The sequence below is a fragment of the Paraburkholderia sp. RL18-101-BIB-B genome (assembly GCF_046026985.1).
GTDB lineage: Bacteria > Pseudomonadota > Gammaproteobacteria > Burkholderiales > Burkholderiaceae > Paraburkholderia.
The window spans coordinates 56,574-113,215 of sequence record NZ_JARESV010000014.1 but is presented as its reverse complement, the minus strand read 5'-3'; the positions used below and the strand labels follow the sequence as shown (position 1 = coordinate 113,215).

52 protein-coding genes and 1 pseudogene (2 of these 53 cut by a window edge) are annotated in these 56,642 nt (G+C 62.0%); 24 read left to right on the top strand and 29 right to left on the bottom strand.

The window, feature by feature from the left end:
• The 4 genes in view from P0D73_RS21215 to P0D73_RS21200 are tightly spaced (at most 24 nt apart) and all read left to right on the top strand, a layout consistent with a single transcriptional unit that may run on beyond the window.
• A protein-coding gene (locus tag P0D73_RS21215) for an NAD(P)/FAD-dependent oxidoreductase (RefSeq protein ID WP_408177774.1) crosses the window boundary here: on the top strand, positions 1–404 show its end. 934 nt of this gene lie to the left of the window's left edge; 404 of the gene's 1,338 nt are visible here — the last part of the coding sequence; the start codon falls outside the window, past its left edge; it ends in the stop codon at positions 402–404.
• A complete protein-coding gene (locus P0D73_RS21210; protein ID WP_408177773.1) occupies positions 401–1,309 on the top strand; it encodes an ABC transporter permease in 909 nt (302 codons plus the stop codon). The genes P0D73_RS21215 and P0D73_RS21210 overlap by 4 nt, the downstream gene beginning before the upstream one ends.
• Positions 1,306–2,100, top strand: coding sequence for an ABC transporter permease (locus P0D73_RS21205; RefSeq protein WP_132381733.1), 795 nt, complete (start codon positions 1,306–1,308; stop codon positions 2,098–2,100). Before P0D73_RS21210 ends, P0D73_RS21205 begins: the two co-directional genes overlap by 4 nt.
• A gap of 24 nt (positions 2,101–2,124) precedes the next feature.
• Positions 2,125–3,552: an aldehyde dehydrogenase family protein gene (locus P0D73_RS21200; protein ID WP_408177772.1), complete on the top strand. Its 1,428-nt coding sequence runs from the start codon at positions 2,125–2,127 to the stop codon at positions 3,550–3,552.
• Between the two features lie 93 nt (positions 3,553–3,645).
• Here the strand turns inward: P0D73_RS21200 and P0D73_RS21195 are convergent, their stop codons facing one another.
• From P0D73_RS21195 to P0D73_RS21185, 3 genes and pseudogenes are all read right to left on the bottom strand, one after another.
• Entirely contained in the window at positions 3,646–5,325 is a 1,680-nt protein-coding gene (locus P0D73_RS21195; RefSeq protein ID WP_408177771.1) for a GMC family oxidoreductase, read from the bottom strand.
• 126 nt (positions 5,326–5,451) lie between these two features.
• Positions 5,452–6,498, bottom strand: coding sequence for an ABC transporter substrate-binding protein (locus P0D73_RS21190; RefSeq protein ID WP_408177897.1), 1,047 nt, complete (start codon positions 6,496–6,498; stop codon positions 5,452–5,454).
• A gap of 235 nt (positions 6,499–6,733) precedes the next feature.
• Positions 6,734–7,737 (bottom strand): annotated as a pseudogene (locus P0D73_RS21185) (ABC transporter substrate-binding protein).
• Between the two features lie 272 nt (positions 7,738–8,009).
• Here P0D73_RS21185 and P0D73_RS21180 point away from each other — a divergent pair.
• From P0D73_RS21180 to P0D73_RS21160, 5 genes are all read left to right on the top strand, one after another.
• A complete protein-coding gene (locus tag P0D73_RS21180; protein WP_408177769.1) occupies positions 8,010–9,014 on the top strand; it encodes an aliphatic sulfonate ABC transporter substrate-binding protein in 1,005 nt (334 codons plus the stop codon).
• Between the two features lie 65 nt (positions 9,015–9,079).
• Positions 9,080–9,796, top strand: coding sequence for a hypothetical protein (locus P0D73_RS21175; protein ID WP_408177768.1), 717 nt, complete (start codon positions 9,080–9,082; stop codon positions 9,794–9,796).
• A gap of 316 nt (positions 9,797–10,112) precedes the next feature.
• A complete protein-coding gene (locus P0D73_RS21170) occupies positions 10,113–11,765 on the top strand; it encodes an FAD-dependent oxidoreductase (RefSeq protein WP_408177767.1) in 1,653 nt (550 codons plus the stop codon).
• Between the two features lie 195 nt (positions 11,766–11,960).
• Positions 11,961–12,251: a hypothetical protein gene (locus tag P0D73_RS21165; protein ID WP_132381719.1), complete on the top strand. Its 291-nt coding sequence runs from the start codon at positions 11,961–11,963 to the stop codon at positions 12,249–12,251.
• Between the two features lie 403 nt (positions 12,252–12,654).
• Complete coding sequence (locus P0D73_RS21160) at positions 12,655–13,338, top strand: glutathione S-transferase family protein (RefSeq protein ID WP_408177766.1); 684 nt, start codon at positions 12,655–12,657, stop codon at positions 13,336–13,338.
• 73 nt (positions 13,339–13,411) lie between these two features.
• Here P0D73_RS21160 and norR read toward each other — a convergent pair whose 3' ends face one another.
• Complete coding sequence (gene norR, locus P0D73_RS21155) at positions 13,412–15,004, bottom strand: nitric oxide reductase transcriptional regulator NorR (RefSeq protein ID WP_408177765.1); 1,593 nt, start codon at positions 15,002–15,004, stop codon at positions 13,412–13,414.
• A gap of 112 nt (positions 15,005–15,116) precedes the next feature.
• On the opposite strand from norR, the gene hmpA reads away from it, so the two are divergent.
• The gene (gene hmpA, locus P0D73_RS21150; RefSeq protein ID WP_408177764.1) at positions 15,117–16,298 is read left to right on the top strand and encodes an NO-inducible flavohemoprotein; all 1,182 of its coding nucleotides are present in this window, start codon (positions 15,117–15,119) and stop codon (positions 16,296–16,298) included.
• A gap of 84 nt (positions 16,299–16,382) precedes the next feature.
• Here hmpA and P0D73_RS21145 read toward each other — a convergent pair whose 3' ends face one another.
• The 4 genes from P0D73_RS21145 to P0D73_RS21130 form a co-directional block, all read right to left on the bottom strand.
• On the bottom strand, positions 16,383–16,670 hold the full coding sequence (locus P0D73_RS21145) for a hypothetical protein (RefSeq protein WP_132381713.1): 288 nt from the start codon (positions 16,668–16,670) through the stop codon (positions 16,383–16,385).
• A 488-nt stretch (positions 16,671–17,158) separates the two neighbouring features.
• Positions 17,159–17,683, bottom strand: coding sequence for a phasin family protein (locus tag P0D73_RS21140; RefSeq protein ID WP_408432747.1), 525 nt, complete (start codon positions 17,681–17,683; stop codon positions 17,159–17,161).
• 447 nt (positions 17,684–18,130) lie between these two features.
• Positions 18,131–18,649 carry a cupin domain-containing protein gene (locus P0D73_RS21135; RefSeq protein ID WP_408177762.1) on the bottom strand — a complete coding sequence of 173 codons (519 nt, stop codon included), beginning with the start codon at positions 18,647–18,649 and terminating at the stop codon, positions 18,131–18,133.
• A complete protein-coding gene (locus tag P0D73_RS21130) occupies positions 18,646–19,383 on the bottom strand; it encodes an NAD-dependent epimerase/dehydratase family protein (RefSeq protein ID WP_408177761.1) in 738 nt (245 codons plus the stop codon). The genes P0D73_RS21135 and P0D73_RS21130 overlap by 4 nt, the downstream gene beginning before the upstream one ends.
• Before the next feature lie 136 nt (positions 19,384–19,519).
• Here P0D73_RS21130 and pdxR point away from each other — a divergent pair, with 136 nt between their 5' ends.
• The gene (pdxR, locus tag P0D73_RS21125; protein WP_408177760.1) at positions 19,520–21,055 is read left to right on the top strand and encodes a MocR-like pyridoxine biosynthesis transcription factor PdxR; all 1,536 of its coding nucleotides are present in this window, start codon (positions 19,520–19,522) and stop codon (positions 21,053–21,055) included.
• A gap of 40 nt (positions 21,056–21,095) precedes the next feature.
• On the opposite strand, the gene P0D73_RS21120 is transcribed toward pdxR, so the two are convergent.
• Positions 21,096–21,692: a TetR/AcrR family transcriptional regulator gene (locus P0D73_RS21120; RefSeq protein WP_132383226.1), complete on the bottom strand. Its 597-nt coding sequence runs from the start codon at positions 21,690–21,692 to the stop codon at positions 21,096–21,098.
• A 302-nt stretch (positions 21,693–21,994) separates the two neighbouring features.
• On the opposite strand from P0D73_RS21120, the gene P0D73_RS21115 reads away from it, so the two are divergent.
• The 4 genes from P0D73_RS21115 (at position 21,995) to P0D73_RS21100 (ending at position 25,362) form a co-directional block, all read left to right on the top strand.
• Positions 21,995–22,657: a DUF3313 domain-containing protein gene (locus P0D73_RS21115; protein WP_408177759.1), complete on the top strand. Its 663-nt coding sequence runs from the start codon at positions 21,995–21,997 to the stop codon at positions 22,655–22,657.
• A 136-nt stretch (positions 22,658–22,793) separates the two neighbouring features.
• Positions 22,794–23,015, top strand: coding sequence for a hypothetical protein (locus tag P0D73_RS21110; RefSeq protein ID WP_408177758.1), 222 nt, complete (start codon positions 22,794–22,796; stop codon positions 23,013–23,015).
• Between the two features lie 227 nt (positions 23,016–23,242).
• Positions 23,243–24,802, top strand: coding sequence for a PqiB family protein (locus tag P0D73_RS21105; RefSeq protein ID WP_408177757.1), 1,560 nt, complete (start codon positions 23,243–23,245; stop codon positions 24,800–24,802).
• A gap of 77 nt (positions 24,803–24,879) precedes the next feature.
• Positions 24,880–25,362, top strand: a complete 483-nt coding sequence (locus P0D73_RS21100) for a low affinity iron permease family protein (protein ID WP_408177756.1) — start codon at positions 24,880–24,882, stop codon at positions 25,360–25,362.
• Positions 25,363–25,392: 30 nt separating this feature from the next.
• Here P0D73_RS21100 and P0D73_RS21095 read toward each other — a convergent pair whose 3' ends face one another.
• The 3 genes from P0D73_RS21095 to P0D73_RS21085 form a co-directional block, all read right to left on the bottom strand.
• Positions 25,393–26,424 (bottom strand): alpha/beta hydrolase, encoded by a 1,032-nt coding sequence (locus P0D73_RS21095; protein WP_408177755.1) that lies wholly within the window; start codon positions 26,422–26,424, stop codon positions 25,393–25,395.
• Between the two features lie 17 nt (positions 26,425–26,441).
• Positions 26,442–27,959, bottom strand: a complete 1,518-nt coding sequence (locus P0D73_RS21090; RefSeq protein WP_408177754.1) for a M81 family metallopeptidase — start codon at positions 27,957–27,959, stop codon at positions 26,442–26,444.
• A gap of 103 nt (positions 27,960–28,062) precedes the next feature.
• On the bottom strand, positions 28,063–29,352 hold the full coding sequence (locus P0D73_RS21085; protein WP_408177753.1) for an MFS transporter: 1,290 nt from the start codon (positions 29,350–29,352) through the stop codon (positions 28,063–28,065).
• A 141-nt stretch (positions 29,353–29,493) separates the two neighbouring features.
• On the opposite strand from P0D73_RS21085, the gene P0D73_RS21080 reads away from it, so the two are divergent.
• Positions 29,494–30,456, top strand: a complete 963-nt coding sequence (locus tag P0D73_RS21080; RefSeq protein ID WP_408177752.1) for a LysR family transcriptional regulator — start codon at positions 29,494–29,496, stop codon at positions 30,454–30,456.
• Between the two features lie 118 nt (positions 30,457–30,574).
• On the opposite strand, the gene P0D73_RS21075 is transcribed toward P0D73_RS21080, so the two are convergent.
• The 3 genes from P0D73_RS21075 to P0D73_RS21065 form a co-directional block, all read right to left on the bottom strand.
• Complete coding sequence (locus P0D73_RS21075; RefSeq protein WP_408177751.1) at positions 30,575–31,606, bottom strand: alpha/beta fold hydrolase; 1,032 nt, start codon at positions 31,604–31,606, stop codon at positions 30,575–30,577.
• A 126-nt stretch (positions 31,607–31,732) separates the two neighbouring features.
• Positions 31,733–32,047: a DUF4148 domain-containing protein gene (locus P0D73_RS21070; RefSeq protein WP_408177750.1), complete on the bottom strand. Its 315-nt coding sequence runs from the start codon at positions 32,045–32,047 to the stop codon at positions 31,733–31,735.
• A 250-nt stretch (positions 32,048–32,297) separates the two neighbouring features.
• Positions 32,298–32,468, bottom strand: coding sequence for a LuxR C-terminal-related transcriptional regulator (locus tag P0D73_RS21065; protein WP_408432769.1), 171 nt, complete (start codon positions 32,466–32,468; stop codon positions 32,298–32,300).
• 228 nt (positions 32,469–32,696) lie between these two features.
• Between P0D73_RS21065 and P0D73_RS21060 the strand changes: the two genes are divergently transcribed.
• Positions 32,697–33,410, top strand: a complete 714-nt coding sequence (locus P0D73_RS21060) for a hypothetical protein (protein ID WP_408177895.1) — start codon at positions 32,697–32,699, stop codon at positions 33,408–33,410.
• A 155-nt stretch (positions 33,411–33,565) separates the two neighbouring features.
• A complete protein-coding gene (locus P0D73_RS21055) occupies positions 33,566–35,464 on the top strand; it encodes a sensor domain-containing diguanylate cyclase (RefSeq protein WP_408177749.1) in 1,899 nt (632 codons plus the stop codon).
• Positions 35,465–35,532: 68 nt separating this feature from the next.
• Here the strand turns inward: P0D73_RS21055 and P0D73_RS21050 are convergent, their stop codons facing one another.
• Together P0D73_RS21050 and P0D73_RS21045 are read right to left on the bottom strand one after the other, a co-directional pair.
• Complete coding sequence (locus P0D73_RS21050) at positions 35,533–36,990, bottom strand: MEDS domain-containing protein (protein ID WP_408177748.1); 1,458 nt, start codon at positions 36,988–36,990, stop codon at positions 35,533–35,535.
• Between the two features lie 335 nt (positions 36,991–37,325).
• A complete protein-coding gene (locus P0D73_RS21045; protein WP_408177747.1) occupies positions 37,326–38,186 on the bottom strand; it encodes a class I SAM-dependent methyltransferase in 861 nt (286 codons plus the stop codon).
• Between the two features lie 129 nt (positions 38,187–38,315).
• Here P0D73_RS21045 and P0D73_RS21040 point away from each other — a divergent pair, with 129 nt between their 5' ends.
• Positions 38,316–38,465, top strand: coding sequence for a hypothetical protein (locus P0D73_RS21040; protein ID WP_408177746.1), 150 nt, complete (start codon positions 38,316–38,318; stop codon positions 38,463–38,465).
• Between the two features lie 26 nt (positions 38,466–38,491).
• Here P0D73_RS21040 and P0D73_RS21035 read toward each other — a convergent pair whose 3' ends face one another.
• Complete coding sequence (locus P0D73_RS21035; RefSeq protein WP_342960057.1) at positions 38,492–38,956, bottom strand: ester cyclase; 465 nt, start codon at positions 38,954–38,956, stop codon at positions 38,492–38,494.
• A gap of 79 nt (positions 38,957–39,035) precedes the next feature.
• Positions 39,036–40,283 carry a LysR substrate-binding domain-containing protein gene (locus P0D73_RS21030; RefSeq protein ID WP_408177745.1) on the bottom strand — a complete coding sequence of 416 codons (1,248 nt, stop codon included), beginning with the start codon at positions 40,281–40,283 and terminating at the stop codon, positions 39,036–39,038.
• A gap of 522 nt (positions 40,284–40,805) precedes the next feature.
• On the opposite strand from P0D73_RS21030, the gene P0D73_RS21025 reads away from it, so the two are divergent.
• Together P0D73_RS21025 and P0D73_RS21020 are read left to right on the top strand one after the other, a co-directional pair.
• Positions 40,806–41,861, top strand: a complete 1,056-nt coding sequence (locus P0D73_RS21025) for a Dyp-type peroxidase (protein ID WP_408177894.1) — start codon at positions 40,806–40,808, stop codon at positions 41,859–41,861.
• Positions 41,854–42,657 (top strand): family 1 encapsulin nanocompartment shell protein, encoded by an 804-nt coding sequence (locus P0D73_RS21020; RefSeq protein WP_132381679.1) that lies wholly within the window; start codon positions 41,854–41,856, stop codon positions 42,655–42,657. The genes P0D73_RS21025 and P0D73_RS21020 overlap by 8 nt, the downstream gene beginning before the upstream one ends.
• Before the next feature lie 18 nt (positions 42,658–42,675).
• On the opposite strand, the gene P0D73_RS21015 is transcribed toward P0D73_RS21020, so the two are convergent.
• Positions 42,676–43,665, bottom strand: coding sequence for a LysR family transcriptional regulator (locus P0D73_RS21015; protein ID WP_408177893.1), 990 nt, complete (start codon positions 43,663–43,665; stop codon positions 42,676–42,678).
• Positions 43,666–44,011: 346 nt separating this feature from the next.
• On the opposite strand from P0D73_RS21015, the gene P0D73_RS21010 reads away from it, so the two are divergent.
• Positions 44,012–45,439 (top strand): aminotransferase-like domain-containing protein, encoded by a 1,428-nt coding sequence (locus P0D73_RS21010; RefSeq protein WP_408177744.1) that lies wholly within the window; start codon positions 44,012–44,014, stop codon positions 45,437–45,439.
• A gap of 28 nt (positions 45,440–45,467) precedes the next feature.
• Here the strand turns inward: P0D73_RS21010 and cydB are convergent, their stop codons facing one another.
• The 6 genes from cydB to P0D73_RS20980 form a co-directional block, all read right to left on the bottom strand.
• Positions 45,468–46,475: a cytochrome d ubiquinol oxidase subunit II gene (cydB, locus tag P0D73_RS21005; RefSeq protein ID WP_132381675.1), complete on the bottom strand. Its 1,008-nt coding sequence runs from the start codon at positions 46,473–46,475 to the stop codon at positions 45,468–45,470.
• 4 nt (positions 46,476–46,479) lie between these two features.
• On the bottom strand, positions 46,480–47,868 hold the full coding sequence (locus tag P0D73_RS21000) for a cytochrome ubiquinol oxidase subunit I (RefSeq protein WP_408177743.1): 1,389 nt from the start codon (positions 47,866–47,868) through the stop codon (positions 46,480–46,482).
• Positions 47,869–47,973: 105 nt separating this feature from the next.
• Positions 47,974–50,253 carry an FdhF/YdeP family oxidoreductase gene (locus P0D73_RS20995; protein WP_408177742.1) on the bottom strand — a complete coding sequence of 760 codons (2,280 nt, stop codon included), beginning with the start codon at positions 50,251–50,253 and terminating at the stop codon, positions 47,974–47,976.
• A 157-nt stretch (positions 50,254–50,410) separates the two neighbouring features.
• Positions 50,411–53,185: an ATP-dependent Clp protease ATP-binding subunit gene (locus tag P0D73_RS20990; RefSeq protein ID WP_408177741.1), complete on the bottom strand. Its 2,775-nt coding sequence runs from the start codon at positions 53,183–53,185 to the stop codon at positions 50,411–50,413.
• A 390-nt stretch (positions 53,186–53,575) separates the two neighbouring features.
• Complete coding sequence (locus P0D73_RS20985) at positions 53,576–53,956, bottom strand: TraR/DksA family transcriptional regulator (protein WP_132381667.1); 381 nt, start codon at positions 53,954–53,956, stop codon at positions 53,576–53,578.
• 48 nt (positions 53,957–54,004) lie between these two features.
• A complete protein-coding gene (locus P0D73_RS20980) occupies positions 54,005–54,202 on the bottom strand; it encodes a hypothetical protein (RefSeq protein WP_106313048.1) in 198 nt (65 codons plus the stop codon).
• A gap of 77 nt (positions 54,203–54,279) precedes the next feature.
• Between P0D73_RS20980 and P0D73_RS20975 the strand changes: the two genes are divergently transcribed.
• Entirely contained in the window at positions 54,280–54,936 is a 657-nt protein-coding gene (locus tag P0D73_RS20975; protein ID WP_408177740.1) for a DUF1345 domain-containing protein, read from the top strand.
• A gap of 48 nt (positions 54,937–54,984) precedes the next feature.
• Here P0D73_RS20975 and P0D73_RS20970 read toward each other — a convergent pair whose 3' ends face one another.
• Positions 54,985–55,233: a hypothetical protein gene (locus P0D73_RS20970; protein WP_132381663.1), complete on the bottom strand. Its 249-nt coding sequence runs from the start codon at positions 55,231–55,233 to the stop codon at positions 54,985–54,987.
• 247 nt (positions 55,234–55,480) lie between these two features.
• On the opposite strand from P0D73_RS20970, the gene P0D73_RS20965 reads away from it, so the two are divergent.
• Positions 55,481–55,798: a DUF6566 family protein gene (locus tag P0D73_RS20965; protein ID WP_132381662.1), complete on the top strand. Its 318-nt coding sequence runs from the start codon at positions 55,481–55,483 to the stop codon at positions 55,796–55,798.
• A gap of 60 nt (positions 55,799–55,858) precedes the next feature.
• Here the strand turns inward: P0D73_RS20965 and P0D73_RS20960 are convergent, their stop codons facing one another.
• On the bottom strand, positions 55,859–56,218 hold the full coding sequence (locus P0D73_RS20960; RefSeq protein WP_408432739.1) for a host attachment protein: 360 nt from the start codon (positions 56,216–56,218) through the stop codon (positions 55,859–55,861).
• A 174-nt stretch (positions 56,219–56,392) separates the two neighbouring features.
• A protein-coding gene (locus tag P0D73_RS20955; RefSeq protein ID WP_408177738.1) for a LysR family transcriptional regulator crosses the window boundary here: on the bottom strand, positions 56,393–56,642 show its 3' portion. 707 nt of this gene lie beyond the right edge of the window; the window shows 250 of its 957 coding nt (coding positions 708–957); its start codon lies off the right edge, out of view — the gene reads right to left on this strand; the stop codon is at positions 56,393–56,395.

Here is a 56,642-nt window from a genome sequence, read left to right as displayed (position 1 = left end):
TGGACGGCCGCATGCTGTTCGGCGGACGCGACGCGTTCGGCAAGGAAGGGCAAACAACGGGCTTCGACGCATTGCAACGCGCGATGGTCGCGCTCTTTCCCGATCTCGCGGACGTGCGCGTGGACTATCGCTGGTCGGGCTATGTGGGCATGACGTTCAATTCGCTGCCGCATGTCGGACGCAGCGACGACGCCACGACCTTTTGTCTGGGGTATAACGGAGCGGGGGTCGCGATGGCGAGCCTGCTCGGCCAGCATGCCGCCGCGCTCGCGCTCGGCGAAACGCCCGAGCTCTCGCTGCTCGGCGCGCCCGGCCTGCGGCCCGTGCCCTTTCATTCGCTGCGCGCGCCGGGTGTGAGACTCGTCGCGGCGTGGTATCAGTTTCTCGACGCCGTAGGTGCATGATGACAACCGCCAAGCGGATGCTCCAGGGAACCACCTTGATGCAGGCCACCGAGTCCGATCCCGCCGCGCGCTATCAGCGCCGCGAGGATCGCACGATGCTTCTCCTGATGACGCCGGCGCTCCTCGTGATCGTCGTGCTGCTGGTGGTGCCGCTCGCGTGGCTGTCGTGGCAGTCCATCTATCACGACGGCTTCACGCTCGAAAACTACCGCCGCATGTTCACCGGCGCCTACCTTGAAACGTTTCTGCTGACGTTCAAGCTGAGCATCGTCGTGACTGTCATCACGCTCCTGCTCGGCTATCCGGTGGCCTACTTCGCCGCCTCGTTGCCGCCGAAGCTGAGCGCGCTCGTCCTCGGCATGGTGATTCTGCCGTTCTGGACCAGCGTACTCGTGCGCACCTACGCGTGGCTCGTGCTGTTGCAGCGCACGGGGCTCGTGAACAAGGCTCTGATCGCCTCAGGGTTGGTCGACCGGCCGGTGCAGCTCGCCTACAACCAGTTCGGCACGGTCATCGCAATGGTGCATATCCTGCTGCCGTTCATGGTGCTGCCGCTCTATTCGGCGATGCAGAAAATCCCGTCGAATCTCTCGCAAGCCGGCGCGAGCCTGGGCGGCTCGCCGCTGCACGTGTTCCTGCGCGTGTTCCTGCCGCTGTCGATGAGCGGCGTGTTCGCCGGCGTGACGCTCGTGTTCGTGTTGTGCCTCGGCTTCTACATCACGCCTGAACTGATGGGCGGCGGCAAGTCGATCATGGTGTCGATGGTGGTGAGCCGCAACGTCGAGATCTACAACAGTTGGGGCGCGGCGAGCGCGGTGAGCGTCGTGCTGCTGATCTGCGTGTTCGCGATTTTCTATGCCGCGAGCCGCGTGGTGCCACTCGAAAAGACTCTGGGCGCGAAATGAACAAACTCCCGTTCGGACGGATCGTCCTCGGCGCGACCGTCGTGCTGATTCTGCTGTTCCTGATGGTGCCGGTGCTGATCGTGGTGCCGCTGTCGTTCTCCGACACGCGCTTCATGACCTTCCCGCCGCCCGCCTACTCGCTGCGCTGGTATCACTCGTTCTTCGACAACCCCGCATGGATCGACGCCGCGCGCACCACGCTCACCGCTTCGATCTGCGCCGCGCTGATCGCCACGCCGCTCGGCGTGGCCGCCGCGTACGCGATCCAGAACGGCACGCACTGGATCATGCGCTATCTGCGTACGCTGCTGATGCTGCCGTTGATGGTGCCGATCATCATCGTCGCGGTGGGCGTGTTCTTCGTGTACTCTCAGGCGGGCTACGTGAATACGCTCGGCGGCCTGATTCTCGCCGATACGATGCTCGGGCTGCCGTACGTGCTGATCTCGGTCGGCGCCGATCTGCGCACCTTCGACCGCACGCAGGAGATGGTCGCGCGCAGTCTCGGCATGAATCGTTTTCGCAGCTTCATGACGGTGACGCTGCCGCAGATCAAGGCAAGCGTGATTTCCGGCGCGGTGTTCGTGTTCATTCAGGCGCTCGACGAAACGGTGGTCGCGCTATTCGTGTCGGGCGGTTCGAACCAGACGCTGACACGCCGCATGTTCGTGACGCTGCGCGACGAGATCGATCCGACCATTGCCGCCATCAGCACGATGCTCACCGCGCTGACGCTGTGCCTCGTGATGATCGTCGTGGTGAGCCGTCGCTCCAACGCGGCGCGCGCCTAAACTCTCTCTGAAGATAACTACAACATGGTCAATGGACTGAAGTTCTATATCGACGGCGCGTGGGTCGAGCCGTCCACCAACGCGCGCCGCGCCGTTGTCGATCCCTGCACCGAGGAAGCGTTCGCCGAAGTGGCGATGGGCACACCCGCCGATGCAGATCGCGCGGTAGCCGCAGCGAAACGCGCCTTCACGTCGTTCTCGCAGACCACGCCGGCCGAACGCCTCGCATTGATCCGCCGCATTCTCGAAGTGTTTCTCGAACGTCACGACGAGATGGGCGACACCATCTCGCGCGAACTCGGCGCGCCGCGCGCGATGGCGCATGCGTGGCAAGCGGGCATCGGACGGCGGCATCTCGAAGAACTGATTCGCACGTGCGAAACGTTCGCGTGGCAACGCAGGAAAGGCTCGACGCTCGTCAATCACGAACCGGTCGGCGTGGTCGCGCTGATCACGCCGTGGAACTGGCCGATCAATCAGATCGTCTGCAAGGCCGCACCCGCCATCGCGGCCGGCTGCACGATGGTGCTCAAGCCCAGCGAAGTCACGCCCCTCAATGCCTTGCTGTTCGCGGAGATACTCGACGCGGCGGGCGTGCCGCCGGGCGTCTTCAATCTCGTCAACGGCGACGGTCCGACCGTCGGTGCGGTGCTGGCGGCGCATCCGGATGTCGATATGGTGTCGTTCACCGGTTCGACGCGCGCGGGCGTCGAGATTGCGAAACTCGCGGCGCCGACTGTGAAGCGCGTGCATCAGGAACTGGGCGGCAAGTCCGCCAACATTCTGTTGGACGACGTCGATTTCGAAGCGGCCGTCACGGCCGGCGTCAACTCGTGCTTCAACAACAGCGGACAGTCGTGCAATGCGCCGACGCGCATGCTCGTGCCCGCGGCACGCCATGACGAAGTGGTGGCGATCGCGCGGCGCGCGGCGCAAGCGCAGCGCGTCGGCCCCGCCGATCACGAGCGCACGACCATGGGTCCGGTGGTCAACAGCGTGCAGTTCGAGCGTGTGGAGCGGCTGATTGCAGCGGGGATCCACGAAGGCGCGCAAGTGGTGGCCGGTGGCCTCGGGCGTCCGCCGGGTCTGGAACGCGGCTACTACGTGCAACCGACGGTCTTCGCGGATGTGCGCCCTTCCATGACGATCGCGCGCGAAGAGATCTTCGGCCCGGTGCTCGCGATCATGCCGTATCGCGACGAGGAAGAAGCGATTGCGATTGCCAACGACAGTCCGTTCGGGCTTGCGGCATACGTTCAATCCGCCGATCTGGAACGCGCGCGGCGCGTGGCGTTCAGGCTCCGGGCGGGCAGCGTGTATCTGAACTACCCGTCGTGGGATGCGGGCTCGCCTTTCGGCGGATACAAGCAGTCGGGCAACGGACGCGAATACGGCGAATGGGGGCTCGAGGCGTTTCTTGAAGTGAAGGGGATTGTGGGGTTTGGCGAGTGAGCGTGCTTCGGCCTTCTTGCGCTTAGCCGGACCGTTCACCGCTTGATGCCTGCCGGGCCGCCGCGTTTCAACGCGGGCGGCCCAGCATTGCATTCACGCGCGGCCGCGCAACATATCAGCAATCCGCTCCGCGATCATGATGGTCGGCACATTCGTGTTCGCGCACGGTATCGACGGCATCAGCGACGCGTCGCACACATAAAGTCCGCTGACGCCATAGACCGCGCCGCGCGCGTCGCAGACGGCGAGCGGATCGTCGGCGGCGCCCATGCGGCAAGTGCCGGACGGATGCCAGGTGCCGCCCACCGACCGCGTTACGAAACGCGTCAGCGCGTGATCGTCGGCGAGCAGTTCGTCGAGCGTCACGCCTTGCGTGACCACACGCCTCACCAGCCACGCGCGCAGCGGCCCGGCAATGTCCAGCAGCGCGCTCAGCAGCCCGCGTTGCAATGCATTCCACGCCCCCGGCACGGCCACGCTCGCGACGCGCGGCGAATAGCTCGAAGGCAGCAGCGTCGCGCGATGCTGCGCCATCATCGGATCGGCCAGCGTGCGGGCACCGAAGCGCAGCGCGAGCTTGAGCCGTTCGAGATCGCGCGCGTCGGATAGCATGTTGAAGTCCACGGTGGGCTCGTCATGCGGATCAGCCGACGCGAGACTCACGCGACCGCGCGAGTACGACTTGTTCACCCAGAAGAAGATCGTACCGAGCCTATGGCCGACCGAATGCCAGCCCGAGCGCGACAGGATCGCGCCGTGCATGTCGCCGGGCACTGTCCCGCTCACGCCCGATGAAAAGCGCACGATCGCCTGCTCGTGATGCTCGTCGGGATATAACGTGCGGGACGCGCGCGGCAGAAACGCCGAGACGGCAATCGACGGATGCTCCATCAGATTGCCGCCGACGCCGCCTCGATCCGCCACCACCTCGATACCGAGCGCGGCGAGTTCGGCCGCCGGGCCGATGCCGCTTCGCATCAGCAACGCCGGGCTGTGAATCGCACCTGAGCAAACGATCACATGTCTGGCGCGCAACGCTTCGCTCGCGCCGTCCGCGCCGATGATCCGCGCGCCAATGGCGAGCTTGCCGTCGAATAGCACGCGCTCTACGAGCGTTTGCGTGCGGATCGTGAGATTCGGGCGAGCGCGCACGGCGTCGTCGAGATAGCAGACCGAGGTCGGGATGCGCTCGCCCGCTTCGCTCACCGCGATCGATCCGATGAACGTGCCGTCCTGCCACTCGCCGTTCTGGTCGTCACGCCGCGTGTGGCCGCGCGCGTCGAGTGTGGCGAGCACCGCGCGCACGAATGGCGAAATGCGCGTCCACGGCGCGCGCTGGATGCGAATCGGCCCGCTCTCGCCATGCAGCGTGCCGCTGAAATCGCAATCGGTTTCGAGCTTGCGGAAGTACGGCAGGCAGGCGCTCCAGTTCCAGCCGTGCGCGCCGAGCGCGTGCCATTCGTCGTAGTCGGCGGGCGCGCCGCGATTCGCCATCAGCGCATTGATCGCCGAGCCGCCGCCGAGCAGGCGCGCCTGTTCGTAGCGGCGCGTCGCGGCCGTTGCGCTCATTCGCGCTTTCAGGCGCTGCCAGATATTCGCGGTGTCGAGATAGGCACGGCCGGGATAACGGCTGCGCACCGCCGCGGGCATGTCCGTTCGCGAGATATTGCGACCGGCCTCGACGAGGCAGACCGTCTTGCCGGCGTCTTCGGACAGGCGCGCGGCAAGCACGCAGCCCGCCGAGCCGCCGCCGAGAATCAGATAGTCGATCACGTTCGATGAATGCGCAGACGATAAGCCGTGCGGGACGCGCGAGAAGCGCTGGGCGTTGCGCGCGGTTTTCGGCGTCCTTGGCGTCCAACGGACTCGAATCCCGCGCTCAAGAAGATACGGCTGCGCTTACTGCATGAACTTGAGCCAGCGCGCCTTCGCCTGGACGCCGGCGTCCGACGCCCACCATTCCTCCGACATCAACGCCTGCTTCGATGCATTTTCCGGCGAACTCGGCAACTCGCTCGCGCGCTTCGCGTCGATCTTGCCCGTCTTGAACGCCGCCGGATTGCCCGGACCGTAATCGATATACAGCGGCAGATTGGCCTGCAATTCGGGCGAGACCGCCGCGTTGACGAACTTGATCGCCTCGGGCAAGTTCGGCGCGTTCTTCAGCACGCAGAGTTGGGTGTTCTGCAGAATGCCGTCGTTGAATGTGAAGTCGACATCGGGATTGTCCTTGCGCACCGCGCTCGCGCGGCCGTTCCAGATCATCGTCATATCGACTTCGCCGTCGTGCAGCAATTGCGCCGACTGGCCACCGGAAGTCCACCAGACGGTCACGTCCGGCTTGATCTGTTGCAGCTTTTTGAACGCGCGATCGACGTCGAGCGGATACAGCTTGTCGCGCGGCACGCCGTCGGCGAGCAACGCGGCTTCGAGCACGGTCTGCGGGTCATTGCGCAGCGCGCGCGTGCCGGGGAACGCCTTCACGTTCCAGAAATCTGCCCAGCTCTGCGGCACCTTCTTCAACGTCTTCTTGTTGTAGCCGATCACCGTCGAATAGAACTCGTAGGCGACCGAGTACGGCGTACGGTATTTCTCCGGCATGGCCGCCGCGTTCGGGATCTTCGAGAAGTCGAGCTTCTCCAGCAGGCCTTCCTTGCCGCCGCGCAGGCAATTCGACGTCGGCGTGTCGACCACGTCCCAGATCGGCTTGCCGGTCGCGGCCTGGGCTTTGATCTGCGGCCACGCGTCCGGAATGCTGTCCTGGTTCACGGTGATGTTGAGCTGCTTCGCGGCCGGGTCGAGGATCGCCTTGGTCTGCGCCTCCTGATAGGTCCCGCCTTGCGAGACGAAGGTAATCTTGCCGGCCGCGGCAAACGCGGGCGTCAAACACGCGGGCGCGAGATTCGCGACGCCGAGGATCAGAACAGCGGCAAGCGGGCGCAACATGGGGTTCTTGATCACGACGGGGTCCTCGAGACGGTTGAGCGAACATATCGTCGATGTCATGCATCGTTGAGCCCAATATAGTGAGTCTATTTATCCGCGACAACGCCCGAATTGTTGGAGTGCCCATGACGTCACGTTATGACGTCGTTTGTCCGGCCAATGGCGTGAAAACGCCGGTTGCGTAGGCGCGCCGGACGCACCGGCCCGCTCATGCCAGGTTATCGGCTCTTGCGCGTCACACGTTCGCGACATGTGTTTCGGAAATCGCGCGCACGTCGATGCGCCGCGGCAGAATCGCGTCGCGATTAGCGCTGTCGGCGACCTTCTGCAGCGCGCTGATATCCGCCTCGTTGACGAAGTGCTGTTTCAGCGACGCGCGCTGCGTGATGCGCTTCGCGGCATCGAGCGGCGATCGCGTCAGCGTCGCGTAGATTTGCGCGTAGGCGTCGGGATTCGCGAGCGCCCAATCGCCCGCGCGCTGGAATCGCAACAACACGTCTGCGATCGCTGCGCGTTTGCGCGTTTGCGCGGTTCCGCGAGGGCCGCCCCCGAGGCCGTAATGAAACCCAGCCCGCTATTGATGCCGGTGCCGTCGCGCAAAACGCGCGCGCCGCGTTGCACGGCGATGCCGTAGTACGGATCGAATGTGGCCCACACGTCGATCGAGCCGGACGCGAATGCGGCAAACGCATCGACGGGCAGGATGAAGCGGACGTTGATGTCATCTTTCGAAAGACCGGCTTCGGCTAACGCGCCATAAAGCTGGAACTGCGAAATGCTGCCCCGCGCTGACGAAACGAACACCGTGCGCCCCTTCAGGTCCGCGACCGTGCGGATCTTCGAGTCCTGCGCGACCAGAATGCCGAGTTGTTCGCCGGAACCGACGCGCGTCGCGACGATCTTCAGCGTCGGGTCGCCCACGGCTGCGGCAAGCACCGGCAAATCGCCGGCCGGCGCGAGATCGACGGCGCCCGCGCGCTGTGCTTCGAAGAGCGGCGCCGCGCCCTGGAAATTAGCCCAGCGAAACGCGTACGGTGCGCCGTCGAGCACCTTGGCCGCTTCGGCCAAAGCACGCGTGCCGCCCGCCTGATCGCCGAGTACGAGTGTGACCGAGGCGAGGTCGGCAGCCTGTACGTCGAGTGAATTGAATGCGCCCGATGCGGCGAATGCCGGCACTGCGCTCAAGAGTTTGAGTGCGCGCCGCCGTGCGGAAAACGAAGTAGAAATAGAACCGGCCATATGCCCTCGCTGACGATGTGCCCGCAAGCGTAGCGACGAACACGGCATCTGAGAATTATTCTCTTTCGATATGTTTATATCGAATCAATATTTATCTTTTGCATTTAATGGCGCATGCGGATCGCCTCATTCGCTCTGTGTTTTCGATGCACGCATGCGCTTATGCGCTGGCGTTCGATCTTTAGCTGAAACCATCAGTTCGCGCCGCACAGGGTCGTTGCTAGCATGGCCGATTGGCCTTCTTTTCAGACTCGACTCAAGGACTATGAATCATGGCGCTGCTCAACAGACGGGCTTTTATTCGCGTCGCGCTGGCTTCCTCGCTGACTACGCTCGCGGCGCGCAGCTACGCGCAAACATCGGCTGCGAGCGGCGAATCCATTACGCTGCGGATCGGCTATCAGAAGTCATCGACGTTGATCACGCTGCTCAAGGCGCGCGGGTCGCTCGACAAGGCCCTCGCGCCGCTGGGCGTGCGCGTGTCGTGGAATGAGTTTTCGAGCGGCCTGCCCTTGACCGAAGCGCTCAATGTCGAGGCTGTTGATTTCAGCGCGGACGTCGCCGACACGGTGCCGATCTTCGCGCAAGCCGCGCAAGCGCGCTTCGTCTATGTCGCGCAGGAAGCGCCGTCGCCGGGCGCGCAGGCGATCATCGTCAAACAGGACGGTGCGCTCCATTCGCTCGCCGATCTCAAGGGCAAGCGCATTGCCGTGACCAAGGCCGCCGGCAGCCACTATCTGCTGCTTGCGGCGCTCATCAAGGCAGGCCTCACGCCCGCGGATGTGCGAATCAGCTACCTCACCCCGGCCGACGGCCGCGCGGCCTTCGAGCGCGGCAGCGTCGATGCGTGGATCACGTGGGATCCGTACGTCGCATCCGTCGATCGCGACGCGGACGTGCGCATTCTCGCGGACGGCAAGGGACTCGCGTCGTATCAGCGCTACTATCTCGCGTCGAATCGCTTCGCCGCGGCGCACCCCGAGGTTATCCAGATCGTGTTCGATCAGTTGACCCAAGCAGGCGTTTGGCTGCGCGCGCATCCTCAGGAAGCGGCCCAGACGCTCGCGCCGATCTGGGGACTCGACGCCGCCACGATCGAACGTGCGAATGCGCGCCGCAGTTATCTGGTGCGCCCGGTTCTCGCGCAGAATTTCGGCGAGCAGCAAAAGATTGCGGATACGTTCTTTCAGGCCGGATTGTTGCCCGCCAAAGTCGAGACTGCGCAGGCGCAACGCTGGAACTTTGGAGCGAAACGCGGAGAACCTGCGGGTAGCTGATGGATTAGCTGACGGGGGATGTCAAAACGGTGTCAAAACACGTGCAGAAAACCGAATAAATCGCATTGCAAAACGCCGCCCAAAATGTTTTTTGGCGGTCGATTATCATGATTCGATCACCTCACTCGAACGACTCGGTGTTGGATATGACGAATACAGGCAAGGCGTTGATAATCGCGCTGGTTCTGGTGGACGTGGGATTCATCTCTTACCAGCTTCTCCCTAAGGGCAATCGCTCCGAGGCGGCGCCGGACACGGTAACGGCCAACTCCGTCACGACGGCGGCGGTCGATCCGCGAGCGGACGGCACGCATGTGACCGCGGGCAACGTGGTTCCCACTTCGCCGTCCGCGAACAGCACGGGCGAGATCGCGGGCGCACCGTTGCCGTCTAAATCTGGCCCCATCGCCAATGATGCGCAAACGGCAGCGCAGCCACAAGTATCGCGACATAAACAGCCGGGCCGCGCGCCCGCATCGGCGGAGACGCGCGAATCCGTCGCCGCGAAGGCAAACGCCGCGCAGCCGATGGGCCGCGCGCGCGACGATCTGACCCGGCATGGCTCGAATGCCGTCGCGGCGGCTATGACGGAGCAACTCGTCAGGGAATCTTCCAAACCCGATCCGTCGTTGCCTATGCCGCCGCCGATGCAAGCCGCGCCGACCAGCCAGGACCACCGCGGTTCTAACCCCGTCGCCGCCGCGATGACGCAGGAACTGGTGAGGGAATCCGCACGGGTGAATGCTGCCTCGCAGGGACCGGCACCGAGCGGCACACAGTAAGATTGCAGTCCGAACTAATTGATGACTGCTTGTTTTCGGTCAACGGGTGGTCTGATCAACTATGCGGCAGTATGGTGTCGCGTGCCTCTCAAAGTTGGCAACTCTCTGCCGTCGAACACATTACCCGGCGAGTCTGAATGTCCTGTCGCTTGCTCGCGTCAACGGAAACCGTGACACGTGTTAGCCATAAAGTTGGCAGGCGAACATCCTATACTGATTCGGACTGCCTCCTGTCTCTCGCGCAGTGGCGGTATGCGTTGTCGCAAGCAACGATCTCCCACAGACTGATACTCCCCCTTGCCTGTTGGACGCAGCCATGCTGACCATCGACGACATCCGGACAGTACCGCTCTTTGCAACACTCTCCGACGACGAACTCGACAATCTCGCGCACACCTCCGCGGACCTTCATCTATGCGCAGGCGAGTTCGCGGTTCACGAAGGCGGCGAGCGCGCGCTGTATCTCGTTCTCACCGGCAAGATGGAAGTCATCAAGACGTTCGACGGTATCGAGCGCACGCTAGGCTGGCGTCTGCCCGGCACGATCTTCGGCGAAGTGCCGCTTGCGCTGAGTTCGCCGTTTCCGGGCGCTTACCGCGCGGCGGAACCGTCGCGTGTGATGCGAGTGGACGCCCAGCGTTATTACGTACTGGCCGCCGCATCGCCGGATGTGGCGCTCAAGATGGGCGCCCTCGCTCGCGAACGCATCGGCGGGTTGCAAGGGCTTTCCGCTGAGCCGCCCAAGGCGCGCGTCACCATGGTCGGCAGCCGCTGGGACGACGCCTGTACGGCGCTGCGGCATTTTCTCGCCCGCAACCAGATCAGCTACGACTGGATGACGCCCGACGCGCCCGAACTGCCCAAGCGTTGGCCCGGAACCTGTCCGACAGAGGAAGAGTGTCCGTCGTTGCGACTGGTCGACGGCACGGTGTTGAACCGGCCTGAGGCGCGCGAGCTTGCCGGGCTGCTGGGTCTGCAGACGCAGCCTCGCCTCGCCGAATACGACACGATGATCATCGGCGGTGGCCCGGCTGGGCTCGCCGCGGCGGTGTACGGCGCATCGGAAGGCTTGCGCACTATCGTGCTGGAGCGTGAAGCGCCCGGCGGACAGGCCGGCACCTCTTCGCGTATCGAGAACTACCTCGGCTTTCCCAACGGTGTCTCCGGGGATGAACTGGCAAGCCGCGCACTGCAGCAGGCAAGGCGGCTTGGCGCGGAGATCCTGGTGACACGGTCCGTCGGCCGGATCGATGTGCAGGCGCGCAGCGTTCACCTCGACGGCGGCGACATCATCCGGACGCGAACGATCATTCTTGCGACGGGCGTCACGTGGCGGCGTCTCTCGATCGAAGGTTTCGACCGGTTTATCGGTAAGGGTATTTACTACGGCGCGTCGCGCAGCGAAGCGAACGCGACGCATGGACTTGACGTGTATCTGATCGGCGGCGGCAATTCGGCTGGGCAGGCCGCGTTGTATTTTGCCAATCACGCGCGCATGGTGACGCTCGTCCTGCGCGGCGATTCGCTCGATAAGAGCATGTCGCGCTATCTGATCGAGCAACTGCGCGGCAAGTCGAACGTCGCGGTGCGATTGCGATCGGAAGTCGTGGGCGCGTATGGCGACACCCATCTGACGGCGATCGACGTGCGCGACGCGTCGAACGAGGCAGTGCGCCGGCACGATTGCGGGGCCTTGTTCGTGTTCATTGGCGCCGACGCGGAGACCGCGTGGTTGCCCGAGGAAATCGCACGCGATGCGCGCGGCTACGTGCTCACCGGCGACGACGTCGTCAAGGCCGGACGCTGGTCCCATGACCGGGATCCCTACCTGCTCGAATCGAGCGTGCCCGGCGTGTTTGCCTGCGGCGATGTACGGCTGAGTCCGGTCAAACGCGTGGCTTCCGCGGTCGGCGAGGGCAGCATGGCAATCGCGTTTGCCCACAAATATCTGCAGCAAGACGCGCGATAGCGCTGGATCGCGCGGCAACGCTTCTGCCCGCTTGCAAAAGCGCGCCGGCGGCCGCGCCGCAGGCCTATTCTTCAGCTGAATACTTCGACTTCCCAATCATTGAGGATTGACTAAAAAACAGGCTTCTATTCGCCCGATTGAAACCAGAAACGCCGGCGCACACTGACATCGTGCCAATTGCGCAAGGAGCCTGCGATGTCTACCCGCCACGATAAAGATAACGAGTTCGAAATCAGCCTGCCGGCCGCTTCGACGACAGAATGGACCAGCCCGGTGCCAGATGCCGACGCCGAAACGATGCGCGGGTTGCACCTCGCGTCAGAGAGTGTGCTGTGCCTCGCGACGCAGACTTACGACGCCGCCGCCCGTGGCGACGCGGCAGGCGCGGAAGCGGCGCGTGCGTCGCTCGAACAGCAACTGGCACTCGCCACGCGCCTGATCGACGAGCTTCTGTTTGACGGCAGCGGCCCGCATACGACACACTGACCGGCCCGCAGGTCGGACAGCACCAATCGCAGTCTCTACATCTGAAAACTGAAATGAGCGCTCTGACGGTAATTCTCTGCATTTGGGCCATGGTGGCCTTCTGCGCAATTCTTTTCATTCGCGGCGCTACCTCGCGCGTTGAGCGTCCGACCAAGGCACCGCAAAAGCGCCCGTCGCGCTTTTCGATCGCGGAGTAACGGCAAGCAGGCGATCCCGATTCATTCGTGACAACACGTGCGAATCCTTCGAACGTTCTCATCGGAATAGTCGTACGGCAAAAGCGGCCCGGCAGCCCATCATCACCACAGATCGCAACGACCGGGCAGCCACCGCGGCATGAATCCGAGCGGCGCTGTGCCGCCTGGTCGTCATCTGCCCTGCCCCTTATTCCATGGAGATCGTCATGCTGAAGTTTTACTTCCACCCGTCGCCGAACCCGATGAAAGTCGCGTTGATGCTCGAAGAACTGCAAACCCCGTTCGAACTGATCGCGGTCGACACGTTCAAGGGCGAACAACATCGCCCCGAGTTTCTCCGCATTAACCCGAACGCAAAAGTCCCGGCGATTACCGACGACGGCGTGACCGTGTTCGATTCGCACGCCATCCTGCTGCACCTCGCGGCGAAACATGAACGGTTCCTGCCGGCATCGGCTGGCGAACGCGCACAGGCCTTGTCGTGGCTGATGTTCGTCGCGACCGGACTGTCGCCCTTCTCGGGCCAGGCGGTGCACTTTCTGCATCACGCGCCGACGCCGCTGCCCTATGCGCGCAATCGCTATCTGAAGGAAGTGGAGCGCCACTATCGCGTGCTGGACGAGCGCCTTGCGACGTCGAAGTATCTGGCCGGCGATACTTATTCCGTCGCCGATATCGCGCTGTGGGGCTGGGCTAGCTTCGCCGGCTACATTCTCGGTGAAGCGGGTCTGAGCGCGTATCCGAACGTGAAGCGCGTCGTGGACGAAATCTCCGCGCGTCCGGCCGCGGCGCGCGCACAAGCGTTGAAGGACAAGCTGACGCTGAAAGCCGAGTTCGACGAAGAGACACGTCGCGCGCTATTTCCGCAAAACGAAGACGTAGCCGCTTAAACGTCTACCCGTTAGTCGTGCCGCGCGACGCGCTGCCATCTTGCAGCGGTTGCGCGGCGAATTGCGTTGCCGGTCATTTGAGGCCAAGCCGTTTGGCCAACCGGTTCAGATTCGCCCGATCAAGACCGAGCTCGCGCGCGACGGCCGCCCAATTCTGGTTGTGGCGAGACAACGCGTCGAGAACGGTGGTTCGCTCGAACTCAGTGACCGCACTGCGAAAATCCTTCGTTCCGCTTTCAGTTGTTTCGCCTGGCGTCTGACTTGTGTCTTCAGCCGGTGCGGCCGATAGCGCGAAGTCGGCAGCCGTCAACGTCAGGATCCGACGGCGCTCGCGATTCGCAGCCAGTGCCTTGAGCGCGCTTCGGCCGATCAGGTGTTCAAGTTCACGCACGTTCCCCGGCCACGGATAACGCAGCAGCATGGCTTGCGCATCCGCCGCGAGACGCAGGCTCAGCAGGCCGAGCCGCGAGCGATTCTCTTCGAGGAAAAACCCCGCCAGCAGCAACACATCGCGGCCACGTTCGCGCAACGGCGGCACGCGTAACGGATAGACGCTGAGCCGATGATAGAAGTCCGCGCGGAACCGCCCCGTGCGGACCTCTTCAGCCAGATCGCGATTCGTTGCGGCGATCAGCCGCACGTCGACCTTGTGTTCGTGGTCCGAGCCGATGCGCTGCAACTGGCCGTTCTGCAAAACCCGCAAAAGTTTGGCCTGCACGAGAAGCGGCAACTCGCCCACTTCATCGAGAAAAATCGTGCCGCCGTCCGCCAGTTCGAATTTGCCGCGCCGGTCCGACGACGCGCCGGAGAACGCGCCCCGCACATGCCCGAACAGCTCGCTCTCGACGAGCGTGTCCGGCAGCGCGGCGCAGTTCAGGCTGATCAGCGGCTTATTCGCCCGCGACGAGAGCGCGTGAATCGCATTGGCCACGAGTTCCTTGCCGACACCGGTCTCACCAGTGATCAGCACGGTCAGATCGCTGCCGGCGACGACCTCGATTTCCTTCATCAGATGCGTGTGCGCGTCGCTGCTGCCGACCATCTCGCGCCGGCTCTGGCTGCTCGCCTGCCGGTAGGCCTCCGCGCGCCGCCGCTCCTCTTCGGTGCTGCGCGCGAGCGTATCGATTCGCTCGACGACGCTCACCGTGGCGGCGGCCAGGCCCAGAAACGCCCGCAGCGACGCCATGTCGATGCTGTCGAAGCGCGCCGGGTCCAGCGCATCGAGCGTGAGCAAACCCCACGGCCGGCCGCGCACGAACAGCGGACAGCCGAGGCAATCGTGGACTTCGAGATGACCAGCCACGCCTTGTACGAGGCCGTCGTAGGGATCGGGCAGATCGGAGTCTGCGGCGAAGCGGGTCGGCTCCGGCCGCGACAGAAGCTGCTCGAAGCGCGGGTGGTCGCCGACACGAAAGCGCCGCCCAAGCGTATCGCTGCTCAATCCGTCGATGGCGAGCGGCACCAGCGTGTCGCCCTCCAGACGCAACAGAGCGGCCGCGTCGCCGGGAAACAGCGCGCGCAGGCTGCTGAGCAGACGGCGGTAACGCTCGCGGTCGGACAGCTCACGCGAGAGGTCGAGGATCAGCGGCGTCAGGACGTCGAGGAGCGCTTCCGCAGTCAGATTGACTCCATCAGGAGTCTTTTCGACTAAGGTCGAATTGACCATCATTAATTTCAGATCGTTGATTTATTTGCATTTTATACCTGGCACGAAACATGGATAGACAAGCACGTCAGTCGAAGCCCGACTGGATATCCACCAACAACCAGGACTTCCTATGCTTTCCGCCGAACACCGCGCCATCGTCAAAGCCACCGTTCCTCTTCTCGAAAGCGGAGGCGAGGCGCTGACCACGCACTTCTACGACATGCTGATCAGCGAACATCCGGAAGTGCGTCCCATGTTCAACCTCGCCAACCAGGCGAGCGGCGCGCAGCAGCGTGCGCTGGCCAACGGCGTGCTGATGTACGCACGTCACATCGATCAACTCGAACAACTTGGCGGGCTGGTCTCGCAGATCATCAACAAGCACGTCGCGCTGAATATCCTGCCGGAGCATTATCCGATTGTCGGGCAGTGCCTGCTCAAATCCATCCGCGAAGTGCTCGGCGCCGAAATCGCAACCGATGCGGTCATTGAAGCTTGGGCCGCCGCCTATCAGCAACTCGCCGATCTGTTGAGCGGCCTTGAAGAGAAAATGTACGCCGAGCGGGAAGCGGAGCCGGGCGGCTGGCGCGGCACGCGGCTCTTTCGTGTCGCCCGTAAAGTGCGGGAAAGCGACGAGATCACGTCGTTCTATCTGCGCCCCGACGACAACGGCGAGCTGCTCGCGTTTCATCCGGGGCAATACATCGGCGTGCGGCTCGTTATCGACGGCGAGGAAGTGCGCCGTAATTACTCGCTCTCGGCCATGTCGAACGGCCGCGAATACCGTATCAGCGTGAAGCGCGAACCGAATGGCAAGGTGTCGAACCATCTGCATACGCAGGTCAATGAAAACGACGCGGTGGAACTGTTCGCACCGGCTGGCGACTTCAAGCTCGAAGACAGCGACAAGCCGTTGGTGCTGATCAGCGGCGGCGTGGGCATCACGCCTACGCTGGCGATGCTGCAAGCCGCGCTGAAGACCGACCGCCCTGTGCACTTCATTCACTCGGCGCGTCACGGCGGCGTGCATGCGTTTCGCGACTTGATCGACCAGTTGGCCGCGCGGCATCCGAAATTGAAGCGTTTCTACTGCTATGAGCAGCGCCGCGCGGAAGATGCCGACGCGCACGGCATCGGCTATCTCGACGAAACGCGCCTCGACGCGTGGCTGCCCAAGACGCGCGACGTCGATGTCTATTTCCTCGGACCGATCGCGTTCATGAAGGCCATCAAGAAGCACCTGAAAACGATCGGCGTGCCGGAGTCACAAAGCCGTTATGAATTTTTTGGTCCGGCTTCCGCACTGGAATAAAGACGCGGGTCGCGGTCGACGTGCAAATAGCCGGAGCCGGCTATTTGCATGCAACTGTCGGTCGCGTTGCAGTCACTTACGCCTTCAGCAAAGCGTTGCGCTCGTCACCCAGGACATGCTCTTGAAGCGCGCGATCATGGCATCCACCAACTCGCGTTGCGCTTGAGCCAGCGCGATCGTGACTTCTTCAAACCCGCTGCCGGGAGGCGTCGTCACAGCGACGGTCTCGACGTTGCGGGAGAAGGGAAATAGCACCTGCCAGATTGCGGCAATGCGCATACCGTGAAGCGCCGCGCGCACCACGAGTCGATGACGGCCCGAGGTTTGCGACGACAGCACCTGCAAACCGCTCTCAGAAGATTCACTGGTCATGTCGTACCCTTTTATATTGACTGAGCCGCGTTGCTCGCGGCCTTCAGATGTTTATTCGATTCTGCCGCCTTATTAAGGCATCTTGATGATCCCGCTCAAGCGCCTGAGCAAGGCGTCAGCATGCTCCCGATCGACCTTTGAAATCTCGCGCTGATTCAGTATCGTCTCGATGCGCTGACGCCAATAATCCGGCTCATTGACTACCGACGTGCACGCCATCGAATCACCTTTTGAAAGCAATCTCTCCAGCGTTGTGACTATCGTTTCAATGTGCGAGAGATCGTTCTTATAAGAAGCGTGACTTCCCATTACATTCCCGGCTGACTTTTTTTAAGCGCCTTCGGATCGCCCTTCGAACGAGTTGGCAAGCAATGCGATACCCATTTCGTTTCCGAATCGACCGATCCGTCCTGCTTGGAGGAAAGCGAAACAACAGCCCTGGAGCGTTTGCTCCAGGCTGCGTGAGCATTGCTGTTGGCCGAATTGCCTTATTTGGCCCGCGCCGAGTCAGGTGCCGTCAACTGACTGGCCTGCGCCAAGGCAATGGCTTGCGCGGTGGCTTTGCGCATCGCGTCGTAGGCAGCGCCCGCACTGGAAACCGCCGACTTGAACGCGGTGACCGCGAGTTCGGAGCCTGTGGGCGCATTGCGCGCGAAGTCGTCGAAAACCGTCTGCATTTTCGTGTTGGACTGTGCAAACCGGTCTTCGAAAATCTTCAGAAATTCGGCCTGTGCGGCGTTAGTGATTTCAAGCACATGACTGTTATAAGACAGTACTTTCTGCGCGACGGGTTGCGCGTTGCTGGCCTGATGAATAAACAGTTCGACCGGCGTCTTACCCGACACCGCCATCTGCCATGCCTGTTCGCTCTCCGCGAACGTGGCCTTGGCCGCCTGCAGGTTCAACTTAGCCAGCTCTTCAAAATACTGGAATGTTTGCTGCGCCAACGAAAACGCGACAGCGACATTGGCACTTTGGATGGAGACGAATTGCTCTGGCGTCGAAAAATACACTCTGCACTCCTTCTTTAAACGATCACATTGCTCAGACAAGAGGTATGCGAAACCAGTCGAGACGCACGCAGGTTGTCGACTCGTCGGCTTGCACCAACCAGCTTGAATCGTTCTGCGATGCAGCATTAGATGAAACATTCTAACTTTGTTAAATCTGCATCTGGCGCACTCTTTTGTAAGTAATTACCCTCGGTGACAGTACGGTTTTGACTGAATAAAGGCTCGGCTCTGATCGTCGAAAGATCAGTGGAATATTCGCGATTTCGGCGTACACGCCGATCTATGGGACACAGCATGGGAAGCACTGTCCGTAAGCGCGCTACGGAGTGCATGAGCAGATGTGCGATAGGCGGTCAAATGCATGTGTATGCGACCGTCTATCGCTTAGAGAAAGGACAGAAATGTGATGTGGATTTACAACCAATCGGCAGTGAGAGACCGCCGGACTTAGTCCGGCGGCAATACCAGCGGACCGCAATTGGTATCAGCGATGAATGTCGCCAGTATCTTCGCCGGATGCACCGCATCAGGATTCTCGGCGAATAGATGGAGCGCGCGCGGCGGCTCGAACCAGGTCTGTGCAACCGCGTAGTCGACGGGCGGCCCACCTTGCAGTTGCGAGCGGATCGTCCCTTCCAGCACGACCGCCGTCACTGAACCAGGGTGACGATGCGCGGGCGTAAAGCCGAGCGGCGGAAAGTCGACGATGGCCGTCGTCACCGACTTGCCCGGCACGTTGGGCAGCGCTTCGCACGACAGCACTTTCACGGTCGATGCAGGCCGGCTCGCTGCGCCGGTATGCGTCGATGCGTTGGACATCGATGGATCGACGCCGCAGATGCCAGCGAACCAGTCGATGGCCGAACGAGGCGCCGACGGGCCGAGCGCCAGCATCGTCGTCGTGGCCAGCGCGAGCATGGCGGGCTTGCGCGCGAGACGCGGCAGAGTCAGCGTCAGCGGATTCATACGCGCGCCGCCGATCGCATATCCGGCGACCAATCCAACTGACGGCGCGCCTTCGCGCTGGTCACTTCGGCTACGTCTTGCGCGACGTTGTACACGCCCGCGTTGCCCCGCTGAAGCGCAAGCAGGGCCGCATAGGCCGCCGCTTCGACATGCAACGGACTTGAACCCGCCGGGGCGTCGGCGCCTGTGCCGGGTCCGTAAATCTGTCCATAGCGAAGCACCGTGCCGTTCAGCGACGCCGCTTCCAGCACGTGCCGCTCGAGCGCCGCGACGCCACGCACGCTCGTGCCGCGCGCGCCCTGCGCATCGACGTCGAGCGGGCAGCTTTCGTCGTAAGGCGTCGTTCCCGGCCGGTACGCCCATGCAATGCTTTGCGCAATCATCTTGCTGCTGGCCGCCGCGATCGCCGCGGCCACCAGGTTGCGCGTACCCTCGTCGCGTATCCGCGCGTTGGCCGTCACCGCCTGAGCCATTCGAGCAGGGTCGAGCCCGGGCGGCAAATCGGTCAATTGATGAATCACGCTGACCGGCGCGATACGCACAAGCGCGTCACGCAGCGCGGCCGCATCGAATACATCGACGATGACCGGCACCACGCCCGCGTCCTCAAGTTCTCTCGCGCGGTCCGCGCGCCGCGTGCCGCCGAACACCGTATAGCCGGCGTCGATCAGCAGCGGCGCAAGCGCGCTTCCAATGGCGCCCGTTATGCCGGCGACGAACACCTTGTGTGCCATTTCCTTTCTCCCATCAGTCATTACGCGAAAGTCGGCGACATGCCGCGTTTCCAATGACCCCAGCATAAGGCTGTGAATGGTCATCAAAAAGGTCCATTATTCGGAAACTGATTGAGCCAATTTGACGAGGAAGAGCGTGCGGCGAGCCGAACAGATTGAACTTGCGCTAGCGCCCAGGCCGGAAGGCGTGCTGCTTCATCGCTGGCTCTATGACGAGTTGCGCAAGGCGATCTTATCGGGGACGTTGCCGCCGGGCGCGCGCCTGCCTTCCACGCGCGATCTCGCAACACGATTTCGACTGTCGCGCGGAACGGTGCTGGGCGTTTTCGCGCAACTCGACGCGGAAGGGTATCTGTCGGGCGCCGTGGGACGCGGCAGTTTTGTTGCGGCTGAACTGCCCGACCGGCGCATCGATAGCGGCGAGCGGACGTCGCCCAGAAAGCGCGATGGCCGGCCGCTTGCCCGCGAGCGTCATCATGACGGCGATAGCGGCACGCAGCCGCCAGTTGTCGAGCTATCGGCGCGTGGCCGTTTGCTCGCGCGGAGCGCGTTTCAACTCAGCGGCCGCACGCGCCCTGCGCGCGCGTTTCGCGCCAGCCAGCCCGATCTCGATGCGTTTCCATTCGAATTGTGGGCGCGGCTCTCGGCCAACCGGGTGCGTCGCGCGCAGCGGGATCTGCTCCGCGATGGCGAGGCGCAAGGGTATCGGCCGCTGCGCGAAGTGATCGCCGCTTATGTCGGTCCGTCGCGCGGTATTCGATGTTCGGCGGACAACGTCGTCGTGTTGGGCAGCGTTCAGCAGGCAATCGATTTGACCGCGCGCCTCCTGCTCGATCCGGGGGACAGCGCGTGGACGGAAGACCCAGGTTACCCCGGCGCCCGTTTCGTACTCGAAGCGGCGGGCGCCCGGGTGATCGGCGTGCCGGTCGACGCGGCCGGCGTCGATGTGTCATGGGCCCGTCTGCACGCCGCAACAGCGCGTCTGGCTTTTGTCACCGCCGGGCGCCAGGCGCCGCTGGGTCCGCCGCTCGCGCTCGAACGGCGTCTATCGTTGCTCGAGTGGGCACGGGATCGAGGCGCCGTCATCATCGAAGACGACTACGACAGCGAGTACCGTTTCGAAGGCCACCCGCTTGCCGCGATGAAGAGCCTCGACGACCACGGACACGTGATCTACTGCGGCACCTTCAGCAAGCTGCTGTTTCCCGCTTTGAGGACGGCGTATGCGATTCTGCCCGACCGGTTGGTCGAGCCATTCGTGGCCGCGCTGTCCTCGACGGCGCGGCATGTTCCAACCGATCAACAATCCGTGTTGCACGACTTCATCGCCGACGGTCATTTCGGCCGGCACATACGACGCATGCGCATGCTCTATGGCGAGCGGGCCGAGGCGCTGACGTCGGCGGTCGAGCGGCATCTCTCGGGCTTGCTCGCGCTTGCGCCGATCGTGGCGGGACTCGATGCGCCCGCCTTTCTGCCCAGAGGCGCGGACGACGCCGACGCGGCGCGGCGTGCGGCACGCGAAGGCATCGAGACGCGCCCGCTATCGCTGTACGCGATCGACCATCCCGCGCCGCCGGGGCTCGTGCTCGGTTTTGCGTCGATCGGTGTCGAGGAAATAGAGTCGGGGGTGATCGCTCTTGCTCGAGCGTTGACGCGCCGTTCGCGATGAACCAGCGCGGCTCGCAGAGCAGATTGACGCGCCGCGCGGCTCAGCCCGCGGACCGTTTGCGACGTTTTGTCTGCGAGTGCTGACCTTGCCAGCTCGCTTCATCGAGAAGACGATCGAACAGCCGGTTGCGGGCCGAATCGTCCAGCGGCGACAGTCCCAGCAGAGAGTGAAACGCGAGACCGCTGGCGGCGAAGTAGCGCAACAGCGACAGATCGAGGTCGGTCGCTTCGTCCTGCAAGGCCTTCATTTTCTCGGCGTCGGACGTCTTCATTTCGTCGAGCAAGTTGGGGTTCTCGACCAGCGCGGCGAGAACGGCTCGTGCCACGGAATTCGGCTGATTGATGGACTCCCGATAAATCGCAATCTGCGCCGCGAGGTTGGGCTCCGCTTTGGACGCGCCCTCTTTCGCCATATAGTCGCGCGCGATCTGCTCGAACTGCTGCTTCTGATGCTCCAGCAACGCGCACAGTACCCCCTGCTTGGTGCGAAACTGATGCAGCAGTCCACCCTTGCTGATGCCGCTTTCACGCGACAACGAATCGAACGTCAGTCCACCGACGCCTTCGCGGGTCAGGATGGTAAGAGCGGCATCGATTGCCTTCTTGCGGGAAATCTCCGAACGGGTCTGGTTATCCATTGTCGATAGTGATGACGTCGCCACGCTGGCCGTGCCGGCCCGGTGCTGCCGCGTCGTGATGGTATTGGGCAAGTGATTCGGCGCGGTGAATCAGTGTCGGCGAGCAGTCGCGCCATCCGTCGGCACAAGCAGCGCTCGCTCTGAGGGTTGGAATTGTACCGCTCAAGCCACCCAACAAACAAACCGGATAGACGGTTTACATTCAATAAAGACGGTGCTACTGTTCGGCCTCATCGGTTCTCGCCTGAACTGCACGCCGCCCGGCATTCACCGGCACTCAATTGCCCATCAAGGAACATGCAATGTTCACGAACAAACTCGTCCCGCTTCTTTTCGCCGGCACAGCGGTACTGGCCCTCGCGGCCTGCGCGGGTGTGCAACCCGTCGCGTATACGGGCATCGCGTCCTCGCCGCAGTTGAAGCAGAACCGCGACGACGATGCGGGCAAAGTGCCCTACAAGTACGCGGCGACCGTGGTCTGGGCGCGCTACACGCAGGTGGTGCTGGACCCCGTGGCCGTCTATCAGGGCAGTGACAACCAGTTCGGCGAATTAAAGGCCGCCGACAGGGCCGCGCTTGCCGACTACATGCAAAGGACGTTCTCGGAAAAACTGGCGAAACGGTTCGACGTGGCAACGCAGCCTGGCCCCAACACCTTGCGGATCAAGCTGACCTTGACCGGCGCCGAAAGCACGACGTTGCTGGTCGGGCAGTTCATGCATTTCGACCTTGCGGGCAATCTCTACAACGGCGTGCAGTCGATCCGCGGCGGTCAGGGGGCATTCAGCGGCTCGGTGTCCTACGCCGTGGAAGTCTATGACGGCGCGAGCGGCCAACTGCTGAAGGCCTACGTGTCGAAGCAATATCCGAACGCCATGAATCTGCCGGCCGCTTTCGGTTCCCTGGGCGCTGCGAAGACGGGACTCGACAAGGGTGCGGATGCGCTGGTGGCGCAGCTTCATTGACCGGTCCGCTTTCGCTGTCCATCGCTTTGCGCGCTGCGCGGAGTTGACGCGCGGCGCGCAAGCGCCACGGTGCATCGGCCACGGCAAGCCGACGCAACGACAAGGCCGCTGTTCCGGACTATTCCGAGGTACGCGTATGCGCGCATTCGCTGACATGGTCGTCACACTCGCCCCTCCGCCTTTGATGGTCGCCGTCGTGTTCTTTGTGGCGTATCTGCTGGTGGGGATTCCGGTTCAATTCACGCGTGGCCCGGCCGCGAGAGATGCGTTCGGCACCCTGGCCGGCGTCTTCGCCGCGCTCGTCTACATCACACTGGCCATGAGTTTCTATCCGGATGTTCACGCTGCTCCTCGCTAACCCGGCAGGTCTCTCCAGAAGGTTCAGACACCATGCGCTCGCGGCATCCACGTAGTCCGCGTACGCGAGACCAGCGCGATGCTTCCGGCCCGCAAGCATCGACCTCGGGCAGCGGCACGCGAGCCAGGTCGATCCGCGCAGGCATCAGGCGCAGCATCAAGCGAACGCTGCGCTATCTTTGCCGGTTGGCGAAAGACATGGGCGACGTCGTCCGCGGAAAGCTGTAAATGCGTCTTCGCCCACGACTCGCCGTCATCTGGCTCGCGCCGCTTGCCGCCGCATTGATCTGTCTCGCGCTTCTCGCGCCCTGGCTCGAACGATCGGGGTCCGAAGTCACCGTCAGCTTCGCCACAGCCGAAGGACTCGAAGCCGGCAAAACCCGCGTGCGCTATAAGGACGTCGAAATAGGCAGATTGACGGACCTGCGGCTCTCGCACGACCGCACACGCGTGCTCGCCGTCGTGGAACTCGACACGTTCGCCGAACGGTTTGCACTGTGCGGCACGCGCTTCTGGGTGGTTCGTCCGCGCGTCGGCACCGCCGGTATCTCCGGGCTGACGACATTTATCTCCGGTCCGTACATCGCGGTGGAGGTTGGACGTGCGTCCACGATATGCCAGCAGTTTGCCGGTCTGGAAACGCCGCCGTCCGTGACCAGCGAGCAGAACGGCGGGCGGTTCGTTCTGCACGCTTCTTCCCTCGAATCGCTCAATGTGGGCTCGCCAGTCTATTTCCGGCGTGTGCAGGTGGGGCAAGTCCTCAACTATGCGTTGGCTCGCGGTGGCTCCGCCGTCGATGTCGATGTATTCGTGAAAGCGCCTTACGACCGCTATGTCACATCAGGCACGCGATGGTGGCACGCAAGCGGCATCGACCTGCGATTCGATTCGAGCGGCTTGACGCTGGACACCCAATCCGTTGCCACGTTGCTTTCCGGAGGCGTCGTATTCGATTTGCCCGAATCACAGACGCCCGAACCTCGCGCCGCCGACGGCGCCGCGTTCGCTCTAGCCGCGAACAGAACCGAGGCGATGCGTCGTGCCGACGACGGACCCGCCGCGTCGGTGCGCATGAGGTTCAACGGGAGCGTGCGCGGGCTCTCAGTCGGCGCGCCGGTCGACTTCGACGGTGTCGAACTGGGCGAAGTGACCGCCATCGATCTTGACTTCACGCCGGCGCGCAATCGCTTCGACATGGTGGTGACGCTCAACCTCTACCCCTATCGTCTCGGACGACGCTACAGGGAGGCACTCGGAGAAGGCTCCGGCGCGGCGGCCAAAGCGCTTCTGCATCAACTGGTCGCCCAGGGCTTGCGCGGGCAGTTGCGTATGGGCAGCGTGCTGACCGGCCAGCGCTATGTGGCGCTGGACTTCTTCCCGAACGTACCCGCTGTCAGCATCGACACACGTCGCATGCCGGTCGAACTGCCGACCGTGCCCAATACCGTCGAGGAACTTCAGGACCAACTCGCCAACATCGTGAAGAGGCTCGACCACGTCCCCTTCGACGAGATCGGCTTCAATCTGAACCAGGCGCTCGTGAACGCCAATTCCCTGTTCCAGCGAATCGACACGGAACTGGTGCCGCAGGCGCACACGACGTTGGCGGCTGCCGAGCGCTCGTTCAATGCCGCAAACGCCACGCTGCAGCAGGACTCGCCGATGCACACCGATATTCGCCAGGCGTTGACCGAGTTGCGCCGCACCCTTGCCGCGCTGAAGGCGCTGTCGGACTATCTGGAACAGCATCCTGAATCGATTGTGTGGGGTAAATCGGCGGACCACTGAGGTGCTTCGACGCTTGCTCATGGGCCGAGGCGGCGTCTGTGCGATGATGCCTTACGTCGACCCGACTCGCGGAGATCATGATGAGCGGCAAATGGTTTTCGAAGTTCTCAAGCTTCCTTTCCACGATGACCGGCAGGCCGGTCACCTTTGTTCTGGCCGTCGTCATGGTGATCGTCTGGGCCCTCACCGGCCCGCTCTTTCACTACAGCGATACGTGGCAACTCGTGATCAACACGTCGACCACGATTGTCACGTTCCTGATGGTCTTCCTGATCCAGAACACCCAGAACCGCGATACGGCCGCGATGCAGATCAAGCTCGACGAGTTGATCCGCGCACTGGAAGGGGCTCACAACGCGCTGCTCGATCTTGAAGAGCTCGAGGAAAAGGACTTGACCCGCTTCCGCAAACACTACGAAAAGCTGGCTGAAGAAGCGCGCACTGCGCTGCGCGCCGGCGGCAGCGACACCGATTCGCCCTTCGTCGACAATCGCGATGACGGTGACGAAGACCGGCGCAGCGGTAAGGGTCGCGATGGCAAAACGGGAGCGGCGGTGTAACGCGACTAGCCAATGCGTTCGCAAGTATTGCTAGAAACGTGCGACGTCGATCACGGCATCGGCAAACGCTTTCGGCGCTTCCTGCGGCAGGTTATGTCCGACACCGCCGCCGATATTCCGGTGCGCGTACTTGCCGGTGAACTTCTTCGCGTACGCCGCCGGTTCAGGATGCGGCGCGCCGTTCGCGTCGCCTTCCATCGTGATGGTCGGTACCGAAATCGTCGGCGCCGCTGCCAGACGCTTCTCCAGATCGTCGTACTGCGCCTCGCCCTTGACCAGCCCCAGTCGCCAGCGATAGTTGTGAATCACCACCGCAACATGATCCGGGTTATTGAACGCTTGCGCCGAACGCTCGTAGGTCGCATCGTCGAAATTCCATTTCGGCGATGCCGTGTGCCAGATCAGCTTGTTGAAGTCGTGGCGGTTCGCGTCATAACCCGCATAGCCGCGCTCCGTCGCGAAGTAGAACTGATACCACCAGGCCAGCTCCGCTTTCGGCGGCAACGGCGTGCGGTTCGCCTCCTGGCTGCCGATCAGATAGCCGCTCACCGACACCATCGCCTTGCATCGTTCCGGCCACAGCGCGGCGATGATATTCACCGTACGCGCACCCCAGTCGAAGCCGCCGAAAATCGCCTTGTCGATCTTCAATGCGTCCATCAACGCAATGATGTCGACGGCCACCACAGCCTGCTGGCCGTTGCGCGGCGTATCAGCGGACAGGAAGCGCGTCGTGCCATAGCCACGCAGATACGGCGCAATGACCCGGTAGCCGGCCGCCGCGAGCAACGGCATGACTTCGGCAAAGGCATAGATATCGTACGGCCAGCCGTGCAGCAGGATCACAACCGGTGCGTTTTGCGGACCCGCTTCGGCGTAGCCAATGCTGAGCGTGCCGGCATTGATCTGCTTCAGGTTGTCGAACGAGGCGACACGGGCTCCCGCCTTCGTGCTGTTGGATTGCGCGTTGGCAAGCCCGCTCAGTCCCAGTTCCATCAGGCTCAGGCCCGCAACCGTCGTTCCGAGCAGACGACGGCGCCGAATATTGATCTGGTCAGACATGGTGACTCCCTTAAAAGTTAAGCGCTCGCGAGCCGTGCCGGATCGCTCTCACTGAAAGACGGCCCCAACGGCCGCAACCGGATTGCCGGATCGAGACGCGTCCACGGTAGGTCGACGGGATCGGCAGCCATCGGTCCCGGCGCTTTCGCGACGAGAATCGCCTCGGCGATAGCCTCGAAATCCGCACGAAAATGCACCGAACTCTTGTTCACCAGAATCTTCATCTGCTCGGGTTCGATGCCCGCCACGCGGAACAGGTTGCGATCGAACACCTGCATCTTGACGGAGCTCACCGCGATCCTGACGCCTTCGATCCGCAAACAGGCGACCGGCCCCAACTCGCCTTGCATGCCGTTGAGCATCGGGCCATCGAAACGGAAGCGTCCGTCCGACACGTGTTCGACTTCGAACACGCCTTCCAGCGGCGCATCGCCCTGCACACCGGAACGGCCGCCCAGCGCGAGTGAAATGCGCGCGCCCACACCCGCGCGATGCGCCACTGCCGCCGCCTGGGCATCCCAGATCACGCCCACCGCCGCGTCGGTAGCGCCATTGCGCAACAACGCGCGCACCATCCCCATCGTGTTCGAATCGCCGCCCACGCCCGGGTTGTCCTGCGTGTCCGCGATGATGACCGGTTTGGCCGCCGTCCTGCTCACCCGGATTGCTTCGAGCGCCGCTTCGTCGGGCGTCAGGAAGGGTACATCCCAACGCGCTTCTTCGCCGGCGATCTTCGCGAACAGTGCGTCCGCTGCATGTTCTGCCGCAGCTTCGTCGAATGCATAAACCCAGATCGTCGGGCCGCACTCGGGAAAATCGGCCGCCGGAAAGCCCGGCGCAAACGACACGGTCACGACAGGCCGCTCTTCGAGATCCTCCAGCAACCGGTACATCCCGCGTGCGGGCTCGACCAGCGTGCACATGCCATTCACGGGAATCAGGAACGGCACGCGACGCACCGCCCGATGCAACGGGCGCCCCTCCCGCATCAGATCTTCGAGAAGCCGCGCCGCACGCTCGCCGGTTTCAGCCATGTCCACATGCGGATAGGTTCGATACGCCACGAGCGCACTCGCGTGTTCGAACATGCGAGCGGTCACGTTGGCATGCAGATCCAGCGAAACGACCACCGGCATCCGATCGCCGACGATCCGCCGCACACGTTCGAGAAGTTCGCCCTCGCCGTCGTCGTGTTGCTCGGTCACCATCGCACCGTGCAGGTCGAGATAGATCGCGTCGAAGCCGCCTGCCTCGACAGCGGCGATGATCTCGCCGCCGATCCGCTCGAATGCATCCGTCGTGACGTGTGCCGATGCGCTGGCGCCCGCCCAGATCACCGGCTTCAGTTCGTGCCCATTCGCTTCCATGACCTTGATGAATCCGCCAATCGGCACATTGACGTCGCGAAGCCCGAACACGTCGTTACCGCGGACCATGGGCGGAAAGCCCTCGCCCTGAACGAAGCTCGAATAAGACGCCCTGGTGGGCGCAAAAGTATTGGTTTCATGCTGGAAACCGGCGATCAGGATTTTCATGTGTTTCACCTTTTCTCAAACGATCTCGCGAACCATCGGCGAGATGATATGGATGCCTATCTTTTTGATTTCGAAGGACTTCGGAAAGTAGACTCGACAGTCCTCAGTCCTGCTTGAGCGTCAGCTTGCCCGTCAATATCAGAATCGCGGCCAATGCGGCAGCGCCAGCCATGACGAAGAGCCCGGTATGCACGCTGCCCGTCGATGCTTTGGCCCAACCGACTACAGCGGGACCCCAGAATCCGCCGGACAGTCCTACGGTATTGATTAGCGCGATGCCGCCCGCCGCCGCCGTTCCCTCGACCAGTTGGGACGGAATGGCCCAAAAAACCGTATAGGCCATCCAGAGGCAAGCCGTTCCCAGCGTCAATGCCACGAGTGTGAGCATCACACTCCCGTCGGCAAAGACGGCCGCGACGAGGCACAGCGCAGCGCCAAGCGCCGGAATCGCGCAGTGGAAGCGGCGCTCGCCTACCCGGTCCGAACTGCGGCCCGCGAGGTACATGCAGACGGCGGCCGCGACATAGGGAATCGCGGTGTACCAGCCGAGGCGGATCGTGTCGCTCACGCCCTGATCTTTGAGCAGCGTCGGCAACCAGAAGCTGATCGCATAGATCGGAAAGATGATGCTGAAGTAAGCGAGCGCGAGCACATAGACTCTCGGGCTCTTCAGCACGGCCTTGAACGAGTCAGCGCGATGCTCGGTCGGCGCGGTTTCGCGTCCCAGCAGCAACTTTTCCTCATCGTTCAGCCAGCGCGCCTGCTCGGGCCGGTCGGACAACACGCGCAGCGTCAGGAGGCCGAGTGCGATGCAAGGCAGGCCCTCCACGAGAAACATCCACTGCCAGCCGGCCAGGCCGCCGACGCCGGACAGACTCGTCATGAGCCACGCCGATACAGGCCCGCCGACAATCCCGCCAAGCGGCCCGGCGACGAACACGAGCGCAATGGCGCGTGCCATCCGCGCGGGCCCGTACCAGCACGACAGGTAATAGATCATGCCCGGCGCGAAACCCGCCTCGAACACGCCGAGGAGAAATCGCATGGCATAAAAGGCCGGCACGTTGCGCACGAACAGCATGCAGGCCGACGTGATGCCCCACAGCACGAGAATGCGGCTGAACGTGCGCCGCGCGCCGACTCTCGGCAGCATGAGATTGCTCGGCAATTCGAACAGCACGTAGCCGATGAAGAAGATGCCCGCGCCCACTCCGTATGCAGCGTCCGAAAAACCCAGGTCGGTCTGCATCTGCAGCTTGGCGAAGCCGACATTGACCCGGTCCAGATACGCAAACATGTAGCAGGTCACGAGAAACGGCAGAAGCCGCCAGTTGAGCTTGCTGTACAGCGCTGAGGCAGGATCGCCGGCGGCCGATGGATGGATTGCTGACATGCGTGTCTCCCGGTTTTGCGTCCGTGGGCCCGTCGTGCGGGTTAAGTTGATGGTGGCAGGGCAAAACCCCACTAGCAAGAGCAACTAAGTTCACATATCGTTGCTCTGTAGACAACGACAATTGGGCGCTGGAGCGATCAAATGCGAGAAATCAATCAGCAGCGTCTTCGGTATTTCCACGAAGTGCTGACCCACGGCACCATCCGCGGCGCCGCCGACCACATCAATACGTCGCCGTCGGTCATCACGCGGCAGATCAAGTTGCTCGAAGACGAGTTGGGCACCGTGCTGTTCGAACGCCAGGCGCGCGGGGTCAGGCCGACGGAAGCCGCGGCGCATCTGCTCGAGTTCTGGCAGGGCTACCGGTCGCAGCAGGAAAAACTCGAGGACCAGTTGCACGCGTTGCGGGGGCTTCAGAAGGGACGCATCCAGTTGTCCATCAGCGAAGGTTTCGTCGACACGCTCGTCGACGACGTGCTGGCGCCGTTTTGCACGCGCTATCCGCACCTGGACATCAGCATGACGACGCAGGCGGTAGACGCACTGCTGGAGGACGTCGCGGAAAGCCGGGCACATATCGGGCTGGCGTACAATCCGCCGCCCCATCCGCGTATCGAATATCGAGCCAGTTCGCATCAGCCCGTCGTGCTGCTGCTGAGAAAAGACCATCCGCTCGTCAAACGGAAAGGGCCGGCGGGTGTCGATGATCTGCGCGCCTACCCGCTCGCGCTGATGCCTTCCACGTTCGGCATCGGCCATGTCGTTTCGATGTTGGAGTTGGCGGAGAACGTGGTGATCCGCCCGACGTTGACGACGAACTCGCTGAGCGCGTTGAAGCGTTTCGTGACGGCGGAAAACTTTGTGACGCTCATCGGCGAGTTCGCTGCATACCGTGAGCTCGCCAGCGGCGAACTGACCACCGTCCCGATTGCGCATCCCTTGTTTGAAAGTGCGCAGGCCAGAGTGCTGGTCAAAACCGGCCGGCCGCTTGCAGCGGGGCCGCTCGAACTGCTCAAGTGGATTCAGGAACGCATGCCGATGTTCTCTACGCCCAAAGCGAAAGAAAGCCCACGGCGAAAGGCTAGTGGGCGGCGGAACGGTTAGCGGTACATGGCGTGCGCTAGTGGCCGAAGAGTCGGCCGCGCGATATGCGCGATATGCAAACGGGCCGCAGCGATCTTGTCTGTCGTTGCGGCCCGTCTTCGTGAACGCGCAAGTAATGCTAGAAACGTGCGACGTCGATCACGGCATCGGCAAACGCTTTCGGCGCTTCCTGCGGCAGGTTATGTCCGACACCGCCGCCGATATTCCGGTGCGCGTACTTGCCGGTGAACTTCTTCGCGTACGCCGCCGGTTCAGGATGCGGCGCGCCGTTCGCGTCGCCTTCCATCGTGATGGTCGGCACGGAGATCGTCGGCGCCGCTGCCAGACGCTTCTCCAGATCGTCGTACTGCGCCTCGCCCTTGACCAGCCCCAGTCGCCAGCGATAGTTGTGAATCACCACCGCAACATGATCCGGGTTATTGAACGCTTGCGCCGAACGCTCGTAGGTCGCATCGTCGAAATTCCATTTCGGCGATGCGGTGTGCCAGATCAGCTTGTTGAAGTCGTGGCGGTTCGCGTCGTAGCCTGCATAGCCGCGCTCCGTCGCGAAGTAGAACTGATACCACCAGGCCAGCTCCGCCTTCGGCGGCAACGGCGTGCGGTTCGCCTCCTGGCTGCCGATCAGATAGCCGCTCACCGACACCATCGCCTTGCATCGTTCCGGCCACAGCGCGGCGATGATATTCACCGTACGCGCACCCCAGTCGAAGCCGCCGAAAATCGCCTTGTCGATCTTCAATGCGTCCATCAACGCAATGATGTCGACGGCCACCACAGCCTGTTGCCCGTTGCGCGGCGTATCAGCGGACAGGAAGCGCGTCGTGCCATAGCCGCGCAGATACGGCGCGATGACCCGGTAGCCGGCCGCCGCGAGCAACGGCATGACTTCGGCAAAGGCATAGATATCGTACGGCCAGCCGTGCAGCAGGATCACAACCGGTCCGTTCTGCGGACCCGCTTCGGCGTAGCCGATGCTGAGCGTGCCGGCATTGATCTGCTTCAGGTTGTCGAACGAGGCGACGCTAGATCCCGCCTTCGTGCTGTTGGATTGCGCGTTGGCAAGCCCGCTCAGTCCCAGTTCCATCAGGCTCAGGCCCGCAACCGTCGTTCCGAGCAGACGACGGCGCCGGGTGTTGATCTGGTCAGACATGGCTAATTCTCCTTATGCACGACAGCGCTGAGTTGAACGGTGCGCCCGCAGGACACACCGTATGCAGAGTCAAAACATCGCGAGGCGTGGCTGGCAAGAACCCGCGTCATCGAAGCTGACCTTCCGTTATGGCTTGGCGTAGATCGCGCCGAGACCGATCACGTCAGTGTCCGACGCACGCGAGCCCGATGCCGAGCTGCCAGCCGTCGCCGGGCCGTATGACGATGCCGACAGGCCATTTTGTGCGCTCACGCGAGCTTCGGCAGCCTGGATATTCCTGGGATACTGCGTTTCATCGCTCGCGGGGTTATAACCGGCCTTCTCCAACTGAGCGAGTTCCGCGCGGACCTCTGCCCGCGTAAGCGGCTGGTTCGATTGCGCGAACGACAGGGCCGGCAGAGCGACAGCAGCAGCGACGATAAGCGATTGAATGACTTTCATGACTTTCACCTCGAGAAAATGTCTTCTACGCAAACGCCCGTTTGCGTTTTCGGTTAGCAAGGCCAGTTCGGCTGGCTTGGAACCATTAGACCCCGTGGACGTATCTGGCTTATGTCGGCAATGCCCGTTGGTGAAACGTTATGTACCCTGCCACGGCGCAGATACATTGCGATACAAAGAAGCAGGGCGACGCAAAGTCGCTCGCCTTCTTGAGATTGCCGAGCCGAATCGGGCCGGTTCAACTTGCCTCTCACTCTTCGCCCATGATGAGCAGAAAGAGTGTTGCCGGGGAGGAAATAGTCAGTTTCCAGTAGAGATTGCGCCGGTGAACCTTGGCAGTGGCGGGTGACACATCCAGTTGCCTCGCCATGTTGCGCCGCTCACTGCCCATCGACACCGACAGCGTCGGCGCGGCGATCACCAATCAGGTTTGTTGTTACCCGAACGCTAATGCCGCCGCGCGTGCTTATATGAAGCCGGCCATCCTCGACGATGAAGCGGTCTATCCTCGCGGTGAGAAGATGCATTCGCTCACTCCGTCATTGCCTTTGCCGACCGAAATCCTTCGCCTGCAAAACAGGGTGTGGACACAGCTCAAAGCGGGACGGTAACTTACAATGCTGCAGATGAGCCCTCATCCACAGCATCGATGCGAGACGTACTGACTTCCTATTTCTGGAGTGGCGACGCCATTCGCAGTCGAAACGTGAGTGACATCGTGCTGTCAGGCACGCTCGACGTGCCTGCGCCCCCGGCTCGAGTGCTCGCGGATTGGGACAGGGAGACGTCGTCGCGCATGGTCCTCGAACCCGGTGACGTCGAGGTCATGCCGTTGGCGCGAACGCAGGTGCGCTGGCCGGACTACCCACGCTGCGTGCGGGCAATATCCGAGTGGACGAGCGCGATCGGCCTGCCCGCAGTGCTTGCGGCCAGTGACATAGCCCTCATGGCCTGCCGCGGCGCAAGGTATCACCATGACGGCGCGCAATACGGCGGTGCGGCTTTTTGCAATCTGTTCCTCAGCGAGGACAAGGGGCTGGATGTGCATTTCCCCGGTACAGGTCATCGCATTCCTCTGACTCGCGGAACGGCGTTGATATTCGACACCGGCCAGCCGCATGGTGTGATCCGGCGCGGCAGCAGCGGCTTTAATGCGGCCGACTTCGCGCCGGATCAGGATTGCACGCAAATATTCCTGACGTGGGAGCTTCCGATCGAAGATGTTCACGTTGCGCGCGCGCTTAACGTTGTCTTCGACATCGCCCCTTCGACCCTGTTGCAAGCGGACGAAGAGCAGGTCTGCGTGAATGGTGAACCGGCCATCGTGTGCCCGGAGTCCGGTCGTTGGCGTCGGGTTGAATGATCGTCGGCGTTTGCGGCGGGTTGGTGTAACTGAGCCTTGCCTCCCACAGGCAACGGCCTCAAGATTGGCCTCCAGGCGGCCGTTAACATAGCGGTAGTTCGATATGCTGCCCGCGGTTGACGGTCCGCGACAGTCGTTGCACAACGAGAATGGTTATGACACGCCCGCGAACCGGGACACGGACGCCCGACATTGCCGTAACCGATGGGTCCGAAGCGCGGACATCACTGCCTCAAGCGCTCATCGTCGAACCGTTGTCCTCGCCGACGTATTGGCAAAAGGGCATGGCCTTGCTCGCCGCGCTGGTGGTGACCGCACTGGCGTTCCTTGCAAGCCGCGGCCTGCGGGCCATGACCGGGCAGGTTGCGCCGATGTGGCTGAGCAACGCCGTGCTGCTCGCTCAGATGATCGTCACCCGGCGGGAACAGCGGCGCTGGGTCTTGTGCGGCGGCACGCTAGGCGACTTCACCGCCAATCTGCTGATAGGACGCAGCCTGCACACGTCGGTCTCGTTCACGTCGGCAGATATGCTTCAGGTCGTGATCGCATTTGCGTTTGCTCCACGCGTGACGACGGTGGCCGAGTTTATCCGGCCCAAAGCGCTCCTCAAATTTCTCTTCGGCGGCGTGCTGCTTGCGTCGGTCGCGTCAGGTATGTGGGCCACGCTTTTGCTCGAGGGCAGAATCGGCCATTTACTTTTGCCCACGCTGGCGCCCTGGTTCATCTCGGATGGTTTGAGCCTCATCATCATCACGCCGGTCGCGATGGTGTTCTGGAGCGGCGAGCTTGCCCGGGTTCTACGTAGCGGCAATCGCTTCAAGACCTGCGCACTGGTGGCGTTGGTGGGCGTCGTGACGAGTTGCATATTCGGTTTGCAGATCAGCGCACCATTGTTGTACTGGGTACTTCCGCCCATTGTGCTGCTCGCGTTTCAGGCCGAAATTGCGGGCGTTCTACTTGGCTTACTCCTGTGTCTCGCGATCGCGCTCTGGTTCACGGCGCACGGTTCGGGGCCGCTCTGGGCTTATCCGTTCGAGAGCATGCAGCATCGCGTTTTCGCTTTGCAGCTGTTTTTCGTCGCCGCCCTCGGCGTGGCGCTGCCGATCAGCGCGATCCAGATGCAGCGCAATCGCATGATCGGGCTCCTGCGTGACGGCGAAAAACGCTTCCGCACGCTGGCGGAAAACGCCACGGATGTCGTGATGAGCATGCAACTCGACGGCAGGCTGACCTACGTGTCACCGCGTGCGTTCGAGGCGTGGGGTCGCGCGCCTGAACAGCTGATCGGCGTGCATTACGCGGATCTGGTCGATGCCGCCGACCGCAATACCTTGGTGGCGATGATCGAGCAGGTCGCGACCGGCCGAGGCGAAGCCTCGCAGATCAGCCGTTTCCCGCGCGACGGCGGCTTGCGCTGGATAGAAACTCATGTGCGTCCGGTGATCGATCCGTTGTCCGGCACATTGAACGGCCTCACCGCGATGGCGCGCGACGTAACGGAACAAAAAGCCATCGAACAGCGCCACGCCGATGAGCGCCGCGAACTGGAAGGCCTCGCGTTCCGCGACAGTCTCACGGGACTATTCAATCGCCGCTACTTCGATCGCGAACTCAAGCAACGCTGCCAGCAGGGTTCGCATACGGAGACTTATCTGGCTGTCGTGATGATCGACGTCGACAACTACAAGAGCTACAACGATCACTTCGGTCATCAGACAGGCGATGAATGCTTGCGCACCATCGCCCGCTCGATAGCGGCATCTTCAGCAAAGTACACCGACCTGGTCGCGCGCTATGGCGGCGAGGAATTCGCCTTGATTCTGGCGCACGCCGAACCGGATCGGGCACTCGCCGTGGCGGAGCAAATTCGCGAGGACGTGGAAAAGCTACGGCTTCCCCATCCGCCGAGCGTCTCGGGCGTCGTCACGATCAGCCTCGGCGTCTGCGCGCAGCGCAGTGACAAGTGTGGCGATGGCAGCACTGTGGTCGCTGCAGCGGACATGGCGCTGTATTCGGCGAAGCGGCTCGGCCGCAACCGCACGTGCGTGGCCTGACGACGCGACGCGTTCATCAATTGCGTGCGGATCAGGCAGGCGTTCGACGTTGAGATAGCGCGTGATTGCTATGCGGCAATGCCTTGCGTCACGGGTGCAACGCAAACCGCTTCGCACTCTTGTGCTTCGGGCGCGATCGAATTGACTGGCGTGACCATGCTTGCCAGCGGCAAGAGCACCACGAATTCCGAGCCACGGCCGAGTCCCCCGGAAAACGCCTCGACGGTACCGCCATGGCTCGCGACGATATCGCGAACCACCGCCAACCCGAGTCCATGCCCCTTGGCACCCAATGCGCAGCCCGCAAGTCCGCGCTCGTAAGGCTTGAAGATGGTCGCAAGCTCGCCCGGCGCGATGCCGATGCCTTCGTCGCTCACGCTGATATAGCAGTAACGCCCGGCGCGGGACGCCGTCACCTTGATCGCATCCGCAGCCGCCGAATATTTGAGCGCATTGACCAGCAGATTGACGAACACCTGGGTCAGTTTGCCGAAGTCGCCTTGCACCCGCAACGGCGCATCGCTCGCCGCCAGTCGAATGGGCGCGTGATCCGGTGCGCCCGCTTTTGCTACCTGAACACAATGCGCGAGCAGATCGCCGACGTCGACCGGTGCAGGACGCGCGACCGTTCTCTCGCTCGGCGAACATGCCAAAGCGCCCAACGCCGGTTCAAGCGAACCGGCGAACTCCGCATCATCGGGCGCCATCAATTGCTGGGCCAACTGCCCAAGCAGGCTTGCTTGCCGGGAGAGCAGAAGCGCGTACCGCGTCAACTGTTCGTCATGGCCGTACTGGGCGTCCAACAGACGCGCGAGCAGGCCAAGTGGCGTGATCGCGTTGCGGATTTCGTGGCCTATCGTTGCGCCGATCGATGCTTCTTTCGTTTCATCGCTACGCTCGCCAAGGGTGACTACGTTCTCCGAACGCTGCATGGTCTGCGCACGCGAATGCCCGGAGGTCCCGACACGCGGCGGCTCGATCTTCGCATCGTGCAGGCGTTCGATTTCCCGCATCTGCGCAGTGCGAAGCTTTTGCACGCAGTACGTGCACAAACCGATGATCGGCCGCGCGGCGAGCTTCTCCTTCAGCGAGGCTTCGTAGTCGAGCAGCGCGACCCAATCGGTGGTTTCGTTGCAGACGGCGTCGCCGGCCACTCGCAGTCCTTCGAAGCCTCGCCCCAGCGCGCCGTTGATCGCCTTCGACCATAAGCCCACGGTAGCGCCGCCGTTGAAGCCTGTTTTAGGCGAGGAGTAGATTTGTGTGCCGTCGAGAATCTGCAATTGGCCCGCGTCGATATAGTCAGCGAGTGCAGGCGCGGTTCGCGTGAGCATATAGCGGGCTTTGTCGGGTCCCAGCAACGCGGGCGCGACCCACACGCCCGCTTCGCGATTGGCGAGTCCGGCATGGAGGAAGTCCGCGGTGACGCTGAGCAATTCGCTCCGCGATTCGTAGAAGTGACACAGATGTGAGCCCCAAGAGAGGGCTCCAAGCGCGGGAAAACCGCTTTTGCGCGTTCCGGTGGTCATCGTTTCCCTGAAAGTGCGTGGGTCAAGAACCACAGTCGCGCTAGGTTTTAACAATGGCCCGCGCGCTCGAATATAAATGTCACGGCACCTCCCGCGTCGGTCCGGCGATCCTGAAGGACAGGAAGCGAAACTGCCGCGTTGTTGCTCGATATTTGGGATTCAGCAGGATTTAAAATTACGCGAGGGGAGATTTTGAATGAATAGATATTTTCCCTAGGCATGTTTTTTGACGCGAAAGTGCGTCTGGTCATATACGCGTCAATCTCGATTGGCATACGACTTGGGGACGTGTGGTCAGCCGCGCACTCATGTCGAGTCGCAAAATGCGAGCGCAGCTATGTGCTTGCCACAAGCAATTCCTCCGCATTGTTTGGCGGACGCAGACCGTCCGTCCTGCCCGCGAAGTAGCGCTGGGTAAGATCGGCCGCCGAAACGTGCCGTGCCTCTCTAAAGCCGGCTTCATGGGCCAGCGCCAGCATCTCCGGCGGAGTGAAGAAGCTGAGAAAAGGTGTGCCGCTTGCTCGCGCGCCCTTCTCCGCCATCTCGAGCCCGGGACGTACCTCGGGGTCCGCCAGTTCCAGCGGGAGCAGGAACGTCATGGCGAGCGTCGACCCTGAGGCGAGCGTCGCAACCTGGCGCAGCGCGGCCGCGTTCGCGTCCCTGGTCAGATACATACTGACACCCGTGGAGACCACGATTGCCGGCTTGCTTTCATCGAAGCCGGCAATCATCAACTCGTCCCGCCAGTTCCGGCCCGCCTCGAAATCGACCGGCACGAAGCGCAGCCAGTCCGGGACGCCGAAGCCGAGTTCGATCAGGCGCTGACGCTTCCACGCTTGAGGACCTGGCTGATCGATCTCGAACACCTTGAGGCGCGAGGCGATCTCCGGCCTGCGCTGTGCGAAGCTGTCGAGGCCGGCACCGAGAATGACATACTGACTCAGCCCTCTCCCGGCCTGTTCCACGACCAGGTCTTCGATGAAGCGAGCCCGTGCCACGATCGAAGCGCGAAAGGGCCGCGTGAACTGCGGGTCCATGTCGCCGCGGGCACGCCAGTCCTCATCAGGAGCCAGCAGCTCGAGGCCGATTTCGTCTTCCAGTACATGCGGCGGCGGGTCGGCCTCGACATGCAACGCACGCCACAAGGCGACGCGCGCCGCTGTGCTGTCTGGCGCCACATCTCGCATGTCGTTCATGACTTTCAATCCCGTTTGTTCGTTCTCGGCCCCGATTCGCCATCGCGCAGAAGCACCTGCCGCGCTCCTGTCGCCCACAACAGGCTATGATGGAGAAGTGGGTATGACGAGCCGATGACGAGGGACAGCGTGTCACAGACAAGCCCTGATCGCAAGACGACGTTTAGCAAACGCCTCTTATGGTTCGTTGGATTGTGGCTGCTCGGCGTCGCCGGGGCAGTGTTGCTCGCGTTGCCGTTTCGTCTTCTGATCGCCGCGGCAATGCATTATCAGCACTGAGACGCTGCCGATACACGGTGCCTGCATCAAGGTCGTTCGAGCATTTTTGGCAACTGTCCAAGCTGTCGAAACAGCGATAGCCAGTCCTCGAGGTGCCAGGTTTTCTCGATCAAGTTCCCACGCATCTGATGGAAAGAATGAATCGCGAATTTCACGTGCTTGGAACTCGCGTCAATGCCGAGCAGTTTCCCTGTTTGCGTGCCGCTGATCTCCGCGCGAACACCAATCCGGTCTCCATGCACCAGCAAGTCGAGTATTTCGACTTTCATGTCCGGAAGCGCTGTCGCAATGTCATGGAACACCTGCACCATTTGACCGGGTCCGTGAGTGGCGCCGCGGGGCTCCGGAATGTACTGCCAGTCGGGGGTGACGACCTTCGCCAACAACTCGACGCTTTTCTGCTCGAACGCTCGATAGAAACCTTCAACCGCTTCACGAGCCGCCACTTCGTCGGTACCTGAGGTCATGATCCGTTGCTCCTGAAGATGCAAGTCACCATGTTAGACCGAATCATCTCCGGCAGCTTCAGGCATTCGCGTGACAAGCAAGTATCCCGGCGCGCCCCGTTCATTATCGGCCGAGTGGTTTGCGAAAAACACTTCCGCCATAGCCGAGCACGATATTGTCGACTTCAAACGGTGACGCTTCCTGCGCCTCGAGGATGAACGCTACGCTGCCGGCGGTGAGCTTGCTCGCTATCGATGCGACCAGTTCATTATCGAGCGTCTCCTTGATCGCATGCCCAGCGAGGCCGCCGCTCGCCCCGACAGTGAAGCCCACTATCGCGCCGGCCGGTCCACCGAGCATGCCGATCAGGCCACCAGTCAGCGCGCCGATCACGGTCCCCCAAAACGGCCGCGTGTACTTGTCGAGCACGTTCAGTTGACCTATGGCGTCTTTTTGCACCAACACGCCGCTCTCGATCTTGAAACCGAGGTCTTTTTCCTCGAAGTTCCTGAAATCCCGCCCCGCTCTTTCGGCTACGTCAACGCGGTCGAAAACCGCGACGATCAACTGTTGTGCCATTTGATAGCTCCTCAGATCGCAAACGTTATCTGTCAAAGATAGCGACTTTCGAAAAGCGCGCCACTTTTTTGTTTTCGATTCCTGGCATCGATCGAAATGGGAGGGGGTTGCCGCGCGCGCTCCCCGGAGAAGTTCCGGCACGCACTTCAGCAGCAGCGCCACGATTAGCCGTACCGGCGTCGGCACCTCACGTTGTGTTTGAGTCAACAGATTCAGCTCGAAAGGCGGCACGTCAAAATCCGGCAACAGACGAACCAGCCGGCCGGCCACGCGCGCGTCGACGCACGCCGGCTCTTCCAGCACGCCAATGCCCGCACCCGCGACGATCATTTCATACATGGGCCGCCAATGACTGCTCTTCACCGCGGTATGGATCGGAACACTCTCCACGGCACTCCCCAGCCTCCTGAGCGGCAACTGGTCCGTGCCGAACATGCCCCGGACTCGAATGAACGGATGTTTTGCCAGGTCGGACGGCTCGCTGATCGGACCATGCTGATCCACATAGCCCGGTGCGGCAACGAGAACACGCCCAACCTGCCCGAGTCGGCGGATAATGAACGCCCCTTCTCCGACTTGCCCGAGACGAAAGGAAATATCCGCGCCGTCCGCCCCAGGATCGGCGATCCTGTCGTTCAGCACGAGTTCCAGATCCAGTTGCGGATAGGTTGCACACACAAGCGCCAATGCCCTCGGCACGACCGTCTCGCCGAAGCAGTGAGGCGCCGCGATGCGAACCACGCGAGGCCGCTGGTATACGTCGGCTTTTCTCTTCGGCTTGGACTCGCTCATGCTGTCGCTCCAATCCGTAGCATGCAATCGACCCGTATCCGACGTCGCTCGGTGGCCGCTCATTGCATCTATATCTATTTGCAATGCGAACGAATTACCCCCGTCCTTTTGCCAATCCGATAGACAGGCTCGATGGATTGCCTTCCTACCGGCGGATGTTAGCGATGTGACAGTGGAATGAAAAGCCGCTCGACCCGATATGAAGTATCGAAAGGAGCAGCGGGTGCTGGCGCCGGATCAACGTAGAATTTATCGCATGCCGAAGACGGCGCGCAGTTTCCACAAAGTACCCGCTCGGTATAACATCTGTGGGCGTGATGGACGTCAACCGTGTCACGCGCGTTGCGCCCTCCTGGTGACGAGGCAAGGCGGTACGCATGCCCGAGGTGGCGCGCAACAGCTAACCCGCTTCAATCATTCAAACGAAACTCGCGCCCGCCTCCGACATGTGAAACGCGTAGGCGGAACGACATGGGTTCTACTGCTGTCGGAACCCGTAACGGTCTCTCAACACTCAAGCCGATGCCCAACGAAATCCCGGAACCGCAAGCAATTTGTAATGACGTCTCCCGCAGCGCGATCTTCATTGTCGCGACCGTCGCGAACGACCGCGATCAGGAGGCCAAGGTGCGCGAATGGTGCGGCGACATTGCCGCCCTCGTGCGCGCGGTCGGCAAGCGGGTGCCTTCCGGCAATCTGTCGTGCGTCTGTTCCTTTGGCTCGCACGCGTGGGACAGGCTGTTCGGCGCGCCCCGGCCCGCTCTGCTGCACCCGTTCCGGGACATCGGCGAAGGCGAACGGCGCGCGCTGGGAACGCCGGGCGATTTCCTGCTGCACATCCGCGCCGATCACATGGATCTCTGCTTCGAGCTCGCCACGCAGTTGCTCGGCGCACTCGGCGACGCGGTCACCGTGGTCGATGAAGTTCACGGTTTTCGCTACTTCGACATGCGCGACATGGTGGGGTTCGTCGACGGCACCGAGAACCCGGCAGGCCGCGCCGCCGACGAATACACGCTCATCACCGGGGATCCGGGATTCGAAGGCGGCAGCTATGTGTTGGTGCAGAAGTACCTGCACGACATGGATGGTTGGAACGCGCTCTCCGTCGAGACGCAGGAGCGCATCATTGGTCGCAAGAAAATGTCCGACGTCGAGCTCGACGCAGCGGTCAAACCGTCGTCGTCGCACAGCTCGCTGACCACGATCACCGAGAACGGCAAGGAAGTGAAGATCTTGCGCGACAACATGCCATTCGGCCGCCTCGGCGCGGGCGAGTTCGGCACCTACTTCATCGGCTATGCACGTTCCCCCGCGCCGATCGAGCAGATGCTGGAGAACATGTTCATCGGGCGGCCGCCGGGCAATTACGACCGGCTGCTCGACTATAGCCGCGCCGTCACGGGCGGCCTCTTCTTCGTGCCGTCGGCCACCTTGCTCGAGGAGCTCGCGGACCGCGATCCGCCGAGCGTCACGGCCGCCATCGAATCACAGGCTGCACCCTCTTCGCCCGCCGAGCCGCGCCACGACGGCTCGCTGAATATTGGCTCTCTCAAGGGAATCTCCCAACATGAATAACCTGCATCGCGAGCTTGCCCCCATCTCCAGTGCCGCCTGGTCGCAGATCGAAAACGAAGTGGCGCGCACGTTCAAACGCAGTGTTGCCGGCCGTCGCGTGGTCGACGTCAAGGGTCCCGGCGGAACCGAATTGTCAGGCGTCGGCACGGGGCATCAGATCGCGATTACCGCGCCCCAACAGGGCGTCGCGGCGAAGCTGGCGGAGGTCAAGAGTCTCGTTCAGTTCACCGTGCCGTTCGAGTTGCAGCGCGATGCGATCGACAGCGTGTTACGCGGCGCGAACGACGCCGACTGGCAGCCCGCGAAAGACGCAGCGAAAGAGCTCGCCTATGCCGAAGATCGCGCGATCTTTGACGGATATCAGGCTGCGGGGATCGGCGGGATTCGCGAAGGCTCGTCGAATCAGCCGCTCGCGCTGCCCGCCGACGTCGGCGACTATCCGGACGCGATCAGCAATGCGCTGGAAGAATTGCGGCTTGCCGGCGTGGACGGTCCGTATTCCGTGCTGCTCGGCGCCGACGCCTACACAGCGCTCAGCGAGGCGCGCGATCAGGGCTATCCGGTGATCGAGCACATCAAGCGGATCGTGAACGGCGACATCATCTGGGCACCGGCGCTGACGGGCGGCAGCGTGCTCTCCACGCGAGGCGGCGACTTCGAGTTGCACCTCGGTGAAGATCTCTCGATCGGCTATCTCAGCCATACCGACACGGTAGTGCGCCTCTATCTGCGCGAGACGCTGACGTTCCTGATGTTGACGAGCGAAGCGTCGGTGTCGTTGACGCTCGCTGAATAAGCGCGGGTCGTTGCGGGCTCAGGCTCGTAACGACTGTTTCAGCAGCGCGGAGTCGGCGTTGTCGGCCAGTACTTCAAGACCAGGGGCCAATTTTCCGCACTCGACGTGCACTCTCTCGAGGATTTCCGGCGTGCACTGTTTCAACATCGTCACAATCAGGCGTACCCGCGGCGGCACCGGACGTTGCGCCTGAATCAGCACATTGACGTCGAAAGGCAGCGCGTCGAATTGCGGCAGCAGACCAACCAGCCGTCCCTCCGCGAGCGCCTCGACGCACGCCGGCTCTTCCAGCACGCCAATGCCCGCACCGGCGACGATCATTTCATACATGGGCCGCCAATGACTGGTCTTCACCGCGGTACGGATGGGAGCGCTCTCGACGACGCTCGCCCGATGTCTGAGCGGCAACTGGTCCGTGCCGAACATGCCCTGCACGCGAATGAACGGATGTTTTACCAGGTCGCAGGGCTCGGTGATCGGACCATGCTGGCTCAGATAGGCCGGCGCTGCAACGAGCACACGCCCGACCTGCCCGAGTTGGCGGGCAATGAACGCCCCTTCTCCGAGTTGTCCGAGACGAAAGGAAATATCCACGCCCTCCGTCACGAGATCGACGATCCTGTCGTTCAGCACCAGTTCCAGATCCAGTTGCGGATAGGCCGCCCGTACGAGCGTCAACGCTTCCGGCACGACCGTCTCGCCGAAGCAGTGAGGCGCCGCGATGCGAACCGTGCCTCTGAGCGCCTGCTCGTCGTTCGACACGTCCGCGACCGCCTGCTCGACGGCCCAGAGAATCCTCTTGCTACGCTCGTAGAAGGTGACACCTTCGGGCGTGCAATTGAACGCACGTGCACTACGCAGCAAGAGCCGGCAGCCGAGATACGCCTCAAGCCGCTCGATGCGTTCGCTCGCGGCGGGCTGCCCGATATTCAGATCCCTGGCCGCGCCGGAAATGCTCTCGCGCTCCACCACTCTCACGTAAATGCGCATGGCTTCGAGCAGATTCATCATCCCCCGCCTCCCTTTGCGCCGGTCCTGCGTGACGCCAACGGCGAAGCGTCGGAACGCTGATGGCGTGCGTGGCGGTTTCCCTTCAGATTGACGTCTTGCATGTATTGGCTCCAGTCTTCACGCATCGACAGACCCCTGTTTCAGGGCCTCGCGAACATGCGTTCGATGGAGAACAGAGTAAAGCTGGGCGGTCGACCGCAGAGTGCACAAATCGGCCCGGCTGGCATCAGTACAGTTCTGCTAGGATTTGCGCACCGGACGGCGGCACGTCCGCGCGAGCGCGTGTCAGCCAGCGGAGTGGCCGGTGCAACTTGCCGCTGCGAAACGCCAGGGAAATCGTCCGATGAATCTCTATGAGAAGCTTGCAGACGACATCGAAAAGCTGATCCGGCAAGGCGTCTACAGCCACGGTGAACGCCTGCCGTCGGTGCGGCAGACCAGTCAGCAGCATCGGATCAGCGTAACCACGGTCATCCGCGCCTACTTATTGCTTGAAAGCCAGGGGCTGCTCACGAGCCGGCCGCAATCGGGCTATTTCGTCAATTTCCGCGGCGACGGAGGCGAGCGGAAGACACTCGAACTGCGCCCATCGAAACCGATTCCAATTTCGTCGCCGGTCGACGTCAGCCGGCTGGTGCTTTCCACGCTGCGCTCGATCGGTGTCGACGACGCGGTGCCGCTCGGCTCGCCCTACCCTGATGCGAGCCTGTTTCCCTTCGAGAAGCTCAATCGCTACGCTTACGATGCGGGGCGAGGCAAGACACGGTGGGGCGTGACCGACGCGCTGCCGCCGGGCAATGCGGCACTGGTGCGCCAGATTGCGCGTCGCTACCTCGAAAACGGTATGGCCGTCGATCCCAACGAGATCATCGTCACGGTCGGCGCAACCGAGGCGATCAATCTGTGCCTGCAGGCCGTCGCCAAGCCAGGCGATACGATCGCAGTCGAGTCACCCACGTTCTACGCGATGCTGCACGCGATCGAACGGATGGGCATGAAGGCGATCGAGGTGTCCACACATCCCGAACACGGTATCGACATCGAAGCGCTTGCGGCGATCGTGGAATCGCACACGGTCACCGCCTGCATGGTCATGCCCAATTTCCAGAACCCGCTGGGGTTTCTGATGCCCGACGAGCGCAAGCGCGAGCTCGTCGACTACTTGACGAAGCGGGACATACCGGTCATCGAGAACGGTGTCTACAACGAGTTGCACTTCGCTAGCACGTATCCGAGCACGTTGAAGTCCTACGACACGAAGGGATTGGTACTTCACTGCGCGTCATTTTCGAAGACCCTCACGGCAGCGTACCGAATTGGTTGGGCGATGCCGGGCCGCTATCGCGATCAGGTCGAGAAGCTCAAGTTTCTGAACACGTTGACCACGCCGGCCATTCCGCAACTGGCGATCGCGGAATTTCTGGAGCGCGATGGTTACGAGCATCATCTGCGGCGGCTTCGGAAAATGTATGCGCAGCAGGCGAAGCTGATGAAGGCGACCGTGTCGCGTTTCTTCCCTGAAGGTACGCGCATGTCCAATCCCGCGGGCGGCTACGTGCTGTGGATCGAATTGCCGCCCAAGGTCGACGCGATGCGTCTTTATAAGCTGGCGCTCGAGCAGGGCATCACGATCGGACCGGGCTATATGTTCTCGATCTCGGAGACGACCTACCGGAATTTCATCCGCCTGAATTACAGCAGCCCCTGGTCGAGCGAGATCGAACAGGCCGTGATTACCGTCGGCAAGCTTGTTGCCCTGTGCGCCCGCTAACCGTCGTGCCCGTGCAACCTTTCTACCCTCAGTGGTAGCCGGCGTCCCCTTCCCGCACCTTGCCGCGAAACACACGGTACTGCATGGCGTTGTAGACGAGAATGATCGGCAGCACGATCACCGTGCCGACCAGCGTAAAGAGCTGGCTCGAATGACTCGACGATGCTTCCCAGATCGTCAGCGAAGGCGGCACGATGTTCGGCCAGATACTGATGAGCAAGCCGCTATATCCGAGAAAGCACAGCCCGAGGGTGAGCAGGAACGGCAGCGCTTCATGCTGAAGGCGAAGCGACCGAAAAATACCCCACACACACGCGACAACGAGAATCGGCACCGGCATGAACCAGCCGAGATAGCCGCTCCCGAACCAGCGATGCTCGACCGCCGGCAATCCGATCACGGTCCAGAGACTCACCACGAAGATTATCCCCAGCAGCACGGTCACCAGCGGCCGCATGACCTCGCGAATCTTGCGCTGCAGTTCGCCTTCCGTCTTCAGGATGAGCCAGCCGCAGCCGAGCGTCGCATACGTAAAGAGCACCCCGATTCCGCAGAACAGGCTGAACGGTGACAGCCAGTCGAACGGGTCGCCGGCGAAACGGTCATCAACGATCTTGATGCCTTGCAGCAGCGACCCCAGCACGATGCCCTGGCAGAGTCCGGCGAGCGCGGATCCGGCAATGAAGGCAAGATCCCACGCATGCTGGGTCCGCGTGGCCTTCGCGCGCAATTCGAAAGCCGCCCCGCGGAAGATCAGGCCGACGACCATCAGGATCAGCGGCAGATAGTTCGCCGGCAGCAGCGTCGAATAGACGACCGGAAACGCGCCGTATAGCCCCGCGCCGCCGAGCACGAGGAATGTCTCGTTGCCGTCCCAGACCGGCGCGATGGTATTGAGCATCACTTGCCGATCGGCTTTTTCCTCGAAGAACGGAAACAGCAGGCCGATGCCGAGATCGAAGCCATCCAGCATCACATAGATGAAAACGCCGAGTCCAATGATCGCAGCCCACACAACCGGTAGATCAATTTGCATGGCGTCACTCCCGTTCCAGTGCGTCCAGCGGACGGTTGCGCAACACCGGGTGCTTGACGGACTGGCGGGCGTCGACATGTTCCTCCGGTCCGCGCTTCATCATCTTGAGCATGTAGTAGACCCCCATACCGAATACCAGGAAGTACACCAGCACAAAGATCAGCAGTGAAACGCCCGCTTGCTGGGCACTGATCGGCGAGAGTGAGTCTTCAGTGCGCAGCACACCGTAGACCGTCCAGGGCTGGCGGCCGACCTCCGTCGTGACCCACCCGGCCAACAGCGCGACGATTCCCGACGGGCCCATGCACAGCACGAAAACCTGATACCACCGCGTCTCGTAGAGACGGCCTTTCAACCTGAGCAGCAACCCTAGCAACGCGGTCAACAGCATCAACATGCCGAGGCCCGCCATGATCCGGAAGGTCCAGAAGATGATTGGCGAATACGGCCGGTCTCTGGCGGGAAACTCCTTGAGCCCGCGGATTTCTCCGTCCCAGCTATGGGTCAGTATGAGGCTGCCCAAATGCGGTATTTGCACCGCGTAGCGCGTGACTTCCGCTGTCATGTCGGGCAGACCGACCAGATTGAGCGCCGTGCCGCCTTTCTCGGTTTCCCACAGGCCCTCAATCGCCGCGATCTTGGCGGGCTGATATTCGCGGGTGTTGAGGCCGTGCGCATCGCCGACGAAAATCTGGATCGGCGTCAGCAAAAGCAGAATCCACAGCGCCATCGAAAAACTGCGCTTGATGGGGCCGTCGCGCCGGCCATGCAGCAGATGCCACGCCCCGCACGCGGCGACGATGAAGCCCGCGACAATGAACGCGGCGATGGTCATGTGCGCGAGCCGGTACGGGAATGATGGGTTGAAAATCACCTTCATCCAGTCGACCGGCACGATCCGGCCGTTCTCCATGGCGAATCCTTGCGGCGTCTGCATGAAGCTATTCGAGGCGAGAATCCAGAACGTGGAAATCAACGTGCCGACCGCCACCATCAGCGTGGCGAAAAAGTGCGCGCGTGGACTCACCCGCTGCCAGCCGAACAGCATGACGCCGAGAAAGCCGGCCTCGAGAAAGAATGCCGTCAATACTTCATAAGTCAGGAGCGGCCCCGTGACGTTGCCGGCAATGGTGGAAAATCCGCTCCAGTTGGTGCCGAACTCGTAGGCCATCACCACGCCCGACACCACGCCCATGCCGAAGCCGACCGCGAAGATCTTCGACCAGAACAGGAACATGTCCTTGTAGACCACGTCGCCGGTCAGCAGCCAGCGCCACTCCAGCACGGCGAGGAAACTGGCCATTCCTATACTGATCGCGGGGAAAATAATGTGAAATGAAACCGTGAACGCAAACTGCAACCTGGCGAGGTGGAAGGCGTCGAAGATTTCCATGATTGATCAGCGGCTCCAGGTGATAGCGGCATTTGCTGGTCCCCCCGTGTGTCGATCGACTGGACGCGCACGCCCAGTCGATCGACCCGTCGAACTCGCCGGCATTCAGGCTTGCGCCGCGCGCGAAACATGAACAGGAACCGACTTGTACGACGGCGTGCCGCTTTCCTTGTCGATGAAGTCGAGCGGCACCAGCACGTTTGCTTCCGGATAATACGCCGCCACCGATCCTTGTGCGATGCCATAAACAATTGCCGTGATGTTCTTCAGGCAAAGCTTCCTGCCCGATGAAATAGTTTCGATATCGACCAGATCGCCATGTTCGAGTCCGCGCGCCGCGAGATCGGCTTCATTCATGAACACCACGTCGCGCCTGCCGAACACGCCCCGGTAACGATCGTCGAGGGCATAGATCGTGGTGTTGTACTGGTCGTGACTGCGGATCGTGATGAGGCGCAGCACATTTTCAGCGCCGTATACGTCGGCGTCTTCCTTCACTCCGCCGTAGACCGAGAACATCGCTTTTCCGGACGGCGTGTGCCACACGCGTTCGGTTGGAGGAAGCGGCAGACGGAATCCGCCCGGCGTTCTGATTCGCGCATTGAATGCTTCAAAACCCGGCACGGTCTGTTCGATCAGATCGCGAACCTTGTCGTAATCGGCAACCAGTTCCTGCCAGGCGACCTTGCTGTGGGGCAACGTCGCCCGCGCAATACCCGCGATGATCGCCGGCTCGGACAACAGGAATTCGGAGGCGGGCTTGAGTTTTCCGGACGAAGCATGGACCATCGACATGGAATCTTCGACCGTGATGGATTGGCGGCCGCTTGCCTGGATATCGAGTTCCGTGCGGCCCAGGCACGGCAGCACATAGCTTTCCTTCGCCACTAACAGATGCGAACGATTGAGCTTGGTCCCGAGGTGAACGCTTAGATCGAGTTTAGCCATGGCTGCAAAAGACTGCTCCGAATCGGGCAGCGCGACCGCGAAGTTTCCGCCCAGGCAAAGCAGCGCCTTGGCCGAGCCGTCGATCATCGCCTGCATCGCCTGAACGGCATCGTGTCCGTGTGCCTCGGGCGGTTTGAAACCGAGCACATCCTCGATCTGTTTCAGGAAAGTGCTGGAGGGCTTTTCGGTTATGCCTACGGTCCGGTTTCCTTGCACGTTCGAATGTCCGCGCAAAGGACAGATGCCCGCGCCGGGTTTGCCAAAGTTTCCGCGCAATAGCAACAGATCGGCGATCAGGCGGACGTTGGCCGTGCCTTTATTGTGCTGGGTCACGCCCATTCCGTAAGTGACGATGGTCGCATTCGATTTGGCGTAGGCAATCGCAACCTGTTCGAGATCGGACCGGCTCAGTCCGCTTGCCGTTTCAATATCGTCCCACGCCGTAACTTCCAGATCAGCGGCGAACGCGTCGAAATTTTCCGTGTGCGCGGCGATGAATTCATGGTCCAGAACGTTGCCTTCCTCGGCCTCCATCGCCAGCAGCGCCTTCATGATGCCCTTGAGCGCGGCGGCGTCACCGCCGGCGTCGACCTGAAAATACGTCGAGGCGATTCGGGTCGAGCCGTACGTGGCCATTTCAAGCAAGTTCTGCGGGTCCGCAAATCGTTCGAGTGCGCGCTCGCGCAGCGGATTGAAGACGATGATGGGCACATTGCGCCGCGAGGCTTCATGCAACGTGCCCATCATCCGTGGATGATTGGTGCCGGGATTGTGGCCGATCGAGATGATGAGTTCGGTCTCGTCGAAGTCTTCCAGCGACACCGTGCCTTTGCCGATCCCGATCGACTGCGGCAATCCCACGCTGGTGGGCTCGTGGCACATGTTGGAGCAATCCGGGAAATTGTTGGTCCCGTACTCTCGTGCGAACAACTGGAAAAGGTAGGCGGCCTCGTTCGACGCCCTGCCCGACGTGTAGAACTCGGCCTGATCGGGAGAGGACAGCCCTTGAAGCACTTGCCCGATACGAGCGAAGGCGTCACCCCATTCGACGGCGCGAAACTTGTCCGTGTCGCGATCGTAGACAAGCGGATGCGTGAGCCGGCCAAGATCTTCGAGTTCGAAATCGGATCGTTGCAGCAGCGACGACACCGTGTTGTTCTGGAAAAACTCCGGCCCCACGCGCTTGGTCGTGGCTTCCCATGTGACCGCTTTGGCGCCGTTCTCACAGAACTGGAAGGTGGACTTATGCTCCTTGTCCGGCCAGGCGCAGCCCGGACAATCGAAACCGTCGGGCTGATTGGTCCGCATCAGCGTAATCGGCGCTTCGATGCTCTCCATCTGTTGCCTGATGGCTTGAGCTGTCGCCCGCAGCGCGCCCCAACCTCCAGCGGGTCCGTCATACGGCCGGATTCCCGGCACTTCGCGTCGCGTGGTCATATGAGACTCCGTGAACCGTCCCGGGAGTCCGGGAACGGTCCTGTCGAGGGTTACGCCATCGTGTTGCGCTCAACCGTTCATATCCGCCAGGCCGAGCGCCGCCGCACTGCCGCCAGGAGCGCAGTGATCTTGCCTGCTCGCTCCTCACGCCATGCCGTCAGGAGCGGGCTCCTTCCGTGGACTCGGTGCTGCTGACTTCGTCGGACGATTTTTTCTTTCCGCGGCTATTGGCGCGTTTCGCCTTGGGCGGCGGCGCCTCGCTGCGAGTGAACTTCACTTCGCCGCTGTCCTTGTCGTAGCTGACCTCGACACTGTCGCCCGACTTCAGGTCGCTGTTGAGAATCTCCTTGGCAAGTCGCGTTTCCAGTTCCTGACGGATCTGGCGTTTCAACTCGCGGGCGCCGAATTCCGGCCGATAGCCGGCGTCGGCCAGGTGATCGACAATCGACTCGTCCATCTTGAGCGTGATGTCTTGCGCCGCCGCGGTGCGCGTGACCCGTTCGAGCTGGATCTGCACGATCGAGCGGATATTCTCGCGAGAGAGTCCGTCGAAAATGATCACTTCGTCGATCCGGTTGAGGAATTCCGGACGGAAGTGACCTTTCAGCACGCCCATCAATTCTTCGCGCATCGCCTTGTCGGCGAGGCGTTCTCCCTCGGGTTTCTCGAGGTTGTCCATGATGATGTGCGCACCGAGATTGCTCGTCGCGATGATGATCGTGTTGCTGAAGTCCACGACGCGGCCCTTCCCGTCGGTCAGGCGGCCATCGTCGAACACCTGGAGCAGCACGTTGCTCACGTCCGCGTGCGCCTTCTCGATCTCGTCGAGCAGAATCACGCTATACGGCCGGCGCCGGACACGCTCGGTCAACTGGCCACCCTCGTCGTATCCGACATAGCCCGGCGGCGCCCCGATCAAGCGCGCCACCGCGTGACGTTCCATATACTCGGACATGTCGATACGAATGACGGCCTGTTCATCGCCGAACACCGTTTCCGCCAGCGCTTTCGCGAGTTCGGTCTTGCCGACGCCGGTCGGTCCGAGGAACAGGAAGGTCGCGATCGGCCGGTTCGCCTGCCCGAGTCCCGCACGCGACAGGCGCACCGCGTCGCTCACGGCCACCACCGCGTCGTCCTGGCCGACCACGCGCTCGCGCAGCTTGTTCTCCATGTCCAGCAGCTTCTGGCGCTCTTCCTGTGTCAACTCCGTGACCGGAATGCCTGTCAGACGCGACACCACTTCGGCGATCGCCGCCACGGTCACTTCGAGCGTTTCCGAACCGGTCTTGCGCTGCCATGCCTCCATCTGCTCGTCGAGTTTCGTCTGCTTTTCGCCGATACGTTCCTCGAACTTCTTCGCCTCGTCATAGCGCTTGCGCGAGGACGCATAATCCTGCTCGCGCTTGAGCTGGGCGATTTCGGCTTCCAGTTCCTGGATGTCCGCCGGACGCGAGGTCGCGCCGATGCGCACGCGCGCGGCAGCCTGGTCGATCAGGTCGATGGCCTTGTCGGGCAAAAAGCGCGACGTAATGTAACGGTCCGACATTTCGGCGGCGGCGACGAACGCATCGTCCGCGAAGGTCACCTGATGATGCGCTTCGAGCTTGTCGCGCAGACCACGCAGAATGACGATGGTCTGCTCGACGGTCGGCTCGGGCACCAGCACCGGCTGAAAGCGCCGCTCGAGCGCGGCGTCCTTTTCAATGTACTTCTGGTATTCGTTGAGCGTCGTCGCGCCGATCAGACTGAGTTCGCCACGGGCCAGCGCCGGCTTGAGCACGTTCGCGATGTCGAGGCCGCCTTCTCCGCCGCCCTGGCCGGCGCCGACAATCATGTGCAATTCGTCGATGAACAGAACCAGTTCGTCCTTCTTCGCTGTCACTTCGTCGATCAGCGTTTTTGCGCGTTCTTCGAACTCGCCGCGATACTTCGCGCCCGCCACCATCGAATTGATGTTGACCTCGACGAGCCGCTTGCCGCGCAGATTTTCGGGGACGTCGTCGTTGACGATACGCTGCGCCAAGCCTTCGACGATCGCGGTCTTGCCGACCCCGGGCTCGCCGATCAACACCGGATTGTTCTTCCTGCGCCGCGCCAGCACCTCGATCGTACTTTCGATTTCCTGCGCGCGACCCAGCACGGGGTCGAGCTTGCCCTGCCGCGCGAGGGCCGTGAGGTCGCGGCCGAACTTGTCGAGCGTGGGCGTGCCAGTCGGCGCGTCGACGCGGCCGTCCTCGGCGCCTTTGCCGACCACTTTCACCACCTTCTGCCGTAGCGCTTCCGGCGTCACGCCGTACTTCTTCAGCAAGGTGCCCGCGATACTGTCCGGCACCGCCGCAAGCCCGATGAGCAAGTGCTCCGGGCCGACATACGAATGCCCCAGATCCCGCGATGCCTGGAACGCGTTCTGGAACACTTTCTTCATGCGAGGCGAGATGGTCATCTTCTCGATCGGCGCATCGGGATTCGCGGTGCCCTTCTGGGCATGCTGATCGATATAGCCTTTGATGTCCTGCGGCGACAACTTGAGTTCCTTGAGCAGCGCCGCACACACGTCCGTGTCCGCCAGCACGTAAAGCAGGTGCTCGGTGTCGAGTTCGGTGCGTTGAAGCTCATGGGCTTTTTCCGCCGCACGCTGCAACAATTCGAGTGTCTGTTCGCTGAAGGCGTCGGTTGCGTCGACCGATTCGCGCGGCAGCTCCGCGGCGAACTCCTCGTCATCTTCCTCGCCCGCGCCGCCAAGACCCCCGAAGAAGCGGGACAGACCGCCTCCTCCGAGCAGCGAGTCGAACGGGTTCGCCATGCTCTGATGCCGCATTAATTGCCGGTAATCGTAGTCGCAGATCGATAAAGTTTTCCGCTCGCCGTTCTGCACAACGGTCACACGGGCAACAGCGGGACGGGCGTTACAGATTTCGCAAAGGGCGGGCATCGTAAATTCACCTTTATCAGTTAAGGCATCCGATGTTGTTAGAGGTTATGGGACGCGTTCATGTGAGGGGCGAATGCTCGAAACCTGTCGCCGGCCTTTCGATTTGTGCGCCAGGGACCGATGCTTCGCGGGTCGATGTTCAAAATGCCGGCGTCTCTTTCGGACAGAAAGAGACGCGCGAGCGGCTTCCGGCAACCTGGCATGCGCTCGCGTGGTCTCGCTGCGCGCCTGATCACCACATGATTGGCATAACGAACCTAAAAACTGCCTTTGAATTCTATGAGTGGATCGTTAGTAAGGGAACATTGGTTTTTCCGATGATAGGCATTGGCCGACATGCCCGACGCTATCAGGCTGCGAGACGACGCGCTTGAACGTGTGTGAATGTCTCTACCTGCCGGTCTCTCGTCGGCTCTGCTCCGCAACGGTAAGGATAGCCTCAGGCATGACTTCGAGCCGCTCTTTGGGAATCGGCTGGCCGCTTTCATCGGAGAGACCGTAGGTGCCTTCGTCGATCTTGCGCAGCGCGCGCTGGATATCCGCAACGCGCTGGTCGTTCACGTCATGCAGCGACTGGTTGATCTCATTCTGTGCCATTCCCTGCGCTTCGTCCTCATACTCCTCGGCCTCGTCGCCATACTCCTCCTGAGCCGTTCTCTCGTCCGCGATCGTATCTTCCTCTCCGCCCAGCAGCTCCCGACGCAGCGCCTCCAGGCGCTTCTTCTGCTGCGCGATGAACTCGTCACTCAGGTCACCCTGTTGCTCCGGCATGGTCTTCTCCCTCAGCTTGATTCGCTCTACTCGCCGTAGAGCCGGGCGTCACGCACCCAGTTCCTGAAACACGTGGCCGTTGGCCTCGAGTCCTTTCAGGAGTTCGGGTGTCAGTTCGCTTTGCCAGACATGCCCTTCGAATTGCCAGTCGCTCTTGTCGGCGAGATCGGGCAGGCCCGCGCCGTTGCGCACATAGAGCCCGAGTGTCGGCTTCTTCAGGTTAATGTAGAAATCGAATTCCTGCATTTTCGCCCCCTCATGCAAGTTAAGGTCTCAATGACTAGAATCACCAGAACAGATATCCGCGGCACTCCTTTCATACAATGAGTCTATATCCCCAGGTGCTTCGCAACCGGCCGCATATGATGATCGGTCTGCTCGCCGGTTTGAGCGCCTGTGTGCTCGCGCCAGCCTCGCTACGGATCACGGCGCGGCTGCTGCTCGGCTGGGACATCGCGATCTGGGCGTACCTCGTCATGATCTGGTTCCACATGGCCTTCGCCAGCGAGAGCGACGTGCGAACCCACGCCCGGCGCGAGGACCAGAATGCGGTCACCGTGCTGACGGTGACATGCGCGGCAACCGTTGCCAGCATTCTCGCAATCGTGCTGGAACTCGGCACCACCAAAGATCTGACCTTCGAATCGAAGGTGCTGCATTCGCTGCTGACAGGACTGACCTTGTTCGGCGCCTGGTTTCTGATCCCGACCATCTTCACGATGCACTACGCGCGGCTCTACTATGGCTCCGATCCGAATGCGCCCGCGCTCGCCTTTCCCGACAGCACGCTCGAACCGGACTACTGGGATTTTCTGTACTTCTCGTTCACGATCGCGGTTGCGTCGCAGACCGCGGACATCAGCCTGCGTGGGCGCAGCGCGCGGCGCGGCGTGCTTGCGCAATCGATCCTGTCTTTCTATTTCAACGTTGCCGTGCTGGGTTTGTGCGTGAATATCGCCGCGAGCATGCTGGGCAATTGACCCTGATCGGATCGGGCCCTCATGCGCCGCCGGTGTTCCGGAAAGGCGTCAACTATCGTCGACGTTGTCCGCGTAATGGTCGACTGCCACCTTGCATTCGTCGACCACGACCTGAAGGAAAGCGGGATCGTTTCTCTCCACCCATCGCTCCACGTGAAGGAAACGCTGCGTGCCGAGATCGGCGACGCGCTCAGCGTCCGAGGTCGTGACATCGACAGTGACGATCCCGCGGCTCCCTTGCAGCGGAGAGATCGTTGCCGAAAACAGGAATCGTCGATACGAGAATTCTTGTGCCATAACACCTCCTTACGAAAGATGAGTTGAGCCCACGATTTCTTCATACGAGTACGCGTCTTCGCGCGCGGCACGCCACACGGAATTCTATGAGCAAGTCACGACCCGGTGCACGCGGGTTTCTCCAATGCCAACTATCGGCGAAATACGATGGGCTTGCGCCATTCAGGCGCAATTTTCTTTGTGTCGGAATGCTGAGATTGCGGCATGATGACGCTGAGCAGAGGCCCGCTCGCTAAAGGAGAGAACGATGCCAGCATCCACTGTTTTTTACGGCGAGTTTGAGATGGTCGTGCGCCCCGAGACGAACAAGTTCGGCGCATGGATTGCGAGCGTGAGCCTGAAGAATAACGCGGGAAAAGTCGTCGATATTCGCCCGATGACCGTTCAACCGGAATGGCTGACCGAAGAAGAAGCGATTAGAGACGCGGTCGAATGGGGCCGCCGGTTCATCGATCGTGAGTTCGAAACGCCGCAACCGCACTCCTGGGTGAGCGCCCGGTCTCGCGCGGAGGTCTGGTTCCGTGACGCGGAAGAAAAATCGCACGGGCCGGAAATCAGTTCCTAAACGTTGCAAGGCCAAGCCTGCAAAATCCTTGCGGGCTCGATGCAATTGGCCCCCAGCCGATCACTGCTTGCGCAGACGCGCCTCGATTTCCTGGGTACTGAGCGCCAGCAGATCCTCGTTGATCTGCTCGAATATCAGTCGACGCGTGTCCTCGCTCAGATTCGAACGCACCATGCCGAGGAATTTCGCCTCGATGGCGAGGCGCAGCCGATTGTAGAGTTGATGGAGCCGCCCCTCCTCCAGATAGTCGGACACGCGCTTTGCAAACTTCTCCCGATCTTTTTCGGTCAAGACCGTACCGGTGTATTCATCGTTGACGAGAACTTCGACCTCCTGCAAGTCGAGCGTGAGCCCAGGCATCTTGAAGACACGCGCGCGACCTCCGTCAGCCACGACAAGCCAGGTAACTTCGACCATCATGCACCTCTAGGCAGGTATTTTTCAGCACCTATGCGGCGCTCGGTCGCCGACCGTGCCGACGACACTCACTCAAGATAGCAGTTCGGACCGGATACGCCCAAGGTCAATTCATCGATTCATCGTATCGGTCTGAAGTTCACCACTCGCCCGGCTTCTGTACAACAGCTTCGAGCGCTACGAGCGCTTGCCTTTTGCCGGAGTCCTGAGCCGTTTCGCATCGGCAGCTGGCAGCAGATTCGCCGCGAGGAAATCGACAAAGACTCTCAGCTTGGGCGACACGTACGGACTCGACGGCCACACCGCGCGGAACACGCCGCTGTGTTCGACGTACTCATCCAGTACCGTCACGAGGCTGCCGTCGGCAAGTTGTCGGCGGATCGCAAAGTTCGGCACGCAGGTCACGCCGAGCCCTTCTTCGGCGAGC

Coding starts and splice junctions, on each gene's coding strand:
- P0D73_RS21210 (WP_408177773.1), top strand. CDS start 401: ATGATGACAACCGCCAAGCGGATGCTCCAGGGAACCACCTTGATGCAG.
- P0D73_RS21205 (WP_132381733.1), top strand. CDS start 1,306: ATGAACAAACTCCCGTTCGGACGGATCGTCCTCGGCGCGACCGTCGTG.
- P0D73_RS21200 (WP_408177772.1), top strand. CDS start 2,125: ATGGTCAATGGACTGAAGTTCTATATCGACGGCGCGTGGGTCGAGCCG.
- P0D73_RS21190 (WP_408177897.1), bottom strand. CDS start 6,498: ATGTTGCGCCCGCTTGCCGCTGTTCTGATCCTCGGCGTCGCGAATCTC.
- P0D73_RS21180 (WP_408177769.1), top strand. CDS start 8,010: ATGGCGCTGCTCAACAGACGGGCTTTTATTCGCGTCGCGCTGGCTTCC.
- P0D73_RS21170 (WP_408177767.1), top strand. CDS start 10,113: ATGCTGACCATCGACGACATCCGGACAGTACCGCTCTTTGCAACACTC.
- P0D73_RS21165 (WP_132381719.1), top strand. CDS start 11,961: ATGTCTACCCGCCACGATAAAGATAACGAGTTCGAAATCAGCCTGCCG.
- P0D73_RS21160 (WP_408177766.1), top strand. CDS start 12,655: ATGCTGAAGTTTTACTTCCACCCGTCGCCGAACCCGATGAAAGTCGCG.
- norR (WP_408177765.1), bottom strand. CDS start 15,004: ATGGTCAATTCGACCTTAGTCGAAAAGACTCCTGATGGAGTCAATCTG.
- hmpA (WP_408177764.1), top strand. CDS start 15,117: ATGCTTTCCGCCGAACACCGCGCCATCGTCAAAGCCACCGTTCCTCTT.
- P0D73_RS21145 (WP_132381713.1), bottom strand. CDS start 16,670: ATGACCAGTGAATCTTCTGAGAGCGGTTTGCAGGTGCTGTCGTCGCAA.
- P0D73_RS21135 (WP_408177762.1), bottom strand. CDS start 18,649: ATGAATCCGCTGACGCTGACTCTGCCGCGTCTCGCGCGCAAGCCCGCC.
- P0D73_RS21130 (WP_408177761.1), bottom strand. CDS start 19,383: ATGGCACACAAGGTGTTCGTCGCCGGCATAACGGGCGCCATTGGAAGC.
- P0D73_RS21120 (WP_132383226.1), bottom strand. CDS start 21,692: ATGGATAACCAGACCCGTTCGGAGATTTCCCGCAAGAAGGCAATCGAT.
- P0D73_RS21115 (WP_408177759.1), top strand. CDS start 21,995: ATGTTCACGAACAAACTCGTCCCGCTTCTTTTCGCCGGCACAGCGGTA.
- P0D73_RS21110 (WP_408177758.1), top strand. CDS start 22,794: ATGCGCGCATTCGCTGACATGGTCGTCACACTCGCCCCTCCGCCTTTG.
- P0D73_RS21105 (WP_408177757.1), top strand. CDS start 23,243: ATGCGTCTTCGCCCACGACTCGCCGTCATCTGGCTCGCGCCGCTTGCC.
- P0D73_RS21100 (WP_408177756.1), top strand. CDS start 24,880: ATGATGAGCGGCAAATGGTTTTCGAAGTTCTCAAGCTTCCTTTCCACG.
- P0D73_RS21095 (WP_408177755.1), bottom strand. CDS start 26,424: ATGTCTGACCAGATCAATATTCGGCGCCGTCGTCTGCTCGGAACGACG.
- P0D73_RS21090 (WP_408177754.1), bottom strand. CDS start 27,959: ATGAAAATCCTGATCGCCGGTTTCCAGCATGAAACCAATACTTTTGCG.
- P0D73_RS21085 (WP_408177753.1), bottom strand. CDS start 29,352: ATGTCAGCAATCCATCCATCGGCCGCCGGCGATCCTGCCTCAGCGCTG.
- P0D73_RS21080 (WP_408177752.1), top strand. CDS start 29,494: ATGCGAGAAATCAATCAGCAGCGTCTTCGGTATTTCCACGAAGTGCTG.
- P0D73_RS21075 (WP_408177751.1), bottom strand. CDS start 31,606: ATGTCTGACCAGATCAACACCCGGCGCCGTCGTCTGCTCGGAACGACG.
- P0D73_RS21070 (WP_408177750.1), bottom strand. CDS start 32,047: ATGAAAGTCATTCAATCGCTTATCGTCGCTGCTGCTGTCGCTCTGCCG.
- P0D73_RS21060 (WP_408177895.1), top strand. CDS start 32,697: ATGCGAGACGTACTGACTTCCTATTTCTGGAGTGGCGACGCCATTCGC.
- P0D73_RS21055 (WP_408177749.1), top strand. CDS start 33,566: ATGACACGCCCGCGAACCGGGACACGGACGCCCGACATTGCCGTAACC.
- P0D73_RS21050 (WP_408177748.1), bottom strand. CDS start 36,990: ATGACCACCGGAACGCGCAAAAGCGGTTTTCCCGCGCTTGGAGCCCTC.
- P0D73_RS21045 (WP_408177747.1), bottom strand. CDS start 38,186: ATGAACGACATGCGAGATGTGGCGCCAGACAGCACAGCGGCGCGCGTC.
- P0D73_RS21030 (WP_408177745.1), bottom strand. CDS start 40,283: ATGAGCGAGTCCAAGCCGAAGAGAAAAGCCGACGTATACCAGCGGCCT.
- P0D73_RS21025 (WP_408177894.1), top strand. CDS start 40,806: ATGCCCAACGAAATCCCGGAACCGCAAGCAATTTGTAATGACGTCTCC.
- P0D73_RS21020 (WP_132381679.1), top strand. CDS start 41,854: ATGAATAACCTGCATCGCGAGCTTGCCCCCATCTCCAGTGCCGCCTGG.
- P0D73_RS21015 (WP_408177893.1), bottom strand. CDS start 43,665: ATGAATCTGCTCGAAGCCATGCGCATTTACGTGAGAGTGGTGGAGCGC.
- P0D73_RS21010 (WP_408177744.1), top strand. CDS start 44,012: ATGAATCTCTATGAGAAGCTTGCAGACGACATCGAAAAGCTGATCCGG.
- cydB (WP_132381675.1), bottom strand. CDS start 46,475: ATGCAAATTGATCTACCGGTTGTGTGGGCTGCGATCATTGGACTCGGC.
- P0D73_RS21000 (WP_408177743.1), bottom strand. CDS start 47,868: ATGGAAATCTTCGACGCCTTCCACCTCGCCAGGTTGCAGTTTGCGTTC.
- P0D73_RS20995 (WP_408177742.1), bottom strand. CDS start 50,253: ATGACCACGCGACGCGAAGTGCCGGGAATCCGGCCGTATGACGGACCC.
- P0D73_RS20990 (WP_408177741.1), bottom strand. CDS start 53,185: ATGCCCGCCCTTTGCGAAATCTGTAACGCCCGTCCCGCTGTTGCCCGT.
- P0D73_RS20985 (WP_132381667.1), bottom strand. CDS start 53,956: ATGCCGGAGCAACAGGGTGACCTGAGTGACGAGTTCATCGCGCAGCAG.
- P0D73_RS20980 (WP_106313048.1), bottom strand. CDS start 54,202: ATGCAGGAATTCGATTTCTACATTAACCTGAAGAAGCCGACACTCGGG.
- P0D73_RS20975 (WP_408177740.1), top strand. CDS start 54,280: ATGAGTCTATATCCCCAGGTGCTTCGCAACCGGCCGCATATGATGATC.
- P0D73_RS20970 (WP_132381663.1), bottom strand. CDS start 55,233: ATGGCACAAGAATTCTCGTATCGACGATTCCTGTTTTCGGCAACGATC.
- P0D73_RS20965 (WP_132381662.1), top strand. CDS start 55,481: ATGCCAGCATCCACTGTTTTTTACGGCGAGTTTGAGATGGTCGTGCGC.
- P0D73_RS20960 (WP_408432739.1), bottom strand. CDS start 56,218: ATGATGGTCGAAGTTACCTGGCTTGTCGTGGCTGACGGAGGTCGCGCG.